Origin of the sequence: Chryseobacterium sp. CFS15 (assembly GCF_031118795.1) — a bacterium.
Taxonomy (GTDB): Bacteria; Bacteroidota; Bacteroidia; order Flavobacteriales; family Weeksellaceae; genus Chryseobacterium; species Chryseobacterium indoltheticum.
This window is the reverse complement of the sequence record NZ_JAVHYL010000005.1, coordinates 115,344-173,014: the sequence shown is the minus strand read 5'-3', so window position 1 is coordinate 173,014 and position 57,671 is coordinate 115,344. Positions and strand designations below refer to the sequence as shown.

The window sequence follows — 57,671 nt, the reverse complement described above, 5'->3', positions numbered from 1 at the left end:
ATTGAAAAAGCTCACCCGGATGTATTTAATATTCTTCTGCAAATCTTGGATGAAGGTCACGTTACCGACAGTTTAGGTAGAAAAATTGATTTTAGAAATACAATTATTATTCTTACTTCAAACATCGGAACAAGAGACATCAAAGATTTTGGAGACGGAGTAGGTTTCGGAACCAATGCAAAGAAAACAAATACAGATTCACGAGCAAGAAGTACCATAGAAAGTGCTCTTAAAAAAGCATTTGCACCAGAATTCCTTAACAGAATTGATGATATTGTAATCTTTAATTCTCTTGAGCAAAACGATATTAAGAGAATTATCGATATCGAGCTTAATAAACTTTACACAAGACTTGATAAATTAGGCTACAAAGTTGAATTAACCGAAGAAGCCAAAGATTTCATTTCTGAAAAAGGTTGGGATAAAGACTTTGGAGCAAGACCATTGAAGAGAGCTATTCAGAAATATATTGAAGATTTATTGGCAGAAATGCTTGTAAACAAACAATTAACTGAAGGCGAAACGGTAACTTTAGGTCTTAATGAAGCTAAAGACGGATTAGAAGGAAAAACTCACAAGACGAAAAAGTCTGCAGAGAAATCATCTCAATAATCAATTTTTAATATAAATAATGAAAGCATCGCGATATTCTCGATGCTTTTTTTGTCAATCACATAGACAACATACGTGTTCACAGACAATGCTGTTGAAAAATTAGGCTAATTACACTAAAATCGGCTAAATGAGTAAAATCTGTGAGAAAGACTTCTTCGAAATCAAAGTATTATCACAAATTCATGCTCAAGCATCTGTGATAATCTGCGGGAAACTTTTAAAGTCCTACCACAAAACCAACACTAGGAATCAATCCGCCAGAAAAAACACTGCTGTTTTCTTTATACAAAACATTATACATCAAACCGATCTGCATAAAAGAATTATTCCCGATTTGCTGCATATATCCGCCTCCTAAATAAAGAGCCGTTTCCTGCTGATCGTCTTTGTAGTCATAAAATTTATTTTCATAATTGATGAAAAAATGCTGCAGATTCCCACTTACAAAGAAAGATCTGGCAAAATAATAATTCACAAACGGACCAAAACCAAACATTGTCGATTTATAATAATCTGAAGTCTGCCAGGAAACGCTTCCAATCAAACCCGCTTCCAAATCGTTTGTCAGTCGGTAACCAACTCTGGGTGCAACCTGCAGATTAAAATAAGAATTGCTTCCGAAACCAACGCCTAAACCACCACCGAAAGTCCATTTATTGGTTTCAGCAGTTGGTGTACCTATTGCAACTTGAGAAAATGACAATCCGGAAATCAGGATGAATGAAGAAATAAATAGTTTTTTCATATTAAATATTTTACTTGGTGAAAGTTAAGCAACGATTTGTGATACTATCGTTTTTATCAATGCATAAAATTATCATTTTTTTTGTGAATAGGATTATCGTAATTTTGCCGCTCAACTAAGAACTCCCGTTAAGAGTTTCGTAAAATTGAATTAAATGAAAGTAGTAGTAGGCCTCTCCGGAGGCGTAGATTCGAGTGTTACAGCGTATTTGCTGCAACAGCAAGGTCACGAAGTTGTGGCTTTATTTATGAGAAACTGGAACGATGCTTCGGTAACTTTAGAAGACGAATGTCCTTGGATTGAGGACAGCAATGACGCTTTAATGGTTGCCCAGAAACTGGGAATTCCGTTTCAGGTGATTGATATGAGCGAACTTTATAAGGAACGCATCGTCGATTATATGTTTGACGAATATCAGAAAGGAAGAACTCCGAATCCTGATGTTTTGTGCAACAGAGAAGTGAAATTTGATGTTTTTATGAAGACCGCAATGTCTTTAGGTGCTGATAAAGTGGCAACAGGACATTACGCAAGAGTAGATTCTACTTTTGATGAAAACGGAAAAGAAATTTTTCACTTATTGGCAGGAAAAGACAATAATAAAGACCAGTCTTATTTTCTTTGTCAGCTGAATCAGGATCAATTGTCAAAAGCTTTATTTCCAATCGGTGAATTGACGAAGCCTGAAGTAAGAGAAATTGCCAAAGAAATTGGTTTGGTAACGGCTGATAAAAAAGACTCTCAAGGACTTTGCTTTATCGGAAAAGTAAGCCTTCCACAATTTTTACAACAGCAATTGGTTCCTAAAGAAGGTGAAATCGTAGAAATTTTCAAAGATTCTCCGCTTTTTTCACAGGAAGCTCCAGGCTTTTCATCTAAAGAGGAAGAACTAGAATTTTTAAGTCAAAAAATTAATTATAAAAAAGCTGACGGAAAAGTAATCGGAAAGCACCAAGGTGCTCAATTTTTCACTATTGGACAAAGTAAAGGACTAGGAATAGGCGGACATAAAGAAAGTTGCTTTATCGTATCAAGAGACATGGAAAACAATATTATTTTCGTTGGAGAAGGTCACAGTTTCCCAGGATTGCATAAAAAAGCGCTTAAAATAGATAATGCTGAGCTGCATTGGGTGCGTGAAGATTTAAGATTAAAAAATGGAGAATCAATGGAAGTAATGGCGAGATTCCGTTACAGACAAGAACTTCAGAAAGCTACCATTTATCAGTTTGAAAACAGTTTTTTTGTAGAATTTGACAAGCCTCAATCTGCAATCGCTGAAGGGCAATTTGCAGCTTGGTATATTGATGATGAATTGATTGGAAGCGGAGTAATTTCATAATTTAATATTGAAGAGATTATTTTTAACGCAAAGATTTTAATTTTTAAACTTATATTTTAAGGAGCAAAGAATGGCGACAAGTCGCTGCTGAAGCTTGAATAAGAGGTTGCTTAAAATAGCTTTGTGAAGATTAAGCTTGTGTTAAGCATATAATAGTGTATTATCTTGGTTGTATTGACATATATTTTCGTTGAAAAATAGGGTTATAAAGTCAAAAAAAGAAAATGAGTAAATACTCCATTTAAATATAAGAATCCCGAAGCTATTTGTTTCGGGTTTATTTTTTTGAATTAATCTACTTTACTTAATCTTATAACTCAATGTAGACAAGTGAATAAAAAGTATCACAATTAATTCCACAACTAAAATCATTATTGAAAAACCTACTGGTTTCCCTAGAAATATACCTTTTACAAGTTTTATAATTCCCAAAATGAAAATAGAAATCATGAAGTAAAATGTGGCTTCGGATATTTTTTGTTTTATTAATTTTAAAATAAAAATTGAAACGTAAAATCCGATAATAAGCAAAAGATAGAAAAATAGAAATGATGGGCCTTTTAAAGAAATAGGATTAAAAGTATGATGGGTAAAAACGAGCCAGATAAGACTTATGCCAACCGGAATACTGTGTATTATTATTTTTTTCATAGCTTTTATTTTTCTATTAACTTCCGCAACCACCGCATCCTCCTCCACAACCGCTTCCGCATGAGCTTCCTCCACTACAACTGCTACTGCCGCTACAGCTTGAGCCTAACCCACTTCCATCATCGTTTTTATCATTTTTTCGGGAAGGGTCATTTGACATTGAAGTGATGAATCTAATGAGTAGAAAAATCCCTATCGAAAGAGCCGTGAAAAATAACGTGGCGAATGTGCCCATTGTACTATCAGAGCAGGAAATGAGAATTAATGGTATAATTAGAATGAGTAAAAACCTTAATTTTTCTATCCAGTTTTTATTGATTTTATTCTCAGACGTTTTCCAAATTTCCTCAGGAGGATCTTGTTGAAAGATTTCAGTGTAATTTTTTAAGGTATCTTCAAACCATTTTTTGTGTTTCGTTTTCTCATACAAACCGCCTGTCGATGGATGGTGATGAAGCTTTTGCTGTAAAATATCAGGACAAAATTCTTCCCAATAATTTTGAGTATAAATGAGATGCTTATGCCAGACCTTATCTACAATATCACTCGGCGAAGCTCCATTCGGTAAAACACAGCAGAGATAAACAAATTTTTTATACTCCTCTATTGCTTTTTTTGTGAAAATTTCAGTCCAGTTTTCGTCTCGGGCGAGTTTTTTGGAAAAAGGAAAGTCAACATTCGAAGCGTCTATCGAAAAACTTTGAATTCTGCTCCAAAGCAATTCATCTTTTAATAGCATTTTGGTTTCCATTGTTTTAAACTTTTTTATTTCTATTCAAATATGAATCTGATTTAAAATATAAAAGTCTTGCAATAGTCTTTTTTAGTTTTAAAATAATCTTAAATTAGTCTTATAAAATTACATCATGAAAAGAGATGACATTCTGCATTTGGAAAAATTAATGAACTTCCTAAGCCTGCATTTTTTAAAGAAAAACCATTGGGAAGATGTGTCAAAAACCGAATGGTCATATATAGTGGCCGAACTAAACGATTTGATTATTACTGACAATTCAGACAAAAGCATAAAGAAAAAGCCAGATTTATTGGGTATAAATTACCTATATGAACATTTGATCATCAATAAACTAAAGAAATATTCTCAAAACGAAAATGCTATTTTAAGTAAACCCAATTTAGCAAAACTGAGCATGATTGTAAAGGTTTTAGGCTATTCTAATTACATTGATTTTATAAATTCAAATACAGAAGCATTTAATTTTAATAATCTGAAAATTGACATGAATAATGTGAAGCAGAATACAGCATTACTCGACAGGTTGGTCGGTTGCTGGTATTCTTACAATAGAAATCTTCCCGAGAACCCTTTACAGGCAAAAGATGACCGAATCTGGCGCTCTGCAATGGAAATTTATAAGTCTGAGACTTCGGGCGAATACTTCATCGAAAGAAGCGGTGGAGATCATCACAAATATTTCGGAAAATTAACCTCCTATTCCGATTATGTTTTCATTATCATGAATAGCAATACATTCATTCGCCAACGCCATTTTATTTCGAGGATAAAGGATGTAAAGGAAAAGCTGAAAAACCCGGAATATAAGCTCCAGGAGTTGCATTTCATTAGTACATGTATTAGTTTTAATCAAGAGCCGATTGCTCTCTTTGAGATCTTTCAGAAAGCAGATAGAAAAACCTTTATTTCAGATTCTTTAAGCTTTCCGATACATAGTGAAGAAATTCCAAAATCTATTGTACAGCAACTTGAAAGCACAGAGTCAAACAGAATAGATTATAGATAAATGATATATTTTGTCCTTGTAATTAAGTAAATTTCTTTTTTGATCTTTATGCTGAATTAACTTACCAACCAGTCTTTAAAATCTTTTACCCTTTCACGGCTCACTGTAATTTCTTCCTTTGGTTGAAAATTGAGCTCCACTTTATAATTGGGTGAAGTATGAATATTTTTGATATAATCTGAACTGATAATAAACTGCCTGTTGACACGAAAAAACTGCTTGTCATCAAGCACATCAGTTAATTCATCTAAAGTAAATTCTGAAGGATACACCCGATCCTGAGTTTGCAGATAAACAATTTTATTTTCACTGAAAAAACAGCTGATTTCAGACGTCTGTACAATTTTTAAATTATAACCGATCTTCACCAGAATTCTTGACAGTGTAGATTTTTCTTTTTTAATTAATTGCTTTATTTCTTGTGAATTAACCGATTCACCGGAAGGAATAAATGATTTGAATTTTTCGATTGCTCCGGCAAGATCTTCTTCCATGATTGGTTTCAAAAGATAATCAATGCTATTGAGTTTAAAAGCCTTCAACGTGTACTGATCAAAAGCCGTCGTGTAAATAATAAAAGCTTTTGTAGAAATTTTCTCAAAAATATCAAACGAAAGACCGTCTCCCAAAACGATGTCTGAAAAAATAAGTTGCGGATGCTCATTTTCAGAAAACCAAGTCACCGCTTCTTCTACAGATTCCAGGTTAGCAAGCAACTGCAAATCAGGAAAAAGACTCAGCATTCTTTCTAGTTTTCTTGCTGCAGGTTTTTCGTCTTCGATGATGACTGTTTTAATCATTAATTGGCTTTTAGTTTAATTTTAAATAAAAATAATTAAATCTCTTTTAGTTTTAAAAATTAATCGGCTTTTTGCTTTTATTAAGTTCTTCATCTAAAATTTGATTTTCCCATTCGGCATCAAATATAAAAAGATTTACAGCTTTTACTCCTAAAATTATTGCCCATACTGTAAGAATAAACCATCCTTGAAAATTGTGGTCTGTTCCATTATCTTTAATAAAATTTCTAATTAGAATAAATCCGGCCACGATCGTAAACCACATGCAGTTTTTATAGAATGACTTTAGGTCTTTTACTCTTTTTTTGTGCGTTATTATAGTCCATTTTATTAATATTTTACTGATAATTAATTAAAGTGATTTTAAATTTCTTTTCTCCTCCTCCATCAATTCTCTTATTTTTTTCTCTTCCCAGTTTTTACCGATTCCAAAAGTACTTACGGCGTGTAAAGTAAGACCCAATCCCCATCCTAACATTGGCCAATAAAACCATAAATGACCAGGTGATGTCAAAAGATTTAGAATCAACAAAAAAGGAATAACCAAACAGTAAGAAGTAAGATTTCCATAAAACCCTTTCAGATCTTTTACTCTTTTTGCTGCCTTTTCGTATGCTAAATTTTCTTTGTTGAATGATAAATTTTCCATGATGTTTTTGTTTTAAAATTAGTATTTTTTGTTTTTCTTGAATCAAATTTATGTTAATAAACATACTCAATTCAACTTTATGTAACCGAACGGTAGATTTTTGAGACTGAACAGCAGAAATCCCGACTCAAATGAAATCGGGATTTTATTTTTATATTTTCTGCTGCAAAAGCATTAAAAGAATGATTGAAAAAAGTATCATTTATAATTAATCCTTTATTTTCTGTACTCTTTTAACCCTTGTATTCGTACAATTTTTTCCCTTTTGACTGCATCGAAATAACATTCATCGACTAAAGGAGATAATCATCGATTTACGGTGAATTATTTTTATCCCTGATCAGTACTTGTTTTTATCCATCAGTTCTTTAATTTTCTTTTCTTCCCAGTCACTACCAAGAATCATTGTTGGCAAGAAAATACTCAATCCATGTGCAGCCAAACCAACACCCCACAACAGAGGAAGCTTCAATAAATCCCATTCCCAATACTTTTCTCCCGGATCCAAATCGAGTGCCTTTGCGCCAATGATAAAAATATTGACGAAAAAATACACCATTGCATGTGTATAAAATCCTTTGATTTTTCTCATTCTTCTTTCCGCCTCACGATAACGGATGTGGGTTTTGCTAGAATTTTCCATGTCTGTTTTGTTTTTCTAAAATTTCTCTAATTTTTCTTTCTTCCCAGTTTCTTCCGATTGCAAAAGCGCCCATCCCGTGAGCTGCCAAACCAATTCCCCAACCTAACATTGGCCAGAAAAACCAAAGATTTTTTGGCGAGGTTATCAAATTCATAATCGCTAAAAACGGAATAATGATGCAATAAGCAATCAGGTTTCCGTAGAAGCTTTTTATTTCTTTCATTCTCTTTTTTGCCCTGTCGTAAACTTGCATATCATTATCAACTAAATGATTAACAATTGTCGGTTTATAATTAAGAATCGGAAGCTTTACTTTAAAATAATCCTCGGATTTTTCAATAAAAACATTTTCTTTTGTAAGCAAAGCATAACGCTGAACAATATTTGCCAAACCTATTCCTGCGCTTTCTTTGATCAATTCTCTCGCCTGAAGATTGTTTTCTATACACAATGTCTTGTTTTCAGAAAAAACTTTAATTAATAACGGTTTTGAAGAAGTTGCAAAATTATGTTTGATACAATTCTCCAACAACAATTGCAATGAAAGCGGAACAACAAACTTTCGCAAATCTTCTTTTTCAACATTAAATTCAAAATCTACGCTGTCTTCAAATCTTGTTTTTAATAATTCGCAATAGGTTTTTGCAAATTCTATTTCTTCTTCTACCGTCACCAATTCTTTATCTTTCTGCTCCAAAACATATCTGTAAATCTTTGACATTGAAGCAGTAAACTTCTGCGCCTGGTTTGGGTTTTCGTCTATTAATGAGCTTAAAACATTTAAAGAATTAAAAAGAAAATGCGGATCGAGCTGGTTTTTTAAGCTTTCAAACTGTGCATTGGCAGATTTTGCGATAAGTTTCTGTTCTACAACTTCTTTTTTAGTGTTCTTTTTAAGTTCTTCCATAAAGCCTTTCGCATGCAGAAAAGCAGAGATCAGCAATGCAACATTGATCATAAACCAATTGGTAAAATTGTATTTCCCTGAGAAAAACATTTCTGCTGTAGCCTCTTTTTGGATGATCACAAAATTGATGTAGTTGCAGAAATACACCAGAATAAAATTGGCAATAAGAATGGAAACGATGCTTAAAACAGCTCTTTTGGTCGTCGCTTCAGACCACGGCATTTTCTTGTTGAGAAAATCGTTAATCAAGCCATTTCCGATTCCTATCACAAAAGAATACATCGCCGAAATAAGCAAAGTAAGCGAGAAATTCTCAAGATTTTTTTCTTCTGTTGAAAGGAAGAAGAAAATAAGAGTGGTTGCCAAAGACACCCAAAATAAAATGATAAAATCTTTACGTTTCATTGTTCAAATTATACTTCAAAAGTAGCTTTTATTAAATTCTGCGAAAATTTCTCCTTACTGAATGGTTATTTTTACGTTCCGAACTGTAGTAAACCTTTTACAGTTTCATACAAGCTTATAAACAGTCTGTTTGTCGTTCTGAAAGAATCTAAACAAACTTTGTAGAGATGTTTACAGCATGACAAACACACTTTAAAAAATAGATAAATAAGAACTATTCGCGCCGTCCAAAACTTTTTTATAATCTTAAAACCTTTTCAGCGTTTTGAAATACTGAAAGTGTTTAATTCTAAATTTTTTAACGAGTTATTTTTTAAACAAAACTATTTTGCTTTTTCCAATCCGATAAAATATGCCGCTTCTTCTTTTCCCCAATTCGGTTCTAAACTTGTCTTTGGTTTAAACGAATTAAATTTTTCCAAAGCAGCTTTAAAAAGTTCCATTCCTTTTGTTTTGCTTCCTCCATATTGTTCCGGTGTAAAGTAAATATCTTCCGCTTTTATAAGCGTCACTCTTGGATTATTTGGATTAAATTTTTCAGCTTTATTAAGTTCATCCTGAGCTTTCATTCCAAAAGTCATATATCTTTCCTGAGGATTCACCATCATTTTTAATGAATAAACCATTTTTTGAAGCAAATGAATTTCAGAATTTTCTTTTTCAACACTTTCTGCAGCGTCAATAAATTTCTGAGACTGATCTGCGACAGCATCCAATTCCTGCATTTTTCCTTCTCTCATCAACACTCTTCCTTTTTGGATGTAAGCAAAAGCAGCATAATAATTCGGTAGCCATTTTGTGGTTTCTTTCTCAGCAATTCTCTGAAAATCGTTGGCTAAAGCCTGGAAATCTTCAGGTGTTTTACAGGTTTCGATTTTAGCAATTTTTTCGGTCATTACTTTTTCATAATTAGCCTGAGCAAAAGATAATAAACTCATACAAGCTAAAGCAAAACTTAAAATGTATTTTTTCATAATTTCTAAATTGTTTAATGTTATTTTTTATTTAAAGATATTTTTTTTACCGCAAAAGAGACAAAAGATTTTATTATTGTTTTAGTTTTTCAAAAGCTAACAAAACAACATTAAAGGTTTCACTTTTTGTAACCTTTTGAATCCTCTTTTCAATCACTTCTTTTGTATTTTGCGGTTTAAAAGAATTAAAGGTTATTATTAATTGCATCCTGCGTTTTATCGACTCCAAAACTGATAAACATCCCCACAAAAACAAACGTATTGACGGGCGGAACGACTGCGGAACTTCTGCTTCCGTTTTGCGAAAAATTGTATCCATAAACATTTTTATTTCCTAAAACATTTGAAATACTTAAAACGAAAATAGTAAATGCTTTTGAGTCTTTTTTACCAATATTCGGAAGATAATTAAAGCTTAAGTTCAAAGCGTTGTAATCTTTCAGCCTTCCTTCGTTTCGGATAATATTTTTATCATCTTGTGTCACGATGTCGTAATAAGGTCGCCCTTTTGCGTAAGTGTAAGAAAGATTAACTCCGGTTTTCCATTCGGGGATAAATCTTTTGGCGACAACAGAAAGCGTGTGTTCAGCGGCAAAATTGGGCTTTAAGCTTACAGGATAATTCAGGAAATCTCTTTTAGAATCCAGAAACGAATAACTGATCCAATAATCGATATTTTCAAATGTTTTTTTGTCTCTCCAAAACACTTCAAGACCTTTTGCGAAACCGTTTCCATTGTTGTTAAAAGCTGTTTGCACTTGCTGATTCTGGTTGCTGTTCGGGACAATATTCTGAGTTTTAATTAATTCATCATATTTTTTATAAAAAGCTTCAAATCTTAAACTTCGTCCTTCTGTCGACCTCTGAACCTGAAAAATATAATGTTGTGATTTTTGAAAATCTAAATCTGCAGAAGAGTTAATGTATTTACTTTCAGGATTTTGGAAGAACAATCCGTAAGCGAAAGAGGTTGTCCAATCTTTTGCCAAACGATAAGCCAAAGCAAAACGTGGCGCAATATTATTTTTATTTAAATAAGAAGAGTTTTCGGCTCTTACTCCAATTTTCGCAGATAAATTATTGCTGAAACCCAAATCTGTTTCCACAAAACCGGAAGAAATCAAATCACGATAGTTTTTATTGACTTTACCGAAATTCTGTTTTTCATTGGCATAATTCAATTCAAATCCGCCTCGCAAAGCGCTTATTTTATTGATTTTTCTGTCGATAACTGCTTTAAAATTGATATAATTTCCGTCATTTAATAATTCTGTTTTTTCTGATTCAACTTGGTTGGTTTCTGTCGAAAAATTTAAATCTGACTGATTGTAAGAATACGAAGCACTTGTATTGAAAAGATACTTCCCTAATTTTTGCTTGAAAGACAAATTATGGTAGGTATTTTCACCTTTTAATCTTACTAATGCAAAATCATATCCCGGTTCTAAACTTTCGGTTTTTACGCCCATTTTATTCATGTCAAACATTCCGTAATATTTGAAAAATCCTCCTGATTTTGTTTTGATTCTAAAATTGGCATCACCATTAAAACCTCGTGGAGCATCAATAAAATCAGTATTGAAATTAAAAACGTCCTGCATCAAACCTAAGTTTGAATATCCTAAAGTTGCTCCGTAAGAATGATTTTTATCTTCACCTAATTTCTGGAAACCACCACTTAAAAATATCGGTGAAACCCCGAAATCATAAGAACTCTGGTCGGGAAGATCTACACTTTCAAGCATCAACGCACCGGAAAGAGCCTGGCCGTACAAAGCAGAATATCCACCGCTGGAAAATATATTTCCTTTAAAAAGAGACGTATTGAAACGATCTCTTCCTGCAATTCCTGGAACCGAACTTGAAAAATAATTGTTGATTAAGCTTCCATCCATAAAAATTTTGGTTTCGGTTCCTGTTCCTCCACGAACGAATAATCCTTCGGTTTCGCCCACTTTCTGTACTCCGGGAAGATAAGTCAGAGCAGAAGAAATTTGTCCGTCGGCTCCGGCGGTTGTGTAAATATCAATCGGTGTCAGTAAAGCGGTCGCTCTTTTTCTGTCGCTTGCCTCGATAGAACCTGCAGAAATCACGACTGCATCTATTTCATTGATTTGTTCCTTTAATTCAGTGTTTACGGAAACGTCTTTATCCTCAATTACAATAGGTTTTTGAACTTCATTATATTTTGGATGCGTGAAGGTCAATATTTGGTTTCCTTTTTCGGAAGTTTCGAAAGAAAAATTCCCGTCGGAATCTGTGGTTGCACCGTCGTAAGTATCTTTTAAAGTAACATTAATCTCGCCTATTCCCTTATTTTTAAAAGTCACTTTTCCGGTGATTTTTGTCTGAGAAAAACTCAGAGCAAAAGAGAAAAAAGAGATGAGAAATAATAGTTTTGTTTTCATAGCTGTTTTAATTCGAATCAAAAATAGGCTGAATTTTTATGCCTTTAAACTTTTTGTTGCTGAGCTGTAGAATTTTGAAACTGAATCGTTTTTTCTGACTTTTACTCTCAAACGATTGCGAAAATGAAGTGATAAAATGTAAAAAATTCGAAGTACGGTTCTTCATAACTGAGTTCAATATCAATTGTATATGTATTTTATAATTTCCAAATTATATTCTGTTCTGAAATTCTTTATTTATCTTTATGATCATAACATTTAAATATTAATTTATGAAACTACAAACTTTAACATTATTAGCAAGTTGCGCTTTATTTGCAGCATCATGCAGTTCTAGCAAAACCTACAACGTTATGGCAAAAAGCGGAACTGAAACCGGAGGAACGGCAAAATTTACTCAAAACGGAAATGAAGTGGTTATGGATTTGGAAGTAACGAATCTTACACCGGGAATTCATGCAGTGCATATCCATGAAAAAGGTGATTGCTCTGCTCCGGATGCAACTTCTGCAGGCGGACATTGGAATCCGGGTAAAAATGACCACGGAAAATGGGGATCTGACCATTTCCATATGGGAGATATCGGAAATCTTGAAGCTGGTGCAGACGGGAAAGCAAAACTGACTTTTAAAACCGATAAATGGTGTCTTGATTGTGTAGACGAATCTAAAAATATCATTGGAAAAGGAATCATCATTCATGCTGATAAAGACGACTTTATGACGCAGCCAACCGGGAATGCAGGCGGAAGAGTGGGATGTATAGAAATTAAATAATCTCTTTCATTCTTAAACAAAAAAAGCGGCGCTAATCTTCGATTAGCGCCGCTTTTTTATAGTATTTATCTTACACTTTAGCTTTCATGTCTGCAACGATATTCATTGCTTCCTCAAGATAAGAGTCTTTTCTGAGATTTTTGATCCACATTTCAGATTTCTTTTTGAAAACCTCATCCTTCTTCTCTCTTTCGATTTCTGCAGGATACATTTCAAATTTTAATCCGTTGTCAAATTTCGTAAGTTTTTTAAACTTTTCAATTTGAGATTTTCTGTGCTTCATTAAGTCATTAAACTTGTTGATATTCAAAGTAATGGTTTCTTCTTTGTCTAATTGCTCTCTCCATTGCGCAGATTCAAGCAACAATTGATAGTTTGCATTTTTTGCCATTCTGTCGTTGCTCGCTTTTTCTAAAGCTTTCACATCAAAATAACTCAGCTTCTGGAAATTCGCACTCGGAATCTTGTCCCAAGCCAAAGCAAAATCATCATATCTTTCCCCAATTTCTGCGTACGTGAAGAAGTCTTTCATCTGAATATCAGAAACAATCCCTTTTCTCTGGTTTGATTCTCCGGTAATTCTGTAGAATTTCTGAATTGTCAGTTTTAAAGATCCAAAATCATCTTCCGTATTTAAAAATCTGTTTAGATCTACGAAAGTTTGTACCGTTCCTTTACCATAAGATTGAGGCGAACCAACGATAACCGCTCTTCCGTAATCCTGCATCACACCTGCCAGAATTTCTGACGCCGAAGCCGAAATTTCGTTTTGCATAATCACTAAAGGACCAGTCCACACAGGTGATTCCTGCTTGTTTTTTAACGTCTGAATTTTTCCGTTTCCGTCTTTTACCTGAACATAAGGACCTGCATTCATAAATAATCCCATGATATCGCCAACTTCCGTTAAAGAACCACCACCGTTATTTCTAAGGTCTAAAACAATTCCTTCAATATTCTGAGCTTTCAGCTTGATAATCTCGTTTTTGATGTCATCAGAAGCGTTTCTTCCCTTTTCATCCTCAAAATCTGCATTAAAGCTAGGAAGATTGATAAATCCGTATTTTTTCCCGTTTGGAGAATTTACAATAATACTTTTCGCAAAAGTGTCTTCAATAGCCACTTCTTCACGAATCATCGTAACCTCAACAATCGTTTTATCTTTTTTCTGAACCGTCAATGTAACCGGAGTTCCTTTTTCACCTCTGATCAATCTTACTGCCTCATCAGAAAGCATTCCTACGACATTTACGTGGTCTTCCTTAGGATTAGATTTTACTTTTAAGATTTTATCGCCGTCAGACAATTTTTTAGATTTCCAAGCCGGCGCACCGATCGTTAAAGCACCTAAATAAAGGTTTCCTTTTTTCTCCTGAATAATAGCACCAATTCCGATAACTTTCCCTTTAAACTGAGTATCAAAATCTTCTTTATCTTTTGGAGAATAATAATTGGTGTGCGGATCAAAAACTTCTGTATACGCATTCATATACACAGAAAACCAATCCATTTTTTTTCTTTTTTTGAATCTTGTAAATGTTTCTTTTACGAGATCTTTCACCTCATCCGTTGCTTTTGTAAGCTTTTGTTGAGGGCTAAGAATTTCAAGCTTGATGGTATCTTTCAGCTTAAATTTCTGTACAGAATCTTTCTTTTCTTTCTGAGCTTCTTCTTTGCTGTTCATCGATTCAATTTCCTGAAGGATATTGTATTTGATGAATTTTTTCCACTCATTATACTGCTCATTCTTATCGGCAGGAACGTTTTTAAGTTTTGCTTCCAGCGTCAGCGTCTCATCTTCTTCCAGATTGATCGGCTTGCTGAAAATTTCCTGAGTAAGCTTATCTATTTCATCTACTCTTTGATATAATCTGTCAATGGTCAGCTTATAAAACTGCAGATCTCCCTGATTGATATAATCGTCAAGCTTTGTTTCGTGCTTGGCAAATTCGTTCATATCAGACTGCAGGAAATATCTTTTACCCGGATCAATCATTTCAAAATAATGTTTGTAAACATCTTTTGAATAAGCATCATTAATAGGTTTGGGGCTGTAGTGTAAGTAAGAAAGTGTATTTTTAACACTCACCATTATCGTCTGCATCTTCTCATCGTCATCTTTTGGCGAGTTGAAACAAAACATAAGACTTGTTAATGGAATAAAGAGTAGAAATTTATTTAGTTTAAAATTTTTCCACATAAATCTGTAATATATTTTTATTAATTCTATGAAATCATGTAATAAGTAGCATTTATTAAATGACTGTTACAAACTATCAAATTTAATACCTTATTTACAATTATCAATTAGTTTTAAGTAATTTTGTTAAAAGAATACAATGTAATAGTTGTTCATTTTTAATAATTAATCTAACTATATCAAACATAAATTACTATTATAATATTTCAGATTATCTTCAATGTGTTTTTTTTAAACATAACCCATTCTTTTACAAATGTTTATTGGATGTACTAATTTAACGTAAGCATAAAACCTTAATTTTAACGTATGAAACGAGAGCGAAAATCTATGATCCTGCTTTTAAGACCAAAGCCGTTTAACTAAGCAATGAGCGAACTAATATCTCGGAGCTTGCACGAGAACTCGGAATCGCAGTCACACTGCTTTACAAATGGCGCAAAGAATATGAAGAATTTGGGGAAGGTAGCTTCCCGGGGAATGGTAATTTAAAACTCACACCCGAACAGGAAAAAATCCACGAACTGGAGAAAAGACTCAAAGATGCAGAGCTAGAACGTGACATATTAAAAAAAGCAATTGGCATTTTTTCCAAGAACGGTCGATGAAATATGAATTCATTAAAAATCATGAATATTTATTTCCGATTGAAAAAATGTGTAATGTTTTAAAAATAACTTCCAGTGGTTATTATAAATGGAAAAACAGGCCCTTTAGTAAGATATTGCTTTCGAAAGAAAAAATAAAACAGCAAATAACTTCAATTTATTTCTCATCAAAACAACGCTACGGAAGTCCTAGAATTGCATTTGAGTTGAATTCATTAGGATACAAAGTATCGCGAATTACGGTGGCGAAATATATGAAGGAGCTTGGCTTGAGAAGTAAATTAAGCAAGAAATTTAAAGTTACTACGAACTCTAAACACAATTATTTGGTAGTAGAAAATGTGTTGAACAGGAACTTTATAGCAGATAAGTCCTCAAAAGTTTGGGTTTCTGACATCACTTATATTCACACCAAAGAAGGTTTTTTGTATTTGACAACAATTATTGATTTATACGACCGGAAAATAATCGGATGGAGTTTGAGCAAGGGAATGAGTACCGAAGAAACAAGCCTTGCGGCTTGGAAAATGGCTGTCAAAAACAGGAAAATAGTTGATGGATTAATTTTCCATTCTGACCGGGGTGTACAATATGCAAGTAAGAAATTTGCGAATACTGTTGAATTTTATGGCGTTACAAGAAGCATGAGCCGTAAAGGAAATTGTTGGGATAATGCAGTGGCGGAGAGCTTTTTTATATCATTGAAAACGGAACTCATTTATGGCAACAAGCTCATTACAAAAGAAAAAATGGAGCTGGAAATTTTTGAATATATCGAAGTCTGGTACAACAAAAAAAGACGTCACAGCACACTTAATTATCAAACAATAGAAGAATTTAATAATCAAAACAAAATTTATAAAAATGTAGCTTAACTTATACTGGAACTTTTATTTGCATATTCATTTCTTCCCTGATAACCTACCGATTATCCTCCTGTTTTACTTCGGGTATGGCTTCCCATCCAATTGGACACTGGAAAGATCTAATTTCCTTTTATTACTCTGGAGAAGAGAAATCCAAATTCGTATGAAAGAACAATCTTTGCTCCATTTACTGAAATAATAATAGACGAGTTGCCAGCTTATTGACACCTGTTTTCAAACGTTTTATAATGAGTTTAAAGATTTTTCCTAAATCAAATCTCGTAGAAATCCTCGCTTGCCTTTGCTTATGAGTTCCAGATTTTAGTTCTTTTTTTTGCAACTCTAAATTACTAATTTTCTGGAAACTCTTTTTCTAAAAAGTTTAAACAGGTTTACTAAATAATGTTTTGCAAACAAAAGTTTTCTACCAATAATAATCATAAAAAACTCATAGTGATTATTTTCTCAAAATGAAAAATTTTATTTTCATTTTTTTTCTCATAAGTAGCATTTATGGATATTCGCATTTACTTCACAGATACGAATTTACGTTGCAAATTAACAAACACAAGCTTAATTATTAGTATCTATATCTACTGATATCTGATACTAATTTTTTTTCTGGAAACAATTGCTTACTTTTATTCGTTATGACTTACATTTTTTTAAGAAGCTTAATTTTACCTTTTAGAGTACCGTTATAAATTTTATATCTCTGATTTACTAGACTGTCTACATACTTCCTGCAACCGTAATAATATGGAGATTTCTTAGTATGTTCAGTTTCAAAATTGACCATATAATCTAAAGAATCATCAATTTTATACCAACCTCTTAGAATAGAAAGATGCAGTATTGCATTTATACTTTTTCCAGCAGGAATCAATACAATATTTTTTTTACATTCCTCATCAGTCCAAATTTCAGATTCAGAAAAAGGCATAATCAAATAAGGGCTTATTCTCTCCCCATTTCGATATACTTCTCCCGACTTCTCCATAAACCCACGAGTATTGATGATATAATCTTCATTTGTGTTATTTACTATTAAGAAAGAATTTATGTTATAATTACTTGGTGAGTTGTTAATCATAAATTCTTCCTTCATATATATTTTAAAACAAGATTCACTATTCAGCAAAATTTGAGATTTTACTTTTATAGTAAAAAGTAATATAATTAGTAGCAATCTTGAAATTAATTTTTTCATCTTCCTAAATTAAAATTAAATAATGACACCTGTATATCTAGTGAATTTATGATATGATTTTGCCCAGCCTCATCTATAAAGCCACCATCCCATGACGCAGTTTCTATGTATGCTCTGGACTCAATATAACTACGACCTACTGCTCCAAAACTATCCCAAAAATTTAAAACTCCTGTCATAAAATCAATAGAATGAATCATTTCATGTATAAATGTTCTAGCAAGACCATAATTACTTTTATTTGGAGATAATAAAACTTTTCCATTATAAGGATTAGTAATTCCAGCATTCTTACCTCCTGTACTTTTTGTAATTATTCCGTCAGTCAAACTTAAAAGTCCTCTATACTCTTCTCCTTCCCATTCTGCAATGGTTTCTTGTGTTGCCAATTCTGCCCACTGTGCACTACGATCCCAATAGTCTTTAAAAATAATCTTTAATTTATTTAACGTTTCTTGAGAAGCAAGTGTACTTCTATCTATATCGTTATCCTCTAAAAATTTTTCTAGTTTATTTGTGTAGTCTATAGCTGATACAACCATATGTACTGTATGATTTAGCCCTGAAGTAATAATGCCCTGTCTAAAGCCATCCCAGAATTTGCCTCCGGCAACAGTAGAGGAAACTCCTCCTGATAATCCCCCTGAAGTGATCATCATTGCTTTAAGTAACTCTGGGTTTCGTTGTCCAAAAGCTATGCCGTCACCACCCTTTATACCTCCCAGGCCTTGTATTCCGCTTGCCACAAGTGAAGATATTGCCGCACTTAGAAAGGCAGCCCCCCAAATTCTCCGTCTATGGCAGACATTGTTCCACTTGTGATCGCATGAGCTCCTGCCTCAAAGAGTGCTTTACCCACACTTACACCAGTACCAAATGTAGAAGTGGCGGCAGAACCAATGCCAAAACTTACCACAGAAGAAATAGCTCCCATGACCGCTGCTTTTCCCATCCCAAACCAAATCGGGATTCCGCTGATCATATTCATAATAGCTTTTGTTGTAAGTGCTACGGCAACCCCAATAACTACGGCAACCCCAAACTGAATTGCATTACCGTCTAAATCTACATTAAGCAGAGGATTGTTGTATACATACCCAAACCTATCATAATTTTGCGTGTTGAAAGGATCCTGTACAAGATTATCGGGGCTTAAAAATTTTCTTAATATTGGATCATACAAACGGGCATTCATATTGATGAGACCAGCCTTCCAAAGATGCTCATGCCCCGTATAGCCTCTGTCTAAGAATAACGAGTAGCTGCTTATAGCTGCAGGATCTGTGATCATTTGTCCGGAAGAATTTACCAATCCTTTCAGATTTCCCCATGCATCAAAAAATCTTTTTTCTACTATTGCACCATCTGTTTTGGAGATTGCCACAATACTTCCTAAATTGTCCCTGTGCAGGAAATAATTGGCATTTTCTGTAAGAGTTCCGCCATTCAGCACTTCCTTTTTGATGTAATTGGCAGAATACGGATTCCCGGTAATATAAGTAATCAACTGTGTCCTGCCATTGTTTTCTTTGGTAATTTCTACTGCAAAGTCAGAAGAATACCATTTGTTCTGTCCCGTTACGGAGGACTTCATCGAATATCTTGATTTGAGGATATTGTACTCAAAACTTAAATCTTCTTTACCTGCTAAAGTAATCTTCAGAGGGCTCTTGAATGCATTATAGGTAATTGCAGCAAAACCTCTCTGTGAATTTACATTCTGACCGTTTGTGTTGAAGTCTATTCCCTGCAGTCTGTAATCTGTTTCATTATAATTATATTTACCCAGTTCAGTATTAGAAGTTATTCTACCTCTTTTATCATAAGTATACTTATTCACTATTTGTCCGTTTACAGCTTCGGATAATAAACGATTAAGGGTGTCGTAGGTGAAATCTTCTTTTTTACCGAAAACGTTGTTCCTTCTAAAATTAAGAATTCCCTGATTCATGTTATAATTATAGTCCAGATCTAGAGCAACATTACCGTTATTGGTATTGTGATGCATCATTTTGTAGAGCGAGAAGTCAGTCGGATCATATTGGTTGGTCAATGTATATCCGTTACCATATTCCATCTGTGTTGTCTGTCCTCTCGAGTTGATATCGGAAAGATGCCAGATCATTGCTCCCGTAGCATTGTTGTTCTGCTGAATCAAAATACCATTACTGTCATATACATTTTTTACAGTAGAAGTTGAGACGTAATTCGGGTTGGTAAGTGCAGTAGAAACATTGGTTATATCTGCTCGTCCAAATGCATCGAAAGTGGAGGAAGAAGTATAAGTAAAATCCGGTGTTTCTTCTTTCTTTCCACTTATTCTGTAAAACTGATCGTAATAGGTAGTATACGTAAAGGCTTTTCCGTTGCCTGTTCCTGTTATTGTTTCAGGAAGCTTTGTTTGCCCGTTATAGGTATACGCTTTTTCAACAGCCGTATTTTCTGCCGGAGTATTTCCATATGTTTTTTCCGTAACAGGACGTCCTAAATTATCATAAGTATACAGAGTATATCCTTTAGGAGTAGTTTCTTTTGTAATTCTGCTCAGATTATCATATTCATAAGTAAATATACCGGCAGAAGGATCTGTAATTTTCGTTTTATTACCCCATCCGTCAATCTCAAATGTTGTTTTTATTCCTTCATAATTAGTTTCTTTTAGAGCACCATTTGGATAATAGGTGTAAATAATTACTCCTCCTCTATCCTGATGTCTTACTGTATGCCCCATTGCATCTAAAGTAGTGGATGTTTTTTTGCTCAACTGGTCATCTACAGTAACTTTTAGTCCTTCATAGCAAGTGATAATAGAATGTCCTTTAAAATCTGTATTTTTTACAGGACGGTTGAGTTCATCATATTCTATAAAGTTCCATTTTGCGGGTTCACCTTCAAAGAATGATTCAGAAAATTTAATTTTTTTTCCTAAAACATCGTATTGGGTTTTTACAACTGCCCACTTATTATTAACAGTTTGTGCTTTAGACTGAGTTTCCCTGTCAAATTGATCAAATGTTACAATAGTTTCAACTCCTCCTTCTCGTTTTTTATGGAGATTATATACTCCGCCAGTCGCAGGATCTGCAACTGATTTTGATATGGTTATTTTTTTGCCTAAAAAGTCAATAATTTCTATAATATTACCCCATGAATCGTAGGCATACGAAGTGGTTAATCCAAGTGGAGAAACTTCAGATGTTAAACGTCCTAAAGAAGTAACATTATAAGTGGAAAACAACCCGTCTGGCGTTGTAGTCTTGATAATAAATCTATTGGTAGAATCATAATCGTACAGAGTTGTCTGAGAAGCAATTCCCGAGGTTGATAAAGTTTCGCTCTTAATGTTTCCTACATTGTCATATGTATAAGAGGTCGTAATCGAAGCTAAATTAGGATTATTTCCGTATTTTCTGGACTGTGAAATATTTCCGTTGGAATAATAATCAGACTCATCCTTAGTAGTAAAAGATAATCCTCCTTTATACGTGGTGTTTTCTACTGAAGATATTTTTCCATAATAGTAATGGCTTCCATCATAAAAATCGGGTTTATAAGTAAAGCGGGATGTGGATAATCCTGCTCCATTAAAATCAGTTTGTGCATTTTTCAGTTTCAAATCATCGCTTTCATCATAAATATATTTTTTACTGATTGTTATTTTTTTGAGATAGTCTTTAGCAACTTCATCTGTTGTTAAAATAAGATATTGATGATTGCCTTTATCAAACTTTTTGTTTGTAGATATATTCTCGATGAAAAATTTATTTAAACCTCCATAAGTTGACTTAACAACACTATTATCCATCTCTGGATCATGAGTTTCTATTTTCCAGAAAAGACCCTTTCCAGGCTTTTTATTAATATACTTACCGTTCTTTATTTCTGATTCATAAGAATCACTAGAATAGGTTTTTTGAAATCCGATAAAGCCTTTCCCTTCTAAATGCTGTATTCCGTTTTCGTATCTATATTCTTTTGTTAAAATTTTCCCATCAAAAACTGTATGAATTTTGTTAACTAAACGAATTGCAGGATTAAATTTATGAACATAAAAAGGATATTTAAGTTGGTCCTGAGATTTATAAATATAGGTCTGTTCTTGAGTATTATTAACCTGGTAGGGAAAAGGTCCCATTTCCGGGTACATATTTCTGTAATCTACCCTCTGAAGAACACTAGTTCCGTTGTTTACCTCCTGAATTTGCTTTTCTGAAAAATTACGGTTATCAATAGTTATGTTTTTTATATCTGCTGTAAGCGGATCATAAATATAAACTCCTGAATGAGATCCGTTTAAGTAATCCAGATTATCGGTAGAAAGAATTAAAGACAGAGGGGACATTCTTTTTCCATCTATAGGATAAGTAGCAAGCTGCTGAAAAGTACCACCTTGTAAATTCTTATTTTCATGAAAATTAACTCTGTTAGTAATGTTTGACAAAAAGTTGGTAAAAGTTAAGGGACCTGTTTTTCTTGTCAATAAATTTGATAAATTATCAATATCGATTCCGTATAATTTTCCATCAGGTCTATACTTGGCTTTTCCTATTTTATCAAGAGTGATAATGTCGGACCTGCCATCTCCATTGAAATCTGTAACAATAATGTTATGGGTAGAATATCTTGTAAATTCATATTCATCTGGCTGACCATTCCAAAATTTCTGCCAAAAAGTGGATTTTTTTATATAATTACTCTGCGACGGCTTTAAATAAGCAATTTTCTGCTGACTATAATCTTCCTGGTTCTTTGTAAATAAATTGCCATTACTTGTATATTTCCACCATAATAGTGTTTCCGTTTGCATTCTATAGTAAGTATTCCCCATTTTCAAACCTGAATTGTCATCTCCGGGAATTTCATATATGGTTTGGGGAGTAATAAAATCAGTAAGCCCATCGCCATTGAAATCGCCAAAAAAAATGGGCGTATTAATTCCAAAATTAGAAAGCTGTCCGTTGGACAAAACAGTATCGATTGAATTATTCGTAAAATTTATTTTATAAATTGAATATTGTGAACTGTATTTATTTACAGCCAATAGTTCTGGCAATCCGTCCCCATCAAATTCAATAGGGTAAACATCCATCCCATGTAAAGGAAGCGTTTCACTAAGAATAATAGGATTTATCTGAATATTAGATCCTGAACTTTGCTTACCTACTTCTACTAAATAAATCCTGTGAGATCTGTTCAAATTGGCAGGCTCTATAATTAAGAAATCGACAAGACCATCATTATTAAAATCTCCCTGAACATACTCTCTTCTTGTATTATCTCTGGTATATGATGTTTGATAAGTGCCATCCCTATAATTATCATATGGATCTGGCTGTACATAGTTTTGAACTTCAATCACTCCTCCTTTTACAGGAACAGTTATTTTCTTTTTTTCTCCCGTAACTAAATTTTTTATATCAAAATTTATTTCATCTTTTAGTTGTTGATTCGTCGAACTATTAGGGCTATCGTAATCTTCTGTCCCTATACTTTTTTCATTGACAACAATTAGCTGATCTTTTTCTGTAATTCTATTATTTGAATCTAATACCTTCCCCGAAAATAGAAGAGTTCCGGAATTATTTTCTATTCCATCGGTATTACTTATTTCATTTATTCCATATCCTCCTGTACTATTTCTTTGTTGAAATATTGGACGTACTTTTTCCCTATCCCAATCGTAAAAACTACCCAATGTTACGCTTCCTAATCCATTTGTTGAATAATTTAAAGTACTTGACGGAGATGTATTTATATTTACAATTCCCTGCGTAAAAGTATTATAATTGAAATTGAGAGGCTTTAAGTTTTCCCCACTCTCATTACTTACAACAATAGTTCTAAGTCGTTCAACACTATTGTCTTCTATAAAATCATGAGAAAAAGTATATTTACGGTATAGAGGTACAGAAGAAGAGCCACTATTTATTTCGGAAAGCACTTTCGAAGTTATATATGGAATTCCTTTTCTAAATATCTGAATATCCTTATTTCTAGGCTTATAGATGAAATTTATAAAATAGGGATCGTTATTTACAGATGTGCCTCCATAAGAAACTTTAGTTATAACAGGAACTCTGTTCTCTGTTTGATAAGAATAGTGAATTTCATTGTTAAAAGCATCAATAAAAGTAGAAATATAATATTGGTTTTCTACCAGTTCTTTATATTTTGCAATTTTTCCATCCGGGTATTGAATTACAAATTGAAATTCTCCTGAAGTATACTTGGTGATTTTAACTTTTGAAAATTTTTCTGTTGCAAAAGTAGTATCATTAATTTTAATTAATCTCTGCCCATCCAAATAAAAAGGATCATTATTATTAAGCTGCGGACCGATTGTAATACCATCAACCTCTTTACTTTTTCCTCCTCTTACAATTGTAGACAAGCCAATGATATTCCATCCCCATCCTGCTTGTCCGTTTCCCGATTGGCTATTATATACCAAAGCTATGTTAGGTTGGAATTCATTTAATCCTTTTACAGCCTCAATTGGAAGCGTATAGGTAAGAGCTCCTGATTCACTCACACTCATTTCTGCATTTACAGAAGGGGTTAGCGGATTTGGAGGTATTTTTTTGCCCGCCATACTATTAGATTCGGCATATCCAGTTGTACTATAAGCCAAAGGAATTTGTTCTGTTTCCTGAGCTAGAGCCAACGTACAAAACAATAAAGACATTATGAAAGAATATATTTTTAACATCATTTGTGAAATTACCATTTTAAGATATTTTTAGAGACTATTTGTCCTGTGTTCAATACAAAATTAGCAATAAAAGATCCCGGCAGCTGATTTTGAAGATTAAACGAGGTGGTATTTGCTCCTGGAATATAACTATATACTAAACTTCCCGACGAATTAAATACCTGAACACTCTGAATCTTACCTAATGCCGCACCAGACCATGAAATGGTCACATTATAATTATCAGTCGCTTTTGTGGGATTAGGATGGATAACGATACTGTTTTTTATAACTTCTAATTCATCTGCTGAAATCTCAGAATTCACCGGAGGAGAAGTGCTGCTTCCATTACAGTTTGAACTCAGTATCATATTTCCGGCGCTGTCATAAGAAAAACAGTTGCCACCATTTCCTGTATATGAACCAGCAGGATTCTGATAAACTTTTTCAATATTAATTGAACAGATATTATTTACTAAAAAATTTACATTGTCACTCCAGTCTAAAAAATAATAATATTGTTGAAAATCATTTTTTACTAATTCGTCATAGCTCTTGTGTTGGTGGTACATAAACGGCTTCCAAAGGATTAGGTGTAGCTGTATAATTGTAACTGTCATCCTGAGAATACGTTACATTTGGATCCATTGTTGAACCAGGATCCGGATGATACTGTATAGATTTTATGGTCATGAATCCCGCAGGATTAGAGTGTAAATTTGGAATAAAATTCTTTGCAGGATCATTTTCCCATTTCCATTGAAAACCTGATTTATCAAGAGCTACACCCCCTAAAGTATAACCTACATAAACTTCATCAATCTTATTTCTTAACAATATTTCATCTTGATATATGATTTTATCTTCTTTACCAGAAGTAGACGGAAAATGTTCGCTGAATATAGTTGTGCTCATAGGCATAGAACTATAAGCAATAACCATAAATTCCCCTTTTTTAAGAATTTTGTCTGGTAAATTGAAAGAGCCTTGACGATCTTTCATATACCAATTTTTGAGATTTATATCTTTATCACTATAATTATAGATTTCTACAAATTCTCCTCTATGATGTTTTACAGCATCTACAAATCCACTACTTACATTTCCGAAACGTAATCTTTCATTAAAAGGGGTATCCGCATATACTTCCGTTACTACAATTTGAGACTGTAAGATATTAAAACCTGCTAGTAACAGAATAGAAAGAGTAAATTTGATTCTCATAACTTGTTGATTAGTTTTTGAAGATTTTGAATGTGAGAAACCTTAGTATAATCCCTTTTCTGGTTAATAAGGGCTATAGACCGAATTAGTAAATCGGGATGATCAATATAGGAAGACGGATTAACTACAATATTCAAAATTTTGCTTTTCCCTGTTGAATCTCCACTTTTTGCATAATATTTAGCAATCAGCACATTCATTCTGTCTATAGTGTGAGTGTTTGAAATCCTGTACATGGATTTGCTTTGAGTTAATATTTTTTCTTTAGCATTTTCTAATTGGTTACTTAAAATGTTTATTTTAATTTTTCTTGTATTGAGTTCAAACTTTTTGTTAGGAGCATCAGTCTGGCTTTCTAAAAAAGGTATTAATGTATTTCCAACTGCAGGAATTGAAGAGTTCTCTAATTCTGCCTTCCTTATATAGACATCTAAAAGAGCCAAAGCAGACCAAAAATTATTTTTAATTGTATGGTTTTGGGTTTCGATGGTAATCAGAACATCATAATTTTTCTGGAGCTTTGCCATATCCCGAATATACTTTAAGAAAAGAGGATCGTTCTTTTCTACTGTATTAAAATAGGTTACAGCTTTATGAAGAGCATCAGTATTATTTTTCTGCTTTCTCAGCTTCTGAAATGTAAGTTTATAGAGTTCTCGAATATGTGGTTTTCTATCTTTCGAATGAGGTTTGGCGATTAGATTATTTAATCTTGTTTCCAGCTGGTTTGTTGTTTCCAGAGAAAATCTATTCTTAAAGTTTTTATATTCCAGCTTTCTATGGTTCTTTAAAGTGATATTTTGATTAGGATTCTGAGTGTCTGCATTTGCATCGAAAAGTCTGATAATTTTTGCATACTGTTTTTGAACATTCATATTGTTAGGATGATTACTAACAAATGTTTCATATTTCTGTTTTACTTCAGAAAGTAAACGACCATTAAAGTTTATAAGATTTTTTACCTTCTTATTGCCCAAACACGCTCTAAAATATTCATTGTATAACCTTTGTTTAAGTTCTATATTATTTGGATTAAGCAGAAGCGCACCTTTTAAGAGAAGAATAACCTGCCACTCTTTATTCTTTTGAGATAAAAGAACTTTTCTCATTCCATCATAGGCTCTGATTTCGTTCGGGAACTGAGTAATAATTTGCTGATAAATTTGTTTAGCTTGGTTATATTTTTTTTGCTTTCTAAGATCTGCAGCTTGTTTTAAAAGCACATTTACATTAGCTGTATTGGATTCAGATCTGTTTCTTGAAAATAAAATTCCGGGAAATAGTAGTGAGAACATCCCTAAAGAAGTTAAGGATAGAAAATTTTTCCTATTCATCTTGTGTGTGTTTTAAAGTTTCTCTTAAAAAAAGAAAGGAGAAGACAGGATTGCTGTGCCTGTATCGTGGTACCTCAGAGGTTATACATTCAAATTGTTTGACTTCTCCTTGGCTACAAATATAATATTTTTTTGAAACTACAAATAAAAAATATCACTTTATAGAATTATAATTAAAACACCACACATTATTAGTATAATTTAATTTAATATTAATAATAAAATATTCTTCAATGTCAAAAAGAGAAAAAACATCTCAATGTGACTTTCTATTATACGATCAATGGCATCTTTGATCGTAAAAGCGGACTTCTGCTTGCCTACAGCATCGAAATTAATGCCCCAAAACCCTTATGGAAATCTCAATTTAAGAACTGTCATAAATCAGGAACCGTCACGTTGTTCAGTTGGAAGTGTGAGCAATAGCGATAACCATGGCACTTATGAAGATTATACTGTTGTATGTATAATAAAGTTAAAAATGACACTTTAAAATCAATTTATTCTAATCCTAACCATTGTGCAGATTTTGATAGATTGTTAGTTTTATAAAAGTGGCATATCTTTATGTTAATAGATTAGAAAAAACATTCATATATATTTTATTATTGAAAATTCAAATTTGAACTTTTTTTCTCAGTAAACCAGTCATAGTATCTTAATGATTCTTAATATTTAATTTTCTCCACTCATAAGGAGAAATGGCATTCACATGTTGCCAAAGTTCCAGTTTATTTTTTTGAGTAGTTTCCTGCATTTTACCCAATTCTTTATCTGTAGAATATTGATAATACCACCACCCAAACCCAATTTTAATAAATTCTTCAGATAAGTATTTTCCTTCATCATAATATACTTTTAGCAATGGATCTTCCATAACGGTCTAGATTTGTTTCATAAAACACTATTTCTTTTCGGAAAACTTGGTCTGAAGTAAATTGTTTGGTATTCTGGCCACTTTTTGGGCACTCAACTTCTATAAGACACAATATTTTCTTCATTGTTACTTAATAACTACGATAGTGTCTCCAACTTTTATTTCGACGACTTTTGCTTTTATTTGGCAAATAAATAATGAAAAAAATAAATATTTTTATCATCTATAACTCTAGACTTCTTTTCCATATGATTAGGTTTCTTTCTCGTCCTTTTATTAATTAGTTTTAATCTAATTTTTTCTATTCTTTCAATATCCTGAAGACTTAATCCCAGTGTTTTATTTAATATTTGAAAGTTATATTTCATGAAGAATATCCTCTATAGAGTTTTTATTTTCAAAATTGTGTACAAAAGTTAAAAACTGCTGACAATCAATGGCCACATAAGGTAGAGGTAAATTTTTAAATTCACTAGGAATTAACTCCAATACACCACCTCCATAATATCTGCCTTCTAATTCCGCAAATAGAAGAGTTAAAGAGTTGTAAAAAGAGAAAATAAAGCTATTAATATCATAGTCTTTCTTTATTTCAATTTTATATGCTGAATCTGTTACATAAGCTGATGCATCATTCCTTAATAATTTTGGATCCAAGTGTGCTCTTTTATTTTTATAAATGAACAACAAAAATGAACAAAATTTAATTAATTCTATTTCTAAAATGAATGAATTAAGGTGTAGAAAGGTATTTAAGAAAGATAATATTTAATATGAACAATTCACACCGTATATTTGTTAAAATTAAATTTTTATGGAAAAACCACTTATTCTGGTAACTAATGACGATGGTATTACAGCTCCGGGCATCAGAAATCTTGTAGAATTTATGAATGAAATCGGCGATGTAGTGGTGGTTGCTCCCAACTCCCCACAAAGCGGAAAAGGCCATGCAATCACGATAAACTCTACATTGAGCTATGAAGAAGTACAGCTTGACGGTCCACAAACCGATTTTTCGTGCAGCGGAACTCCTGTAGATTGTGTAAAAATGGCTTTAGATAAAATACTTCCAAGAAGACCAGATCTTGTGGTATCGGGAATTAATCACGGCGCCAATTCTTCGATCAACGTAATTTATTCTGGCACCATGTCAGCAGCTGTAGAAGGTGGTGTAGAAGGTCTTCCTTCGATAGGTTTTTCACTTTTAGACTTCAGTTGGGAAGCAGATTTTACACAGGCTAAAGAATATATTCAGAATATTGTAAAGAAAACTTTAGATAACCCAATGCCTAAAGGTGTTGTACTTAACGTAAATATTCCTAAGCTTTTAAAAGAAGAAATAAAAGGTGTAAAAATCTGCAAGCAGGCTCATGCAAAATGGGAAGAAAGTTTTGACGAAAGAATCAATCCGCACGGTAAAAAATATTACTGGCTAACTGGTTATTTTAACAATATGGATGAATCTGAAGATGCAGACGAAACAGCTTTGGCTAACGGATATATCTCAATTGTTCCCGTGAAGTTTGACATGACTGCTTATGAATATATGAATACGCTTCGTGAAGTAATGGATTTTGATTAAATATCTCTCTCTCTTATTATTTTGCCCCGAATGCACGAATTAATTACACAGATTTAGTTATAGAATTCGTGCTTTCGGGGCAATTTACTTTATAACCTATTTTATTCTCAATCATCTGTGGAAAATCGAAAATCTGTGTGAAAATTCATTTAAAACAAAACCTTATCATCTTTTCTCAATTCTTCCAGATATTTACTTTTATCATCTCTGTAAAAGAGGTTCATCGTCTCAAAAGGAATCATTTTTAGATCTTTATTGACAATGTGAACACAAGATTTTTTTACGGCACGAACATCAAAATCATGGGCATCCATAAAATTCATGATAATAATTCTGAACAGATTATCATAATCTAAATTCGGAGCCGAAACTTCAGGAAGACAGCATAGTAATTGGTTTACTTTAGGCTGTACTTTATCAACAGAAATTCCTGTACTGAAAATATCTAAAAGCTGCATCTGCAAACCCTCATCCTGTTCGTAGACAATGGTATTTTTAGTTTCATTATTCAACAAATCGGCAGGATTAATGTATCGTGTCAGAGGAATCGTTTCGCCCTCTAATTTTAAAATATAGCCCATTGCCAATGCATCCGGATTACATGGAACAGGAATAATATCATCTCCATTCAAAAGAGGAAACTGATTTAAAATTTCCTGTCGTACTTCGGTCAACGTAATTTTTTCGTGTGCAGAATCTTCTCTGTTTCTTCCGGCAACTTCTACAGGCTGAAAAGTGATTCCGCGAACGCATTTTTGTTTTAAAGCGAAGTCAATTAATTTTCCGATCTCATCAATATTTTTTCCTTTTTGAAGAACAATCACGAGCGTTGTAGAAAGATTTAGCGCATTTAGTTTTTCTAAAGCCTTCATTCGTACATCCGATAAATCTTTTCCTCTGAAATCCTGTAAAACTTCAGCTTTAAAAGAATCATACTGGAGATAAATTTCAAATTCCGGAGCATAAGTTGCCAGCTTTTCTGCAAAACCAGGATCATTTGCAATTCTGATTCCGTTGGTATTAAGCATTAAATGTTTAATCGGTTTTGACTTTGCAATATCCATAATTTTAAAAAACTCAGGATGAATGGTCGGTTCGCCGCCACTTATTTGTACAACATCGGGTTGTCCCTCATTTTTAACAATGACATCAAACATTGCCTCAATTTCTTCTAAGCTTCTGTGACTTCCGTAATGTGGCGAAGACATCGCATAACAAGTCGGGCAAGTCAGATTACAGCGATCGGTAACTTCCACAATCGAAAGACAGCTATGTTGCTCATGATCAACACATAAACCACAATCGTAGGGACAGCCATATTCTACATCGGTTCCGAAATGAACAGGCATTTCTGAAGCTTTATTGTAGTTTCTTATGTTTTTATAATACTGAACATCCGACGCAATCATCGTTTTAAAAAAACCATGATCCGGACATCTTTTGGTCATAAAAACAGATTCATCCTCAATGATGATTTTTGCGCCTACCCTTTTCAGGCATTCCGGGCAAAGACTGATTGTATAATCGTAATACGTATAATTTCTTATCGGCATAATTTCAATTTTTACATTCCTCCACAAACGACACCACTGATCAATCCACAAATCAACATTGAAATAAGCACTGTTGTCCAAAACTGGCTTTTAGAAAATTTTCGTCCGTCTTTACTCTCGTAAATAAGTTTTACAAAAACAGTAAAGACTAATGATACAACGAAAGCTACAGCAATAATCATCAGAATGATCATGGCGACTAAACCTTCTAATCCACCAACTTCCAAGAGGGTCAGCATTTTCATAATTTAATTATTTTAGGTTGAATTAAATTTCTTCCGTTTTTTAATACATAAATATAATAAATAATCATTGAAAGGCATACGAGTTGGATAGTTCCCAAATTTCCGACGATCTCAATTTTAGGTTTAATAAAATCTAAGAAGAATCTGAATGAAAAATAACTCAGCATAAAAAGCTTAAACAGAAATCCCGAAACGTATTTGTTTTTCCGGCCAATCATTTTTAATTCGAACCACATGAAAAGTAAAAATGCAATTTCGTACAGAGCGACAGGATGTCTGAGATATTCATCCCCGAGATGCATTCCGAAGATTGAAGTCGTCGGCAAGCCATATGTTTCTTCATGAATTCCTGTGAGAAAACAGCCTATTCGCCCGATAATCATTGCTAATATTAAAGGATAAACAATCAAATCTCCAGTGCTTTCTTTATGACCAACTATTTTCTTTGCCAATTCTACTCCGATGAGGCCAAAAGCCAGGCCTCCAACGATGGTATTATTGGTCCAGAATCGTTTAAAATTAAAATCATTGAAAAAAACATACGGATTCTCAAGATTCCCAATGAGTTTTGAGCCGATTAAAGCTCCCGCTGTTGCGCCGATAAGCACTGCAGCCGAAGTATTGAAAGGCAACTTTTCGGATTTTCGCTTCAAATAAAAATAAAACCGCATCCCAATGAAAATCCCAACCGTTTCAAACACAGGATGTGCAAGAATCGTTTTACCAAATAATTGAAATGTAACCGGGAAATCCATTGGCTCAAAAATAAGATATTTGATTGATGATCATGAAAATATTTTCTGTACAACAATTGTTCTCTTAATTATTACGCTGATTTACGGATTATTGCGCATAAAAATATATGATGATTTATGGGATCTTCGGAAAAATGAAATCTCACAAATAAACCATAAAATCATTTCTTTTAATCTTTTCTATTAATCTTTTTCCTAATTTTATTTAAAATAATTTCCAAATTATGCGAATAGAAAATGATATAAAGCTTGGTTTTAAAGACGTGATGTTCAGACCAAAACGTTCTACTTTAAAATCTCGCTCAGAAGTAGATTTAAACCGCGAGTTTACCTTTCTTCATACTCAAAAAAAGTGGAAAGGTACGCCCATCATCGCAGCTAATATGGATACGGTGGGAACTTTTGAAATGGCGGTTGAGCTGTCCAAAGAAAAGATAATTACTGCGATTCATAAACATTATACCGTTGAAGAATGGAGCAATTTCTTACATAATCAGTCCGAAAGTATTTATCAATACATTGCTTTGAGCACAGGAACCGGAAAAGCAGACGAGGAAAAAATAAAAACTATTCTCGAAAACCATCCAAAAATAGAGTTTCTCTGCATTGATGTTGCCAACGGGTATTCTGAGCATTTTGTGCAATTTGTGAAGAGAGCAAGAGCCAATTTTCCCGATAAAATAATTATTGCAGGCAATGTGGTAACCGGAGAAATGGTGGAAGAACTTCTTTTGGTTGGCGCAGACATTATAAAAGTAGGTATCGGTCCCGGTTCGGTATGTACAACAAGGGTAAAAACCGGGGTAGGATATCCGCAGTTATCGGCAATAATTGAATGTTCTGATGCCGCACATGGCTTGAAGGGTCATATTATCGCAGACGGAGGTTGTAAAGTTCCGGGTGATGTAGCAAAAGCTTTTGGTGGCGGAGCAGATTTTGTGATGCTCGGCGGAATGTTTGCCGGTCATGATGAAAGTGGTGGCGAAATGGTTGAAGAAAACGGTAAAAAATTCAAACTATTTTACGGAATGAGTTCAAAGACAGCAATGGATAAACACTCCGGTGGTGTTGCAGAATACAGAGCTTCGGAAGGTAAAACGGTGAAAGTTCCCTATAAAGGTACAGTGATAGAAACGGTGAAAGATATTTTGGGTGGTGTACGCTCTACCTGCACGTATGTAGGCGCTTCAACTTTGAAAGAACTGTCTAAAAGAACGACTTTTATTAGGGTTCAGGAGCAGGAAAACCAGGTTTATAATGATTAATTATATGCTCTCCTTTTGTAAAGTAGGATTGTATTAATAATTTTTAAAATCCTATAAAACCCTTTGAATAAAGGTTTTATTGAAATAGAGGGCAAAATGAGGGCTAGATATTTTGTCTATTTTTTTACTTTTCCGTCTATTTGTACCGTTCAAAAACTGAAATCCGAATGATGGAGAAACTAATCTCTGGAGATTTTTAAACAACTGGGTTTAGAAATTCCGGAGATTTTTTATTTTTTCTAAAAGTATATTTTTTCCAAGTCATTTTTAGATAAATCTCGTAACATCAACACCATGAACTATTGTTTCTTATTTCTTTACTATAAATGTGGCAGATTTGTCTAGATGTAGATTTATTTAAAATAAGTCACCATCTCGACAGAGCATTTCAAGAATCCGGTTTCAGTGGCACAAAAATTGTGTAAAAATACAGGATCAAAAAACACAGTAATACCCATGAATAATAGGTTTTTTGGCAATGATTTTGATTTTTATGATTTTATAATACCAAATTATCTCAATGGGTTATCTCCATTCGTACAAATATTTATTTGCCTTAATTTTTTTGAGTAATTTTTTTCATGCTCAAAATCAGTCTGACATTGATTTTTTAGTCAAGCAAATCAGTATTATTCAACGATCAGGAAAATCTGATCAGATGCTGGAGGCTTCTCAAAAGCTTCTTAAGCTTTCGACTCCTTCAAAAAACGAGAAAGGATTATCTTATGGCAATTTTTATCTTGCTTCCTATTACTACGATCAGGCAAAATTTAAAGAGAGCATTGATTATGCAAAAAAAGCGCAAAAATATTCTTCTTATCTAGAAACTGATAAAACACATTCTGCAAATATTTCCTCTTTATTGGCAGGAAATTACTTACTTCTTGAGCTTTATACCTTATCATTTAAAAACTATAGAGAAGCTCTAGAAATCTTAAAAACAAAAAACAACAAAACAACAACAGATCTTCTCACAGAAAGTACTGTTTATTCTCATTTGAGCTACATTTATGAGAATATTGATAAACCGGATTCTATGCATTACTTTCTAAAAAAAGAAGATGCCATTATCAAAAAAATCAATGTACAGGATGCTTATATTCAAAAAGGCTGCTCGTGCCTCGGCTTTGGAAATTATTATCTGAATCAAGAGAAAGCAGACTCTGCCCAGTATTATTATAAGAAATCATTAAGCCATTTTAATGATAAAATACATCCCTGCAAAATTGAAGCATTAATCGGCTTGGGAAATCTATTTACTGCTCAAAAAGATTATTCTAAAGCTCAAGGTTTTTATGATCTGGCTTTAGAGAATTTTGATCAACACAATTTTCCTGACATTTTGAGTGAACTGTACAAAAGAATTGCAGAATTAAAAATTTCCCAGGGAATTGTAACAGACGCCAAATATTATCAGGATCTCTATCTTAAAACCAATAAAATATTGGATGACAGAATGAAAAAAGAGAGAGATTTTGTACTAAATGAAGCAATGAAAGAAGAAAAAATAAAACATACGCTCGAAGCAGAAAAAATGCAGAGAACAACCTTAATCATTATTGCTGTACTGATTTTTATCACTGCATTTATTATTTATCTTCTAAAAAAATCGAAATCTAAGAATCTTAAATCAATTGAAATTGCTCAAAAACTGCTTAAAGAAAAAGAAATCACCGAACAGGAAACGCATAAACTGAAACAGCAGATAAACGAGGCTTTCGAAGAAATTATAAAGCTGGCAAAGGATAATAATCCGTCATTTTATACTAGATTTCAAGAGGTTTACCCAAAATTTCAGTCCAAAATGCTTAAACTCAATGAAAGTCTGAAGCCCAGCGAACTCACTTTTGCAGCTTATATATATCTGGGTTTTACAACAAAAGAAATTGCAGATTATACTTTTAAGGCTATTAAAACAATAGAAAACAACCGTTATCATTTTAGAAAAAAGATCAATTTATCTCCTGAAAAAGATCTTCAAATATGGCTTAGAAACTACATCGATTCGGAATAATAAAAATCCCTTCCATAAAGGATATGAAAGGGATTATATTTTAGAATAAAACTTTATTAAGTCAACATTCCGCCGTCAACGTTTAAAACCTGACCAGAAATATAAGAAGACATCTCGCTACCAAAGAAAACGCAAGCATTGGCTACATCTTCGGGCTGTCCTCCTCTTTTCAAAGGAATACCTTCTCTCCATCCCTGAACGGTTTTTTCATCTAGCGCAGCGGTCATTTCAGTTTCAATAAATCCTGGTGCAATTGCATTACAACGAATGTTTCTGGAACCTAATTCTAAAGCAACAGATTTTGTAAATCCTATAACTCCAGCTTTTGAAGCAGCATAGTTTGCCTGCCCAGCATTTCCTTTTACGCCCACTACAGAAGTCATATTGATAATAGAGCCCGATTTAGCTTTCATCATCGGCTTAATTACCGCTTTGGTAAGGTTGAATACCGAATCTAAATTAACCTTAATAATCGTATCCCAATCATCTTTTGACATTCTCATCAGAAGATTATCTTTGGTAATTCCTGCGTTGTTTACCAAGATATCTATTTTACCAAATTCAGCCATTACATCTTCTACCAATTTCTGTGCAGCATCGTAATCTGATGCATCAGACTGATAACCTTTAATCTGAGTTACAGAACTTAAAGCAGTTTCCAATTCTTTCGCTTTTTCTACAGAACCGGCGTATGTAAATGCTACTTTCGCTCCGTGCTGAGCAAAAATTTCGGCAATACCCTTCCCGATTCCTCTTGTAGCTCCGGTAATTAGCGCTACTTTTCCTTCTAATAGTTTCATATAATGATTATTTATTTTAAACATCCAAATAACCTGAGTGGTTTAAAGTTATTCAGTTTGCAAATATATATATTTTGTTTTTGCGATTAATTCACGAGTTACTCAAAATTGTATTCTAAAACAATTTATCATCTGAAGAAGTAAAATCTATCACTTCCGATTCTTTATCTTTCGTAAGGATAAGCTTTTTGTTGTCTACAGAATATTTATCGTAAATAACCTCTTTCAAAGGTTCATTTTTAAGATTGGTTACGCCGAATTTATCGCCTTTTTGTACAACAACTTCTTCTCCCGAAAGAAAACTTACGATATCATCATAAATAAAAGGAACTATTTCGTTTCCTTCTTCATCGAGCATTCCGTAAAGGTTTTCTTTATTTTTGCAGATCATTGCAGGATAAAACTGAAACGGCTTTATAGAAACAATATTTTTAATGGGCGTGTAAGATTTATCTTTTGGTGAAAACTTATAATAAACCTCGTCTTTTTTTACAATTACATTATTTAAAAAGATTTTCTCGATTTGAAAGCCTTCGTCTAAAACACTTTCAAAATTTTTATCCAAAAGCCTTTCTTCGTTGTCCTTGCTTACGAAAACGTAATCTTCACCCTTTATTTTAAAACCTTCTACAACGTCATATTCTTTAGGTAAAATAACTTCCCCGCTAATTTTGATAACAGCAATTTTAGGATTCTTCGAGTCTTTAAGTGTCTTAAAAATACCGTTGAATAAATGATTTACATAATGATATTCGGTAGGATAAACTTTTTTTTCCGTTTTAGAAAAAACACTTACTTTATTGTCTTTGATAAGATAAATATAGTTTCTTCCTACAAAAGCCTGATCGTAGATATTTTCGGCTAAAACCTGCTCATTTTCATCTACAATTCCGTACTTATTTTTTGTAACATTTTTCGTAATTAAAAAAGGAAAACCATTGATATCCTCGATATAATGATCCGAAAACCGGCTCACTGTTTTACCATCAATATCAATTACCTCTCCCGTTTTAATTCCTGTATTTAAGTAAACTTTTCCTTTGTAAAATCTCAAGTTTTCCTTGAATTCTCTATCAGAAACCTGTTGACCGTCAAAATTATAAATAAACCAAAGTTTATCTTTTTTAATGAAAAATCTGCTGTCGTTTGCAAATTCTATTTTATCCTGATACGGAATAATCTGTTTCCCGTTGTAGTCGTAGACACCGTCTTTTCCGTCTTTTGAAACAATCAAACGCGCTCTATTTTCCCACGTTTTATATTTAAACTTGTCTAATGGAATCAGCTGATTTCCATTTCCGTCAATTAAAGCCGTTTTTCCGTTCGCTTCACCCTCTTTTACTTTTAAAATAAACCTGTCTTTGGACAGCCGGATAATTTCACTTTTGTAAGGATAATTAAAAGAAATAGTTCCTAAAGAATCTATAATAGAAGAATTTCCGGTGTCAGAATCTGTAATGATTCCGTAACCTTTGGTATAAGAATGTACTTCTTTCCCAACTTTTTTAGACAATAATATCTCTTTATACTGATTGGTCTGTGCTGAAAAAATACCTGAAAACAGAATGAAAACTATTTTTTTCAATGAAATTACTTTAAAGAATTATTAACGATTAAAACAATTTCACCTTTTAAAGTTTTGCTTTTGGAAAACTCAATTAATTCATTGATTGTTCCTCTTTTTGTCTCTTCAAATTTTTTCGAAATTTCACGGCTTAAACTTGCTCTTGTCTCTTCGCCGAAAAATTCTTTTATCTGTTCTAAAGTTGTGTTGATTTTATGTGGACTTTCATACAAAACAATTGTTTTTTTCTCTTCTGCAAGCTGTTTCAGTTTTGTTTGTCTTCCTTTTTTCGGAGGAAGAAAACCTGCAAAAAGAAACTCATTATTCGGCAAGCCGGAAACTACTAAAGCCGGAATCAAAGCGGTTGCGCCCGGAAGGCAAATCATCTCAATATTGTGATCTGATCCTGCTTTCGCCAATAAATAACCGGGATCTGAAATTCCCGGAGTTCCTGCATCGGTAATAATGGCAACATTCTGACCGTTTTTAAGGTCTGCAATTACTTTTTCAGTCGCCTGATGTTCATTATGAAGGTGATAAGATCTCAAAGGTTTCGAAATTTCAAAATGCTTCAATAAAACTCCCGATGTCCGGGTATCTTCACACAAAATATACTCTACTTCCTTCAGCGTTTTGATCGCTCTGAAAGTCATATCTTCAAGATTTCCGACCGGTGTCGGAACAAAATATAAAATACCGCTCATTAATTTAAATATTTGAATCCAAATAACCCTTTATCATAAACAACATTTATTGTATCTCCATGCTTTATTTGATCCAAAGGCCGTACGTGGTTTATTTTTCTTTTTTCTTTGAGTTGATTAAAAAATTTTCTGTCTGTAAGCTCAGAAATATACTCTTTGGTATTTTTTGTTCGGATTGAAATTTGGTTTTCATAATTAAATACTACATATTCAAACCTTTCCTTTCCCATAGATTTTACTTGATTGATATACAATGCATTAATTGTAATAAAATTATTAAGAAAAACATAAAATAAAAAGAAATAAAATAGAGGAAATAGTATTAATCTTCCAATTGCTTCTTTAGTTTTTTTAATTTTAATAAATATAAAAATGATAAGAATAGCAAAAACTGTAAGATAAATTTTCCAGAAATAATGATCTTCGAAATATTGTATATCACTTTGCAGATATTTCATTTTAACAAAAGGCTTTTCAAGAAAACTGTAAATAGATAAAACCGCAATACAAATAATGTAAAATGTAAGTTGATCTGATTTTATTTTTTTCCCAAAAACATTAATGTTTCTGCTCATTGAAATTCTATAAAAATTTATTTTCTACCAATACCCAAAGTCTTTGGGCATATTCATCTACTTTTTCCCAATTTTTATCATAATATAGTTCACTTAGAAATTCTTTTGCTTCTTCGATGTTTTTACACCTGTTGAGCTCAGAAATTGACGCATTCAGATCAGTCTGGCTTCCATTAAAAAGTACTTTGGTAAAAGCAATTCTGTCATTCAGATCAAGTCTGAACTCAGGTCTTGGCTTTTCGGCCTCCATAAATTGAGTCGGAATATTTGTTTTTATCAAACTTCCCGTGTCTTCTTTTACAACCGGAATTTCAACTTTTTCATGCGGCGTTTCTCTTTCCAAAGGATCATCATCAAATAAGGTTTGAATGTTTTTTAAACCTCGAATGTTGGCAAGCTTTATTTTCTTTTCCTGACGATACGCCTCCAGATTTTCAAAACTTTCGTCTGATTTTGGAGTTTCAGATATTGTTTCAGACTGTGGTTTATCAATATCGACGATTTTTCCCCGGTTAGAATCCTCTGTTTTCGGTTCAACTTCTTCTTCGGAGGTTTCAGAATCTTTTTTAATTTCATTTAAAATAGATTCTACATTTGAACTCTCACTGATGATCTCATCATTCTCATGATTAAACGTTGAAACATATTCATTTTCAGTCTCTTCAACCAAAATTTCATCTTCAATGTATTCAGTTTCAAAAATATCCTGAATAATATGAGTTTCAGCAGGTACTGTTTCAGAATTTAGATTTTCTTCTTCAATGATTTCATTTAACTGATCACTAAAAGTAACTTCTTCCGCAGTGGTTTTCTCGTTATAAGTCTCTTCATTGAAATCATCATCACTTTCCGGCTGAGAATTTTCCAAAATCCTTTCTTCGTCAATAAAACTCAAAACACGGTCAGTATTTTCTGACGGCTCATCTTCTTCAATTTCATTTAACTGATTATTGAAAACAGCTTCTTCTTCAAGATGATCAGAAATTTCGTCCGAAACAAAATTCCCTTCAGCCTCAGGCTGATTTTCTTCCACAAAACTTACTATATTTTCATGGTAATCACTTTCAATAATTTCATTTAACTGATTATTAAAAATCGCTTCCTCTTCTTCCACTTTATTTTCGGGTTCAGAGAAAGATTCATTTCCAATTTCGTTCAATTCATTATTAAAAATTGCTTCTTCTTCGGTTACCAAATAATTCGAAATAGAAGATTTCTCTTTTTGATAATCAGCAAAATTAGAATTATTGCGGCTATAATACTCCAGATTTTTATCTAACAATTTTAAAAAAGCAATTTTTTCCACAAGATCATTCAAGAGATCATGTTTCGAAATCAGTTCGTCAACATTGTTTATTCCACCCAAAATATCAATGATACTGCTGGATTCAAAAAAAATTTTGTCCTTTAAATCTTGAATGTTCTGCATCGTAGATTCTTATTAAAATTGCTTACTTTTGATGTTAAAATATTACGGCTAATTTAACAAATGTTTTTAGAAAATACAATTAATCATTCCAAACAGAGCGGTTGGATGGAAGTTATTTGTGGCTCAATGTTTTCCGGAAAAACCGAAGAGTTGATCCGAAGGCTGAGAAGAGCAGAAATGGCGGGGCAGAATGTGGAAATTTTTAAACCTAAAACCGATACGAGATATTCTGATGAAGATGTCGTTTCGCATAACAAAAACAAAATTCGCAGTACTGCTGTAGAAAATCCTGATGAGATTATTTTGTTGGGATCAAATTGCGATGTGGTGGGAATTGACGAGGCTCAGTTTTTTGATGAAAGTATCGTAGATGTTGCCAATCAGTTGGCAAACAGCGGAATTCGGGTAGTAATTGCAGGTTTGGATATGGATTTTCTGGGACGACCCTTCGGGCCGATGCCTCATTTGATGGCAACTGCAGAATATGTTACAAAAGTACATGCCATTTGTAGAAGAACAGGAAATTTAGCCAATTATTCGATGAGAACTTCTGACGGAAAAAACTTGGTAGAACTTGGAGAAACAGAATCTTACGATGCTGTAAGCCGAAGAGTTTTTGTGGATGAAGTTTTAAGCAAAAAAGAAGTTTAATATCAAATTAATTTTTAATTTTGTTTAAATTTTAATAGTAAAAACTATCAAAAAATGATATTAGAAATTAAAAATTACATAAAAATAAGTAATTCTATTGATGAGATTCTGAAAAATTCTCCTTTCAAAATAAAATATATTATTGAAAAGACAGGAATTTCTGAGCCTACATTTTTTAGAAAAATGAAGGAGAAAAAATTTTCACCTGAAGAATTGCTGAAAATTGCTGAGATTATTGAACCTGAAAAGAATTCAAAAGAACATATTTTAAAGGCTATTGAGGAAGGTTTGGAAGACGTAAAAAACGGAAGAATTACAGAGCATAGTCTTGTAATGAAAGAGGCAAGAGATAGAATTACAAAAAAGAAAAATGAATATCTTTTGGACAAATAGAGCCAAAGTAGATTTAGAAAGTTTGGAAGATTTTCTTATTGAAAATTGGGGTTTTAATGTTCTTGATGATTTTTATGAAATTTTAGAAAGAAAAATTTCAAGTTTGGAAAATGGAAGTTTAATTCATCAAAAGTATGAAAACACAGAATTTCATAAAATACTGATTACTAGACATAACTATATTATTTACGAAATTTCTGGAACTCAAATCAATCTTTTGAACATGATTAATAATTTTCGGGATCCGGAGTCTAACTATAAATTAATTACTGAAAAGTAGTTTATGAACTACACTATAAATCAAATTGCAGAGATCACCAATGCTAAAGTTATTGGAGAAGGAGAATTAGTGATCAAAAACATAGCTTTCGACAGCAGGATCATTTACTCAACTAAAAATACTGCGTTTATTGCTATTAATACTCAACAAAATTCAGGCGAAAAATATATTGAATCTGCGATCGACAGAGGGATTAATGTCATTATTTCTGAACATCATTATTCTCAGTTTGAAAACATAACCTGGATTATTATAGAAAATTCTGTGGAATTTCTTCAGAAACTAGCCAAATATCACTTCAAAAATTCTCATATAAACTCAATCGGGATTACCGGGAGTAATGGGAAAACAATTTTAAAAGAATGGTTGTATCAATGTCTTTGGAATGAATTTCCGACTGTGAAAAGCCCAAAAAGTTTCAATTCTCAGATTGGTCTTCCGCTTTCTTTGCTTCAAATTAACGAGAACCATAAACTTGGAATTTTTGAAGTCGGTATTTCTAAGCCAAATGAAATGGAAAAACTGGAAAATATCTTCCAGCCACAAATTGGTCTATTGACCCATATCGGAACCGCTCATCTTGCCAATTTCAAATCTGAAGAAGAACTGATTGACGAAAAAATAAAGCTTTTCAAAGATTCGGAAGTCATTATTTACAATGGAGACAATTTATTGGTTGACAAAAAATTAAACGATTTATATTCAAGTAAAAAATTAATTTCTTACGGACTTAAAGATTCAAATCAGATTTACTTTAAAAATAATATTTCAAAAGACGAGCAACTTGTTGCACACTATTTTGGCGAAGAAATTTCCTTCCCTGTTCAGCAAAGAGATGAAGCGACTTTAACGAATGTTTTAGCGCTGATAACTATTTTGAAGGAGTTTGGTATCGATAACCAAAATATTGTCGAAAAAATCAACGCTTTAAAGGCCGTTGAGATGAGACTTGAAGCGATTGAAGGCATTAAGAGCAATATCGTTATTAATGATTCTTTTAATCTTGATTTAGATTCTCTTAAAACCGCTCTTCAGTTCTTAAATGAATATAAAAAGCCGAAGAAATCATTAGTATTAACGGATATAGTCGGTGTTAATTCCAATTCAAAAGAACTGTATGAAGAAGTCTCAGAATTGGTCAATGATCAAAAATTTGATTCCGTTTTCTTAATCGGTGATGAAATATCAAATTTTAGTGATTTATTTAGAGCTAAAACTCATACTTTTATTAATACTCAGGAATTAATTGACAGCAAACATCTTACAGAAATTGAAAATCAAATTATCCTACTGAAAGGTGCAAGAAAATTTGAGATTGAGAAAGTAAAAGATTTGTTGGAGCTCAGAAAGCATGATACGGTTTTAGAAATCAATCTGAATGCTCTTTTGCACAATATAAATTATCATAAATCCTTACTGAAACCATCTACAAAAATGATGGCAATGGTAAAAGCAAATGCCTACGGACTAGGAAGTTATGAGATTTCAGAATTTTTACAGCATCATCATATTGATTATCTCGGAGTCGCTTTCGTTGATGAAGGAGTCGAGCTTCGAAAGAAAGGAATTACGGTTCCTATCGTTGTGATGAATCCTGAGCAACATAGCTATGAAACTGTCATTCAGTATAATTTAGAACCTGAGATTTACAGTTTCAGGGTATTAGAATTATTTTATGAAGCCATTCAGAAATCAGGAAATGACAAAAACTATCCTATTCATATCAAGTTGGAAACAGGAATGCATCGTCTTGGTTTCAAAGATTTTGAATTGGATCAGTTGAGCCAGATTTTAAATAAAACAAGCTTAAAAGTACAAAGTATTTTCAGTCATCTTTCATCTTCAGATATGCCGACTGAGAAAGATTTTACTTTACATCAGCTCAAAACTTTTGAGAAAAATTCAAGCTATTTAATTGAAAATTTAGGGTACACTCCGATTCGCCATATTTTGAATTCCTCCGGGATAACAAGTTATACCAGCCATCAATATGACATGGTGAGAATTGGAATTGGAATGTTAGGTGAATCACCAAATAGTGATATACAAAAACAATTGCATTCTGTGGTAAGCTTTAAAACCGTAATTTCACAAATTTCCTTGGTAGAAAACGGTGAATCAGTAGGATACAGCAGAAGATTTAGACCAAATCATGCTACAAAAATAGCCACAATACCTGTTGGATATGCAGATGGAATACCAAGGTTGATCGGAAACCAAATCGGAAATGTTGGTGTAAATAAAACTCTTGCTCCAATTGTTGGAAGCATTTGTATGGATATGATGATGATTAATGTTGATCACATCGCAAATGTAAAGGAAGGTGATACCGTGACTGTTTTTAATGCAAAACCGACCCTTAAAGAATTTGCAGAGTACTGCAAAACCATTACTTATGAAGTATTAACCTCCATTTCACCTCGTGTAAAACGGATTTACGTAAAAGATTAACTATGAGAAAACTCCTGACTTTGCTGTTCTTATTTCAGCTACTTTTGATACAGTCTCAGGTAAAGAAAGACTTGGTGATTCCTAAAAATCCCAAAATCGGACTTTCACTGGCTGGTGGCGGAGCTAAAGGTTTTTCGCATGTAGGAGTTCTTAAAGTATTAGATTCTTTGGGCGTGAAAGTAGATTACATCTCAGGAACGAGCATGGGCGCAATTGTAGGTGGATTATACGCATCCGGATATTCGGGGAAAGAAATCGAAAAAATTGTGATGGATACTGATTTTTATTCCTTAATCAGAGATCCAAAATCAAGGAAAGAAAGTTCATTTTTCAATAAATCGGTAGACAAATATCTTTTCACCATACCTTTAAAAAACGGCAAAATAACCCTCCCCTCTTCCATCAGCTCCGGGCAGAAGAATGTTTATCTTTTGAAAGAATTATTCAAAAATGTCTCCAACGTTAATGATTTTTCAAAACTGCCAATTCCTTTTATGTGTGTTGCCACCAATCTCGAAAGCGGAAACATGAAAATTTTTGAGAGTGGAGATCTGGTACAGGCTATCATGGCGAGTTCAGCTTTTCCGTCTTTGATGGATCCTGTAAAAATTGGCGACAGTATTTATATAGACGGTGCAATGACCGTCAATTACCCTTCAAAACCTTTAAAAGACAAAGGAATTGATATCGTAATTGGAGTAGATTTAAATCAGGACTTATCTAAAAGAGAAGATCTAAATAATATTATTTCAATTCTCAATCAAGTTATCGACTTCGGTATTCAGAAAGATACCAGAAGACAATATAAGCATACCGATATTAATATTAAACCTAACCTTATCGGGATGACGGCTACAAGCTATGACGATAAGAAGAAAATTCTTGATAGCGGATACGTAGAAGGCTTAAAATATGCTGCAATACTAGATCAATTGCCAAAGCGGGAATTTGACCGTCTTAGACAGGCTGTAAATCCTATATATTCTAATGTATACAAAATTGATAGTATTTCGATAGATGGCGGTAGAATTTACGGTAAAAACTATGTTCTCGGGAAAATGGGGCTTCGTCTTCCTTCACTGCAGACTTACGGAAGTATTAACAGAGGTTTAGACAAACTCGTTGCGACAAACAATTATAGTTTTATTAATTATGATATTGTTACAGAAAATAATTTTAATTATTTGAAATTATATGTGACCGAAGATGAAGCCAGACATTTTCTGAAAGTTGGACTTCATTACGATGAAATTTTTAAAACCGGGCTTTTATTAAATTACTCTGCGAAAAGGCTTTTATTTAAAAATTCAAATCTATCTTTAGATGTCATTGTAGGAGACAAACCCAGATATTATTTAAACTATTTTGTCGATAACGGATACATTCCGGGATTTGGTATTTATTCTTCAGGAATGAGTTTTGATCTAAGGAATAGCTCAAACATTAATGCCGATAACTGGGAATGGTTGCGTAATGAAGTTTACATCCAATCGGTATGGAAAGATAAATTCGCAATTGGAGCAGGAATGAGCCATGACTATTTTGAGGCCGAAATAAATGGTCTAAATAAGCGCTACAACCGTTTCCTAAATCCGTATGTATTTCTAAAAAGTGATACCCAAAACGACCGTGATTTTCCTACAAAAGGTTTTTATCTTAATGCTGAAGGAAAAGTTATCGATCTAATGAAATCTGAAGTTGAAAAAAGATTGATTCAGGTAAAAGCAGATGTGAGAGTTAATCTTCCAATTACAAAACAGCTTAGCTATCATCTTAATCTTTATGGCGGAATTACCATCGGTGAAAATCTTCCGGAATTTTATCAATACAGATTGGGAGGAATTTTCGAGCAAAATATTGTCAACTTCAAAAACTTTTCTGGATTTTATTTTGCACAGCTCAATTCAAATAATGTGGTTTTAGTATCAAATGATCTTCAGTTCAAATTTTATAAAAACTTGTTTTTGAGCGGGAATTTTTCTTTCGCCAATCTTTCTGATGACATCAGCTTTGAAGATGCTGTGAAAGTAAATTACAGTTCTTTAGGAGCAACTCTGGGATACAAATCTCCATTTGGGCAGATAAAACTGAATTTCAGTCATTCACTAAAAAATAATCAAAAAGGGATATTCAGTGTTATTTTAGGACACTGGTTTTAAAAAAATGATACAATTCTTTTACGAAAATTTACCACAATCGGTAAGTACAGACTACACAACATGGTTGAAAGACATCATAATTTCGGAAGGTAAAAAATTAGGAGAAATCAATTATATCTTCTGTGACGACGAATATTTATTGAAAGTAAACCAAGATTATCTTCAGCACGATTATTACACAGACATCATCACTTTCGACTATGTAAAAGGCAAAACAATAAGCGGAGAGATTTTCGTATCTTTGCAGCGCATTTCAGACAACGCTTCTACCCTATCCAAAAATTATGAAGAAGAACTCAGACGAGTATTGGCCCATGGCATTCTTCACCTTTGCGGATATAAAGATAAAACTGAGCAAGAAGAACAGTTAATGCGTAGTAAAGAAGATTTTTATATTGCAAAATATATCTAATTTTTTTTAGAGCTTATTCCCGCTTTCCGCTCTCGCTATTTTCTTTTTTAAGAAAAAAAATGAGCTCAAACAAATGCTGCGATCGGGGCTAAATAAGACGTACTACAGGCGATTATAGCTTGTGAATTTAAATAATGTTTCACGTGAAACATTTAGACAAAAGATTAAAATTTAAAGCTTAAAATAAGCAATAAAAAAATGATTTCAGAAATATATGATGTAATTGTAGTCGGTGCAGGTCACGCAGGTTGTGAAGCTGCTGCTGCTGCTGCCAATTTAGGTTCAAAAACTTTATTGGTTACAATGAATATGCAGACCATTGGACAAATGAGCTGCAACCCGGCAATGGGAGGAATTGCCAAAGGACAGATCGTAAGAGAAATCGACGCGATGGGAGGATATTCGGGAATTATTGCAGACAAATCTGCAATTCAATTTAAGATGCTCAATCTTTCAAAAGGTCCAGCAATGTGGTCTCCTAGAACACAGAATGATAGAATGCTTTTCGCAGAAGAATGGCGTTATGCTTTGGAAAACACTCCAAATCTTGATTTCTTTCAGGATATGGTAAAGAGCTTAATCATAGAAAATAATAAAGCAGTTGGTGTTGTAACTTCATTAGGAATTGAAATTAGATCAAAATCTGTTGTCTTAACTAACGGTACTTTCCTTAATGGTTTAATCCATGTTGGTGACAAGCAATTGGGAGGCGGCAGAATGGGCGAACCAAGAGCTTTTGGAATCACAGAACAGTTAGTTTCTTTAGGCTTTGAAGCAGGAAGAATGAAAACCGGTACTCCACCAAGAGTAGATGGAAGAAGCCTCGATTACTCAAAAATGGAAGAACAAAAAGGAGATCAAAATCCTCAAAAATTCAGCTATTTAGATACTCCGAAGTTAACCAAACAATTAAGCTGTCACATCGTATATACAAACGAAGCCGTTCACGATATTTTACGTGAAGGATTCGATAGAAGCCCGATGTTTAACGGTACAATTCAAAGTTTAGGCCCAAGATACTGCCCCAGTATTGAAGATAAAATTAATCGTTTTGCAGAAAGAAACAGACATCAACTATTTGTAGAACCTGAAGGCTGGAAAACTGTTGAAATCTACGTAAATGGCTTTAGTTCGTCTCTTCCAGAGGATGTTCAGATTAAAGCGATGAAACACATTCCAGGATTTGAAAATGTAAAAGTATTCAGACCAGGATATGCTATTGAATATGATTACTTCCCTCCTACTCAATTAAAGCATACTTTAGAAACAAAATTGGTAGATAATTTATACTTTGCTGGACAAATAAATGGTACAACAGGTTATGAAGAAGCAGCTGGACAAGGCTTAATGGCAGGAATAAATGCTCACAATAAAGTTCATGAAAAGGAGGAGTTTATTCTAAACAGAGATGAAGCTTATATTGGTGTTTTAATCGACGATCTGATCACCAAAGGTACTGAAGAACCTTATAGAATGTTTACTTCACGAGCTGAATATAGATTGCTTTTAAGACAGGATAATGCGGATATCAGACTTACTGAAAAGGCATATCGATTAGGTCTGGCAAAAGAAGAAAGATTGACCAGAGTTGAAGAGAAAATTGCTAAAAGCCAGGAACTTGAAGCCTTTTTACGAGAAACATCTTTAAAGCCGGGAATCATCAATCCTATTCTTGAAAGTATTGAAAGTAACCCAGTAGATCAGGCTTACAGAGCGGCACAATTCCTTACAAGACCGAATATCACACTTGAAAAACTTGAAGAAATTGATGCAATTAAAGAAGTTTCTTCGAAATATAGTGATGAAGTAAGAGAGCAGGCAGAAGTAAATATAAAATATAAAGGCTATATAGAAAAAGAAAAAGAGAACGTTGCGAAGCTGAATCGATTAGAAAATGTAAAGATTCCTGAAGATTTTGATTACCTAAAAATATCAAGTTTATCTACAGAAGCAAAGCAAAAAATGAATAATGTAAAACCAAAAACTGTAGCTCAAGCTGGAAGAATAAGCGGTGTTTCACCTGCCGATATAAACGTTTTATTGATCTATTTAGGACGTTAAACAGGAAATGTTTCACGTGAAACATAGACGAAATAAAGTCAAAAATTAAGGTATTTGTGAGCTTATTTAAGTTGGTGAATATCTTAATTTTTAATTTAAAATAAAAATTCAATGAAAATAAAAGATCATTTTCTTTCTCAGGAAATATTTGAAATTAAAGAAACAGAAACAAAAGGAGTTTTTAGAACCTCTCCTATTCCATCCAATATTTCTAAATATTACGAAAGTGAAGATTATATTTCTCATCATCAGGATTCGGGAAGTTTAAAAGAAAAGCTTTATAAATTTTTGCAGTCTTTCAATTTACAATACAAAAAAACAATTCTTTTAGATAGAATCGAGAAGAATTCACGAGTATTAGATTATGGATGTGGCGCCGGAGAATTTGTAAAATATATAGAAAACGATTATATAACTTTCGGATTTGAACCTAATTCCGATGCTCGAAAAGCTGTCAATAATAAAATTTCAAAAGCTAAAATTGTAGATAATATTAATACAATTGAAGATTACAGTTTAGACGCAATTACACTTTGGCATGTATTCGAACACGTGGAAAATCAAGATGAAATGCTTGAAATTTTCAATAAAAAATTAAAAGAAAAAGGTTTACTTATAATTGCCGTTCCCAATCCTACTTCGTACGATGCAAAACATTATAAGGAATTTTGGGCAGCTTATGATGTACCAAGACACATCTATCATTTCTCTAAAAATGGAATGGAAAATCTTATTGCAAAGAAACCAAATTGGAGAATGAGAAAAATTAAACCTTTGGTTTTGGATTCTTACTACATCTCAATGTTGAGCGAAAAATATAAAAAATCACCCTTATTTTGGCTAAAAGCAGTGCTTTACGGAACGATTTCTAACGTAAAAGCCATTTTTTCCAACGAATTTTCAAGTATGATCTACATTATCGAAAAAAAGTAGAAAATCGATTTTTGCCCTATTTCTAAAGGTCAATTTTCACCATTTTTTTAAAAAAATTAAAAACTCGAAACAAAATTTCGAGTTTTTTTAATTTTATCTAATACCCTACTCTGACTTTTAATTATATTTTCTATTCTAAATCTGACTTTTAAAAAAGATTACAATAACAAAAAATATTAGTAAAATGTTAGTAGTGCTATTTTTCAGTACAAAAAGAAAATATGTTTAGAACTAAACTAACCGCATGAGAATCCCTTATATTTTTTTTGATTAAGAATTATGCAGTAAAAGGAATAGAAAATAAAAGTAAAAAAATTGTACAAATATTATTATTTTCATTTTTGGGAGAGATTAAAAAAATTCAAGAAAGTAAGTATATCTGTAATTTAAAATAAAGGCTCTGAGAATCGCCTGTATTATTTTTAATTGATAAGAATACAATATAATAGATAGTGAAAGAATTAAAACTTTGAAGGAAATTATCTCTTATACAAATAAACAGCTAAAAATATTTGTATAACAGAGAAATCAAGAGTATTTAACTGAATAAGAAAAAAGTCTGCTAAGTATTAGCAGACTTTCAATATATTTTATTGTTTAGTTATTGATAGCAGCAACTCCAGGAAGTTCAAGACCTTCTAAACTTTCCAGCATTGCCCCACCGCCGGTAGAAACGTAACTAACTTTTTCACCATAACCGAATTGTTTAACAAAAGCCACGCTATCTCCACCTCCAACTAAAGAGAAAGCACCTAATTTTGTTGCTTCTGCAATACTATCACCTAAAGCTATAGTCCCAGCTGAAAAATTTGACATTTCAAAAACACCGATCGGGCCGTTCCAAAGAATTGTTCTGGAATTTAATAAAACATCATTGAATTGATCTCTCGATTTCGGACCAGCATCCAATCCCATCCATCCTTCAGGAATTTCGTAGATATCAACTTCTTTTTTATCAGCATCATTACTGAAACTTTCAGCAATAATGGTATCTGAAGGAAGATATACTTTTACATTATGTTCTTTTGCTTTTCCTAAAATTTCTAGAGCCAAAGGTAATTTATCTTCTTCTACTAATGAAGTACCAATTTTACCGCCAAGAGCTTTAATGAAAGTAAAAGCCATACCTCCACCAATAATTAAATTATCAACTGCAGGTAGAATATTTTCTATAATGGTAATTTTAGTTGAAACTTTAGACCCTCCAAGTATAGCTGTAATAGGCTTTTCACCACTTTTTAAAACTCGATCGATTGCCTGAAGCTCTTTAGCCATAAGTAAACCGAAAAATTTAGTTGACGTAAAAAATTTAGCGATAACAGCCGTTGAAGCATGTGCTCTGTGAGCAGTACCAAATGCATCATTCACATAAGCATCACCTAACTTAGAAAGCTTTTCAGCAAAAGCTTCATCACCCTTTTCTTCCTCATTATGAAAACGCAAATTCTCTAATAAAAGAATTTCTCCGGCTTTCAGCTCAGAAGCAGCTTGCTCAGCTTTCTCTCCTACACATTCATCTACAAATTTTACTTCCTTACCCAATACATTAGATACTTCATCTACAATATGTTTTAAAGAAAACTCATCTTTTACTTCTCCTTTCGGTCTTCCCAAGTGAGCCATTAAAATCACGGAACCGCCATCTTTAAGAATTTTATCAACTGTAGGTTTTACAGCAACAATTCTGGTATTATCAGTTACTTTCAACTGATCGTCCTGCGGAACATTAAAATCTACTCTTACCAGAGCTTTCTTGTCTTTAAAATTGAAATCATTAATTGTTTTCATACCTAAATCTATATTTTTTGTCCGATGAAATCGTTTTACTCAATTAAAATATTGAATTTTCAAAGCTCAGACCGATTTCATCATTTCTTTTGAAATTTTGTTTCACAAATGTAAGATTTTAAAGTCTCGCAAAAAATCGAATCTTTCAAAAGTTTTCAAAAAATTCTGAACAAAGCTCTCACCCACCAATCAACATTATTCACTTTTTTTTTAAAAGAAAGAATGAGTATTGTTGTTGAGTATTGTTAGTAACGGGGATAACTTTAAACCTAAAAGTTGATAACATGTATTTTTTTGATAATTCATATTTAATTCACAAATTAAAATGCTGTAAATCTGATTTTTCGGGTACTTACTAACAAATATTGATAACTTTTCCACGATCTCGATTCTTAATAACTGAATTATGGAAAAACTAAAGAATAGTCTGAAGAAAGTTTTTAAAAATTTTTGCTCAATAATTAGGAGGTTAGTTTCATTACAACATTTTTCGCAAGAAAAAAACATTATGTTCGGCAAAGTTTTCCACAGTTATTCACAGTGCTTTTAACATTTTGTTAAAATTTAATTAACAATTATTAAAAATTTTGGAAAATGACAAAGTTAGAATAAGGATGATATTGAAAATCAATATATTGAATTTTACATTTGTTGTTAGTAACTGCTTTAGAAGAATAATACTATACTACAACCCTATCTAAAATTATATACATAGAAATCTATTTTTAGTCGTTGACTTGTTAAAAGTCTTTTCTGAGGAGAGCTAACGCAAAAGAAATATTTGTCATTATGAAAGATCTGGAGGACGTAACTGTATTAATATTTGCTTTTAAAAGTAAGTTAGCAGAATACGATTGCAATATGCAAAAAAAGACAAATATTTTGCTTTCACGGATGAAATAGTGATTGTATAGAAATGTTGATTAATATAAGTAGTTCAATTCCTATCAAGTAAAATTTGAACTAAATATTTAGGTGAATAAAAAACAAGTTATGTTAAATCTATCGCAAATCCGTTGTGCATCTTATAAAACGTCAAGTTAATGAAAGACCTAATCCTATTTGAGTAAAAGACAAAAATGGAAGCTATTTATCGGTATAACTAGATTAATAATTCTGTTTCCTAAATTGAAATTTTCATATAAACCTACTAAACAAATATGATTAAATTCTGATTTAATGTAACTTTGCCAAAGATTCAATGCTGCAGATATAAATAAAGTAAAATAAATAAAGTAAAAATGAAAAGAAAAATTGCTATAGCCGGAGATCACGCGGGTTTTGAGTATAAAGAATATTTGAAACAGCAGTTAAAAGATGATTATGAAATTCAGGATTTTGGAACTCATTCTCTTGAAAGTGTAGATTATCCTGACTTTGTACATCCTGCAGCTTCTTCTGTTGAAAATGGAGAAAATGAGCTAGGAATTTTAGTATGCGGAAGTGGACAAGGCGTACAGCTTTCTGCTAATAAACACCAGGGAATTCGTTGTGCACTTTGTTGGATGCCAGAAATTGCGGCTTTATCTAAACAACATAATAATGCGAATATGGTTGCATTGCCGGCAAGATTTGTAGCTAAAGAATATGCTTTGGAAATTGTAAAGACTTTTTTGAATACAGAATTCGAAGGAGGAAGACACCAAAACAGAGTAGACAAAATTGCATTCTGCTAAATTGATAAAGGCTTGTAAATCAAATTACAAGCCTTATTTATTTTTTATTTTATATATTTGCATCGTCCGACAGCAATTACTCAACTGTTGATTCCTATGAAGTTTCAGATAGTTTTAATGAGATTATCAGAAAATTTTTCACAATTCTTCTCCATATTTGTTTTAAATTTATACAAACTTAGTTCTGTGTTGTAATTAATTTTATATATAAAGAAATACGCACACTTAAAGCGATGTATTCATTTATGCAAAAAAAATATTCCATCTTATTTGTTTCTAAAATTAAGAACAAAGTCAGAGATTTCACAAAAAGTAAAAGCGAAAAATTTTAGAATATTCAGTAAAAACCAAAAAATTTGGAGTAAGAATTGTACTTCAAAATAATATCAATAATTATTACCAAACACAAAAACAATTATCAAAAAAATGATAATTATATTTAAAAATAAAATTTAAAAATGCCAAAAAAGAAAAAATATATAAGTCAGAAAAATGATCACAAATTAATGGAAATCGGAAGATTGATCATGAAATTTATGAATCAAAATCAAACTAAAATCTACAATTACAAACAAATCTCAGACGGAATTGATCATAAAAATCCAAGACAGCGTGAGATGGTTATACAGGCTTTGCACAAACTTTTGTCAAGCCAAAGAATAAAAGAAACCGAAAAAGGAAAATACAGCATCAATCTTAATATTGAAGGTACTTTAACGGGAACGATCGACTTCAACCAAAGCGGAAATGCTTATGTTACCGTAGAAAATCTTAAAGATGATGTATTTATTCATTCAAAAAATGTGAAAGACGCTTTGCAGGGCGATAAAGTTTTAATTGTTACCTATAATTTTAAGGGTAAAAAATTAGAAGGCTCTGTTTTAGAAGTTCTTGAGAGAAAAAGATCAGAATTTGTAGGTACTTTTCAATTGGTTCCACATAAAGAATTCGGATTTGTTGTTTGCGATAAAAAAACTATTAACACCGATATTTTTATTCCGAAAGGAAAAATAAACGGTGCCGAAAACGGTAATAAAGTCGTTGTAAAAATGACCGAATGGAAACCGGGAGACAAAAATCCTGAAGGTGAAATTCTACAGGTTCTAGGAAATCCTGGAGATCATGAAACCGAGATTCACTCTATTCTTGCAGAATACGGTTTGCCTTACGAATTCCCAGAAGAAGTGGAAAGAGATGCCGATAAAATAGACCGAAGAATAACTGACGAAGAAGCTGCAAAACGTTGGGATATGCGTGATGTTTTAACGTTTACCATTGACCCGAAAGATGCAAAAGATTTTGATGATGCCTTATCCATGCGTAAGCTTGAAAACGGAAATTGGGAAGTCGGTGTTCACATTGCTGATGTTTCACATTATGTAGTTCCGGGAACTATTTTGGATGATGAAGCGTACGAAAGAGCGACTTCTGTTTACCTGGTCGATCGTGTTGTACCAATGCTTCCGGAAGTTTTGAGTAATGATGTTTGTTCGCTGCGTCCGAATGAAGATAAATATACTTTTTCTGCTGTTTTTGAATTGAATGACAAAGCAGAAATTCAAAAAGAATGGTTTGGAAGAACGGTCATTCACTCTGACAGAAGATTCACTTATGAAGAAGCTCAGGAAAGAATTGAGACCAAAGAAGGCGATTTGCAGGAAGAGATCAATGTTTTAGATGGTCTGGCTAAGATCATGCGTGCAGCTCGTATCAAAAACGGTGCAATTACATTTGACAGAAGTGAGGTTCGATTTAATTTAGATGAAAATAATCAGCCGATTGGAGTTTACTTTAAAATCAGTAAAGATTCTAATCACCTGATCGAAGAGTTTATGTTGCTGGCCAATAAAAAAGTTTCAGAATTTGTTTCGTTGAAAAAAGGTCAGCCAAATAATAATACATTTATCTACAGAATTCACGATGATCCGGATCCTGCAAAACTGGAAGCTTTAAGAGATTTCGTTTCTACTTTTGGATATAAAATGGATCTTGCCAATACCAAAAAAGTAGCAGAATCTTTAAATACCTTACTGAAAGATGTGAAAGGAAAAGGCGAAGAAAATATGATCGAAACCTTGGCGATGCGAAGTATGAGTAAAGCCGTTTATTCTACAGATCCTATCGGTCACTACGGTTTGGGATTTGATTATTATTCGCACTTCACCTCTCCTATTCGTCGTTATCCCGATTTGCTGGCGCACAGATTGTTGCAGCATTATTTGGACGGAGGAAAATCTCCCGACAGAAATGAGCTGGAAGAAAAAGCAAAACACTGCAGTGCAATGGAGCGTTTGGCAGCCGATGCAGAAAGAGATTCTATCAAATTTATGCAGGTAAAATTCATGGAGAAACATTTGGGAGAAACTTTCACAGGGGTTATTTCCGGAGTCGCAGAATTTGGTTTCTGGGTAGAAATTCCAGAAAACGGTGCAGAAGGTTTAATTAAGCTTCGCGATTTGATGGATGATTCTTACACCTACGACAAAGCGACACACGCAGTGTACGGATCTCGTACCGGAAACAGATATCAATTGGGAGATCAGGTTCAGATTAAGGTAGTAAAAGCTAATTTGATTCAGAAACAACTCGATTTTAAAATTGTTGAATAGAATTTTTTAATCTTATTAAGATAGAAAGACCGCATTTTGCGGTCTTTTTTGTTTTCTAAATACGTCAAGTTTTGTCGTACCCCGGTATATCTTTGACGAAGAAACGTTTCAGATTATTTTAATTAAAAACCAAAAAAATGGAAAAATTTAATGACGACTTAGGAGATTTATCTCAATTATTGAAGCAAAAAACGGACATATTGTAGAATTTAGATTACATTTAAAAGAAATGGATGAAGTTGCTGATGGAATTGGGCATAAATTATACGAAGAAGTTAGAGGTATTAAAGCTAAAGCGATTATTGAAAACAGAAAATTAACTATTGACGAATTTAATAATATTAAAAACCTCGAAGAAAAGTCATTAAAATTGTATGATGAGGCTTGGATTAAGATTATTAATAAATAAAGATTATGTATACACCAAGATTTTGTAAAGTAGGAGATAGACCTGTAAAAGCTCTATTGGAAGATGACGGATTTGGAGTTTATGTTTTTGATTGGAAAACAGGAAATTTCATTTTAGATTTAACATATTTAGAAATAATATATTTTGGCAGAATGAATGATGTTGAGATTTTATCGGAACAAGAATTTAACATTTATGTAGAAAAGCTGAAAAAAGAGCGAGGTCTTAGCTAAACCAAAAACTATTTTGGAAAATAATTATAGAATGGTTTCTATTTTTTAGGAAAGATTACAGATTGGATGAAGTTACTGATGGTTATATGAATAACAAGGGAGTTTAGAAGCTATTATGAAAACAAGATCATTGACTAAAAAGAGAAAGATTTGTACAAAAGTTTAGTTTCAAAAGAGAATGAACTATATAATGACGCTTGGAATAAAATAATTAAAGATGGAAAAGAAATATTTTAAAGTTGGTTTAAGACCCGTATACTATGAAGAAAAAGACAATGAGTCTTTCGTATTTGTTTTTGACTGGACTAATGGACTTTTTAAAGATGATTTTAGTTATTATAAAAATATTTTTTCAGGTCCACATATGGATGATACCGAAAAAATGACGGAACAAGAATTCAATGACTATCTAGAAAAGTTGAAAAAAGTGCACGGTATTAGTTAAACCGAAAATAAAAGCCATTCTTGAATATAAGTATAGAATGGCTTTTATTTTTGTAAAATTTAGACTGTGATTAAAAGAAATGAATGGTGTTGTCGATGAAAGTACTACCGAAACAGTGTTTTTGAAAATGGAAGTAAAAAATGCACCAATAATTTCAGATTTTGCAGATGGTATAAAGATTAGAGGTTATGCAAAAGATGAGTTGTTATTATTGCAAGGAAGAAAGTTTGAAATTGAATATGTAAGACCTAAAGGAACAGGTTACGAAATAAAATTAATAGAAAAATAAATATAACAATGAGCTTAGAAGAATTAAATAAAAAAATAGAAAAAGAATACCAAGAATATCTTTCTAGTTTGACATCTTTAGAAAAAGAAAAGCATTTAAAAGAAACTCAGGAGTTTAATAATTCTATGAATAAATTTTGGAATGAAAAATATCCAAAAATGAGTTTAGAAGAAAAGAAAAGATATTGGTTGGCAAGTACTCATAGAGGAATGAGAACACAAGGTGAAGCTTTTGGCGATGAATACTCAGAATTTTCTAAAGAATGGTATGATTTTGCCAAAGCTCATGAACCAGATTTTGATGAGATATTTGATTATGTTACCAGAAATTTAGGCTTTGAGTTTGATTGGGAAAAATATAACAAACGTATTAAAAAGTAAATTTGCTAGGCTATCTAAAAAGAGATAGTCTGGTTTTAATAAAAAACAAATTCTATTTTTAAACCTCAATAAAAATATAATCTTTAAATTTGGGATAGAAACAAATTTAAATGTTTGAACTTGTATTTTCGGCCATTGGTCTGGGCTTCATGCTGAGCTTAGTTTTCATAGGTCCTATTTTTTTTCTCTTGATAGAAACCAGCTTTACAAGAGGCCCGAAACACGCATTGGCACTAGATTTGGGCGTAATTACGGCAGATCTATTATGTATCATTGCAGCTTACTATGCAAGTGCCGATATTGTACAGCTTATCGATAAGCATCC

At 32.8% G+C, this 57,671-nt stretch carries 51 protein-coding genes and 1 pseudogene (2 of these 52 cut by a window edge); 24 read left to right on the top strand and 28 right to left on the bottom strand.

What is annotated here, in order from left to right; all coding sequences use genetic code 11:
• On the top strand, nucleotides 1-612 hold the final stretch of the coding sequence (locus OH814_RS09945) for an ATP-dependent Clp protease ATP-binding subunit (protein ID WP_076561351.1). 1,920 nt of this gene lie to the left of the window's left edge; the window shows 612 of its 2,532 coding nt (coding positions 1,921-2,532); the start codon falls outside the window, past its left edge; its stop codon occupies nucleotides 610-612.
• Between the two features lie 220 nt (nucleotides 613-832).
• Here the strand turns inward: OH814_RS09945 and OH814_RS09940 are convergent, their stop codons facing one another.
• Entirely contained in the window at nucleotides 833-1,360 is a 528-nt protein-coding gene (locus OH814_RS09940; protein ID WP_076561352.1) for a hypothetical protein, read from the bottom strand.
• Nucleotides 1,361-1,514: 154 nt separating this feature from the next.
• Between OH814_RS09940 and mnmA the strand changes: the two genes are divergently transcribed.
• Nucleotides 1,515-2,702 carry a tRNA 2-thiouridine(34) synthase MnmA gene (gene mnmA / locus OH814_RS09935; RefSeq protein ID WP_308828054.1) on the top strand — a complete coding sequence of 396 codons (1,188 nt, stop codon included), beginning with the start codon at nucleotides 1,515-1,517 and terminating at the stop codon, nucleotides 2,700-2,702.
• 300 nt (nucleotides 2,703-3,002) lie between these two features.
• Here the strand turns inward: mnmA and OH814_RS09930 are convergent, their stop codons facing one another.
• Both OH814_RS09930 and OH814_RS09925 read right to left on the bottom strand, forming a co-directional pair.
• Entirely contained in the window at nucleotides 3,003-3,353 is a 351-nt protein-coding gene (locus tag OH814_RS09930) for a hypothetical protein (protein WP_308828053.1), read from the bottom strand.
• Between the two features lie 16 nt (nucleotides 3,354-3,369).
• Nucleotides 3,370-4,104, bottom strand: coding sequence for a hypothetical protein (locus OH814_RS09925; protein WP_308828052.1), 735 nt, complete (start codon nucleotides 4,102-4,104; stop codon nucleotides 3,370-3,372).
• A gap of 115 nt (nucleotides 4,105-4,219) precedes the next feature.
• On the opposite strand from OH814_RS09925, the gene OH814_RS09920 reads away from it, so the two are divergent.
• Nucleotides 4,220-5,116 carry a hypothetical protein gene (locus OH814_RS09920; protein WP_308828051.1) on the top strand — a complete coding sequence of 299 codons (897 nt, stop codon included), beginning with the start codon at nucleotides 4,220-4,222 and terminating at the stop codon, nucleotides 5,114-5,116.
• Nucleotides 5,117-5,172: 56 nt separating this feature from the next.
• Here OH814_RS09920 and OH814_RS09915 read toward each other — a convergent pair whose 3' ends face one another.
• The 7 genes from OH814_RS09915 to OH814_RS09885 form a co-directional block, all read right to left on the bottom strand.
• Nucleotides 5,173-5,916, bottom strand: coding sequence for a LytTR family DNA-binding domain-containing protein (locus tag OH814_RS09915; protein ID WP_308828050.1), 744 nt, complete (start codon nucleotides 5,914-5,916; stop codon nucleotides 5,173-5,175).
• Nucleotides 5,917-5,968: 52 nt separating this feature from the next.
• A complete protein-coding gene (locus OH814_RS09910) occupies nucleotides 5,969-6,232 on the bottom strand; it encodes a 2TM domain-containing protein (RefSeq protein WP_308828165.1) in 264 nt (87 codons plus the stop codon).
• A 36-nt stretch (nucleotides 6,233-6,268) separates the two neighbouring features.
• Nucleotides 6,269-6,565, bottom strand: coding sequence for a 2TM domain-containing protein (locus OH814_RS09905; RefSeq protein ID WP_308828049.1), 297 nt, complete (start codon nucleotides 6,563-6,565; stop codon nucleotides 6,269-6,271).
• A 340-nt stretch (nucleotides 6,566-6,905) separates the two neighbouring features.
• Entirely contained in the window at nucleotides 6,906-7,208 is a 303-nt protein-coding gene (locus OH814_RS09900; RefSeq protein WP_308828048.1) for a 2TM domain-containing protein, read from the bottom strand.
• Entirely contained in the window at nucleotides 7,195-8,520 is a 1,326-nt protein-coding gene (locus tag OH814_RS09895) for a 2TM domain-containing protein (RefSeq protein WP_308828047.1), read from the bottom strand. The genes OH814_RS09900 and OH814_RS09895 overlap by 14 nt, the downstream gene beginning before the upstream one ends.
• Nucleotides 8,521-8,843: 323 nt before the next feature.
• Complete coding sequence (locus OH814_RS09890) at nucleotides 8,844-9,494, bottom strand: hypothetical protein (protein ID WP_308828046.1); 651 nt, start codon at nucleotides 9,492-9,494, stop codon at nucleotides 8,844-8,846.
• A gap of 185 nt (nucleotides 9,495-9,679) precedes the next feature.
• Entirely contained in the window at nucleotides 9,680-11,902 is a 2,223-nt protein-coding gene (locus OH814_RS09885) for a TonB-dependent receptor (protein WP_308828045.1), read from the bottom strand.
• Nucleotides 11,903-12,174: 272 nt separating this feature from the next.
• On the opposite strand from OH814_RS09885, the gene OH814_RS09880 reads away from it, so the two are divergent.
• The gene (locus OH814_RS09880; RefSeq protein WP_076561361.1) at nucleotides 12,175-12,678 is read left to right on the top strand and encodes a superoxide dismutase family protein; all 504 of its coding nucleotides are present in this window, start codon (nucleotides 12,175-12,177) and stop codon (nucleotides 12,676-12,678) included.
• A gap of 70 nt (nucleotides 12,679-12,748) precedes the next feature.
• On the opposite strand, the gene OH814_RS09875 is transcribed toward OH814_RS09880, so the two are convergent.
• A complete protein-coding gene (locus tag OH814_RS09875; RefSeq protein ID WP_076561362.1) occupies nucleotides 12,749-14,878 on the bottom strand; it encodes a carboxy terminal-processing peptidase in 2,130 nt (709 codons plus the stop codon).
• 299 nt (nucleotides 14,879-15,177) lie between these two features.
• Here OH814_RS09875 and OH814_RS09870 point away from each other — a divergent pair.
• Nucleotides 15,178-16,361, top strand: a pseudogene (locus OH814_RS09870) (IS3 family transposase).
• A 646-nt stretch (nucleotides 16,362-17,007) separates the two neighbouring features.
• Here OH814_RS09870 and OH814_RS09865 read toward each other — a convergent pair.
• From OH814_RS09865 to OH814_RS09830, 8 genes are all read right to left on the bottom strand, one after another.
• Nucleotides 17,008-17,460 carry a hypothetical protein gene (locus OH814_RS09865; RefSeq protein ID WP_308828044.1) on the bottom strand — a complete coding sequence of 151 codons (453 nt, stop codon included), beginning with the start codon at nucleotides 17,458-17,460 and terminating at the stop codon, nucleotides 17,008-17,010.
• Between the two features lie 98 nt (nucleotides 17,461-17,558).
• On the bottom strand, nucleotides 17,559-18,308 hold the full coding sequence (locus tag OH814_RS09860) for a hypothetical protein (RefSeq protein ID WP_308828043.1): 750 nt from the start codon (nucleotides 18,306-18,308) through the stop codon (nucleotides 17,559-17,561).
• 20 nt (nucleotides 18,309-18,328) lie between these two features.
• Nucleotides 18,329-24,247: an RHS repeat-associated core domain-containing protein gene (locus tag OH814_RS09855; RefSeq protein ID WP_308828042.1), complete on the bottom strand. Its 5,919-nt coding sequence runs from the start codon at nucleotides 24,245-24,247 to the stop codon at nucleotides 18,329-18,331.
• A 35-nt stretch (nucleotides 24,248-24,282) separates the two neighbouring features.
• Entirely contained in the window at nucleotides 24,283-24,825 is a 543-nt protein-coding gene (locus OH814_RS09850) for a T9SS type A sorting domain-containing protein (RefSeq protein WP_308828041.1), read from the bottom strand.
• Complete coding sequence (locus tag OH814_RS09845) at nucleotides 24,800-25,477, bottom strand: lamin tail domain-containing protein (RefSeq protein ID WP_308828040.1); 678 nt, start codon at nucleotides 25,475-25,477, stop codon at nucleotides 24,800-24,802. Before OH814_RS09845 ends, OH814_RS09850 begins: the two co-directional genes overlap by 26 nt.
• Nucleotides 25,474-26,811, bottom strand: coding sequence for a tetratricopeptide repeat protein (locus OH814_RS09840; protein WP_308828039.1), 1,338 nt, complete (start codon nucleotides 26,809-26,811; stop codon nucleotides 25,474-25,476). The genes OH814_RS09845 and OH814_RS09840 overlap by 4 nt, the downstream gene beginning before the upstream one ends.
• Nucleotides 26,812-27,469: 658 nt before the next feature.
• Entirely contained in the window at nucleotides 27,470-27,688 is a 219-nt protein-coding gene (locus OH814_RS09835; RefSeq protein ID WP_308828038.1) for a thermonuclease family protein, read from the bottom strand.
• Nucleotides 27,689-28,045: 357 nt separating this feature from the next.
• Complete coding sequence (locus OH814_RS09830; RefSeq protein ID WP_308828037.1) at nucleotides 28,046-28,345, bottom strand: hypothetical protein; 300 nt, start codon at nucleotides 28,343-28,345, stop codon at nucleotides 28,046-28,048.
• Nucleotides 28,346-28,502: 157 nt separating this feature from the next.
• On the opposite strand from OH814_RS09830, the gene surE reads away from it, so the two are divergent.
• A complete protein-coding gene (surE, locus tag OH814_RS09825) occupies nucleotides 28,503-29,273 on the top strand; it encodes a 5'/3'-nucleotidase SurE (protein ID WP_308828036.1) in 771 nt (256 codons plus the stop codon).
• 149 nt (nucleotides 29,274-29,422) lie between these two features.
• Here the strand turns inward: surE and OH814_RS09820 are convergent, their stop codons facing one another.
• From OH814_RS09820 to OH814_RS09810, 3 genes are read right to left on the bottom strand one after another with little or no spacing between them, the layout of a single operon-like run.
• The gene (locus OH814_RS09820; RefSeq protein ID WP_308828035.1) at nucleotides 29,423-30,826 is read right to left on the bottom strand and encodes a radical SAM protein; all 1,404 of its coding nucleotides are present in this window, start codon (nucleotides 30,824-30,826) and stop codon (nucleotides 29,423-29,425) included.
• A gap of 11 nt (nucleotides 30,827-30,837) precedes the next feature.
• Nucleotides 30,838-31,071 carry a hypothetical protein gene (locus OH814_RS09815; protein WP_228444979.1) on the bottom strand — a complete coding sequence of 78 codons (234 nt, stop codon included), beginning with the start codon at nucleotides 31,069-31,071 and terminating at the stop codon, nucleotides 30,838-30,840.
• A complete protein-coding gene (locus tag OH814_RS09810; protein WP_308828034.1) occupies nucleotides 31,068-31,826 on the bottom strand; it encodes a prolipoprotein diacylglyceryl transferase family protein in 759 nt (252 codons plus the stop codon). The genes OH814_RS09815 and OH814_RS09810 overlap by 4 nt, the downstream gene beginning before the upstream one ends.
• A 224-nt stretch (nucleotides 31,827-32,050) precedes the next feature.
• Here OH814_RS09810 and OH814_RS09805 point away from each other — a divergent pair, with 224 nt between their 5' ends.
• Entirely contained in the window at nucleotides 32,051-33,091 is a 1,041-nt protein-coding gene (locus OH814_RS09805) for a GMP reductase (protein WP_308828033.1), read from the top strand.
• Between the two features lie 565 nt (nucleotides 33,092-33,656).
• Nucleotides 33,657-35,105: a hypothetical protein gene (locus OH814_RS09800; protein WP_308828032.1), complete on the top strand. Its 1,449-nt coding sequence runs from the start codon at nucleotides 33,657-33,659 to the stop codon at nucleotides 35,103-35,105.
• Between the two features lie 56 nt (nucleotides 35,106-35,161).
• Here the strand turns inward: OH814_RS09800 and fabG are convergent, their stop codons facing one another.
• From fabG to OH814_RS09775, 5 genes are all read right to left on the bottom strand, one after another.
• The gene (gene fabG / locus OH814_RS09795) at nucleotides 35,162-35,905 is read right to left on the bottom strand and encodes a 3-oxoacyl-[acyl-carrier-protein] reductase (RefSeq protein ID WP_076561518.1); all 744 of its coding nucleotides are present in this window, start codon (nucleotides 35,903-35,905) and stop codon (nucleotides 35,162-35,164) included.
• A gap of 115 nt (nucleotides 35,906-36,020) precedes the next feature.
• Nucleotides 36,021-37,490: a WG repeat-containing protein gene (locus OH814_RS09790; protein ID WP_308828031.1), complete on the bottom strand. Its 1,470-nt coding sequence runs from the start codon at nucleotides 37,488-37,490 to the stop codon at nucleotides 36,021-36,023.
• Nucleotides 37,491-37,495: 5 nt separating this feature from the next.
• Nucleotides 37,496-38,173 (bottom strand): 16S rRNA (cytidine(1402)-2'-O)-methyltransferase, encoded by a 678-nt coding sequence (gene rsmI, locus OH814_RS09785; RefSeq protein WP_076561370.1) that lies wholly within the window; start codon nucleotides 38,171-38,173, stop codon nucleotides 37,496-37,498.
• Entirely contained in the window at nucleotides 38,173-38,748 is a 576-nt protein-coding gene (locus OH814_RS09780; protein ID WP_308828030.1) for a hypothetical protein, read from the bottom strand. The genes rsmI and OH814_RS09780 overlap by 1 nt, the downstream gene beginning before the upstream one ends.
• Before the next feature lie 7 nt (nucleotides 38,749-38,755).
• Nucleotides 38,756-40,177, bottom strand: coding sequence for a hypothetical protein (locus tag OH814_RS09775; RefSeq protein ID WP_308828029.1), 1,422 nt, complete (start codon nucleotides 40,175-40,177; stop codon nucleotides 38,756-38,758).
• 60 nt (nucleotides 40,178-40,237) lie between these two features.
• On the opposite strand from OH814_RS09775, the gene OH814_RS09770 reads away from it, so the two are divergent.
• The 8 genes from OH814_RS09770 (at nucleotide 40,238) to OH814_RS09735 (ending at nucleotide 49,517) form a co-directional block, all read left to right on the top strand.
• The gene (locus OH814_RS09770) at nucleotides 40,238-40,828 is read left to right on the top strand and encodes a thymidine kinase (RefSeq protein WP_076561373.1); all 591 of its coding nucleotides are present in this window, start codon (nucleotides 40,238-40,240) and stop codon (nucleotides 40,826-40,828) included.
• A gap of 54 nt (nucleotides 40,829-40,882) precedes the next feature.
• Nucleotides 40,883-41,221: a hypothetical protein gene (locus OH814_RS09765; RefSeq protein ID WP_308828028.1), complete on the top strand. Its 339-nt coding sequence runs from the start codon at nucleotides 40,883-40,885 to the stop codon at nucleotides 41,219-41,221.
• Nucleotides 41,199-41,501, top strand: coding sequence for a type II toxin-antitoxin system RelE/ParE family toxin (locus OH814_RS09760; protein WP_076561375.1), 303 nt, complete (start codon nucleotides 41,199-41,201; stop codon nucleotides 41,499-41,501). The genes OH814_RS09765 and OH814_RS09760 overlap by 23 nt, the downstream gene beginning before the upstream one ends.
• Before the next feature lie 3 nt (nucleotides 41,502-41,504).
• A complete protein-coding gene (locus OH814_RS09755; RefSeq protein ID WP_308828027.1) occupies nucleotides 41,505-43,952 on the top strand; it encodes a bifunctional UDP-N-acetylmuramoyl-tripeptide:D-alanyl-D-alanine ligase/alanine racemase in 2,448 nt (815 codons plus the stop codon).
• 2 nt (nucleotides 43,953-43,954) lie between these two features.
• Nucleotides 43,955-46,111, top strand: a complete 2,157-nt coding sequence (locus tag OH814_RS09750; RefSeq protein ID WP_308828026.1) for a patatin-like phospholipase family protein — start codon at nucleotides 43,955-43,957, stop codon at nucleotides 46,109-46,111.
• Between the two features lie 4 nt (nucleotides 46,112-46,115).
• Nucleotides 46,116-46,523, top strand: a complete 408-nt coding sequence (gene ybeY, locus OH814_RS09745; RefSeq protein WP_308828025.1) for an rRNA maturation RNase YbeY — start codon at nucleotides 46,116-46,118, stop codon at nucleotides 46,521-46,523.
• 198 nt (nucleotides 46,524-46,721) lie between these two features.
• The gene (gene mnmG, locus OH814_RS09740; RefSeq protein ID WP_308828024.1) at nucleotides 46,722-48,584 is read left to right on the top strand and encodes a tRNA uridine-5-carboxymethylaminomethyl(34) synthesis enzyme MnmG; all 1,863 of its coding nucleotides are present in this window, start codon (nucleotides 46,722-46,724) and stop codon (nucleotides 48,582-48,584) included.
• A gap of 111 nt (nucleotides 48,585-48,695) precedes the next feature.
• Nucleotides 48,696-49,517: a class I SAM-dependent methyltransferase gene (locus tag OH814_RS09735; RefSeq protein WP_308828023.1), complete on the top strand. Its 822-nt coding sequence runs from the start codon at nucleotides 48,696-48,698 to the stop codon at nucleotides 49,515-49,517.
• Nucleotides 49,518-50,114: 597 nt separating this feature from the next.
• Here OH814_RS09735 and OH814_RS09730 read toward each other — a convergent pair.
• On the bottom strand, nucleotides 50,115-51,305 hold the full coding sequence (locus OH814_RS09730; RefSeq protein WP_123886486.1) for a phosphoglycerate kinase: 1,191 nt from the start codon (nucleotides 51,303-51,305) through the stop codon (nucleotides 50,115-50,117).
• Between the two features lie 1,241 nt (nucleotides 51,306-52,546).
• Between OH814_RS09730 and rpiB the strand changes: the two genes are divergently transcribed.
• The 8 genes from rpiB to OH814_RS09690 form a co-directional block, all read left to right on the top strand.
• On the top strand, nucleotides 52,547-52,981 hold the full coding sequence (gene rpiB / locus OH814_RS09725; protein ID WP_076561382.1) for a ribose 5-phosphate isomerase B: 435 nt from the start codon (nucleotides 52,547-52,549) through the stop codon (nucleotides 52,979-52,981).
• 458 nt (nucleotides 52,982-53,439) lie between these two features.
• Nucleotides 53,440-55,590, top strand: a complete 2,151-nt coding sequence (gene rnr, locus OH814_RS09720; protein WP_201132830.1) for a ribonuclease R — start codon at nucleotides 53,440-53,442, stop codon at nucleotides 55,588-55,590.
• A 229-nt stretch (nucleotides 55,591-55,819) separates the two neighbouring features.
• Nucleotides 55,820-55,999: a hypothetical protein gene (locus tag OH814_RS09715; RefSeq protein WP_308828022.1), complete on the top strand. Its 180-nt coding sequence runs from the start codon at nucleotides 55,820-55,822 to the stop codon at nucleotides 55,997-55,999.
• 5 nt (nucleotides 56,000-56,004) lie between these two features.
• Nucleotides 56,005-56,232 (top strand): hypothetical protein, encoded by a 228-nt coding sequence (locus OH814_RS09710; protein ID WP_308828021.1) that lies wholly within the window; start codon nucleotides 56,005-56,007, stop codon nucleotides 56,230-56,232.
• A 217-nt stretch (nucleotides 56,233-56,449) separates the two neighbouring features.
• Entirely contained in the window at nucleotides 56,450-56,677 is a 228-nt protein-coding gene (locus OH814_RS09705) for a hypothetical protein (protein WP_308828020.1), read from the top strand.
• A 79-nt stretch (nucleotides 56,678-56,756) separates the two neighbouring features.
• Entirely contained in the window at nucleotides 56,757-56,966 is a 210-nt protein-coding gene (locus OH814_RS09700) for a hypothetical protein (RefSeq protein WP_308828019.1), read from the top strand.
• A gap of 8 nt (nucleotides 56,967-56,974) precedes the next feature.
• Entirely contained in the window at nucleotides 56,975-57,346 is a 372-nt protein-coding gene (locus OH814_RS09695) for a hypothetical protein (RefSeq protein ID WP_308828018.1), read from the top strand.
• A 110-nt stretch (nucleotides 57,347-57,456) separates the two neighbouring features.
• Nucleotides 57,457-57,671: the beginning of a LysE family translocator gene (locus tag OH814_RS09690; protein WP_076561384.1), read on the top strand. The gene runs 472 nt beyond the window's last position; only the first 215 of its 687 coding nucleotides appear in the window; the start codon lies at nucleotides 57,457-57,459; the stop codon falls past the right edge of the window.

What these genes read in the sequence shown, in the direction of transcription:
- OH814_RS09940 (WP_076561352.1), bottom strand. Translation starts at nt 1,360, where the DNA reads ATGAAAAAACTATTTATTTCTTCATTCATCCTGATTTCCGGATTGTCA.
- mnmA (WP_308828054.1), top strand. Translation starts at nt 1,515, where the DNA reads ATGAAAGTAGTAGTAGGCCTCTCCGGAGGCGTAGATTCGAGTGTTACA.
- OH814_RS09930 (WP_308828053.1), bottom strand. Translation starts at nt 3,353, where the DNA reads ATGAAAAAAATAATAATACACAGTATTCCGGTTGGCATAAGTCTTATC.
- OH814_RS09925 (WP_308828052.1), bottom strand. Translation starts at nt 4,104, where the DNA reads ATGGAAACCAAAATGCTATTAAAAGATGAATTGCTTTGGAGCAGAATT.
- OH814_RS09920 (WP_308828051.1), top strand. Translation starts at nt 4,220, where the DNA reads ATGAAAAGAGATGACATTCTGCATTTGGAAAAATTAATGAACTTCCTA.
- OH814_RS09915 (WP_308828050.1), bottom strand. Translation starts at nt 5,916, where the DNA reads ATGATTAAAACAGTCATCATCGAAGACGAAAAACCTGCAGCAAGAAAA.
- OH814_RS09905 (WP_308828049.1), bottom strand. Translation starts at nt 6,565, where the DNA reads ATGGAAAATTTATCATTCAACAAAGAAAATTTAGCATACGAAAAGGCA.
- OH814_RS09900 (WP_308828048.1), bottom strand. Translation starts at nt 7,208, where the DNA reads ATGGAAAATTCTAGCAAAACCCACATCCGTTATCGTGAGGCGGAAAGA.
- OH814_RS09895 (WP_308828047.1), bottom strand. Translation starts at nt 8,520, where the DNA reads ATGAAACGTAAAGATTTTATCATTTTATTTTGGGTGTCTTTGGCAACC.
- OH814_RS09890 (WP_308828046.1), bottom strand. Translation starts at nt 9,494, where the DNA reads ATGAAAAAATACATTTTAAGTTTTGCTTTAGCTTGTATGAGTTTATTA.
- OH814_RS09885 (WP_308828045.1), bottom strand. Translation starts at nt 11,902, where the DNA reads ATGAAAACAAAACTATTATTTCTCATCTCTTTTTTCTCTTTTGCTCTG.
- OH814_RS09880 (WP_076561361.1), top strand. Translation starts at nt 12,175, where the DNA reads ATGAAACTACAAACTTTAACATTATTAGCAAGTTGCGCTTTATTTGCA.
- OH814_RS09875 (WP_076561362.1), bottom strand. Translation starts at nt 14,878, where the DNA reads ATGTGGAAAAATTTTAAACTAAATAAATTTCTACTCTTTATTCCATTA.
- OH814_RS09865 (WP_308828044.1), bottom strand. Translation starts at nt 17,460, where the DNA reads ATGAAGGAAGAATTTATGATTAACAACTCACCAAGTAATTATAACATA.
- OH814_RS09855 (WP_308828042.1), bottom strand. Translation starts at nt 24,247, where the DNA reads ATGTCTTTATTGTTTTGTACGTTGGCTCTAGCTCAGGAAACAGAACAA.
- OH814_RS09850 (WP_308828041.1), bottom strand. Translation starts at nt 24,825, where the DNA reads ATGTACCACCAACACAAGAGCTATGACGAATTAGTAAAAAATGATTTT.
- OH814_RS09845 (WP_308828040.1), bottom strand. Translation starts at nt 25,477, where the DNA reads ATGAGAATCAAATTTACTCTTTCTATTCTGTTACTAGCAGGTTTTAAT.
- OH814_RS09840 (WP_308828039.1), bottom strand. Translation starts at nt 26,811, where the DNA reads ATGAATAGGAAAAATTTTCTATCCTTAACTTCTTTAGGGATGTTCTCA.
- OH814_RS09835 (WP_308828038.1), bottom strand. Translation starts at nt 27,688, where the DNA reads ATGGAAGATCCATTGCTAAAAGTATATTATGATGAAGGAAAATACTTA.
- surE (WP_308828036.1), top strand. Translation starts at nt 28,503, where the DNA reads ATGGAAAAACCACTTATTCTGGTAACTAATGACGATGGTATTACAGCT.
- OH814_RS09820 (WP_308828035.1), bottom strand. Translation starts at nt 30,826, where the DNA reads ATGCCGATAAGAAATTATACGTATTACGATTATACAATCAGTCTTTGC.
- OH814_RS09815 (WP_228444979.1), bottom strand. Translation starts at nt 31,071, where the DNA reads ATGAAAATGCTGACCCTCTTGGAAGTTGGTGGATTAGAAGGTTTAGTC.
- OH814_RS09810 (WP_308828034.1), bottom strand. Translation starts at nt 31,826, where the DNA reads ATGGATTTCCCGGTTACATTTCAATTATTTGGTAAAACGATTCTTGCA.
- OH814_RS09805 (WP_308828033.1), top strand. Translation starts at nt 32,051, where the DNA reads ATGCGAATAGAAAATGATATAAAGCTTGGTTTTAAAGACGTGATGTTC.
- fabG (WP_076561518.1), bottom strand. Translation starts at nt 35,905, where the DNA reads ATGAAACTATTAGAAGGAAAAGTAGCGCTAATTACCGGAGCTACAAGA.
- rsmI (WP_076561370.1), bottom strand. Translation starts at nt 38,173, where the DNA reads ATGAGCGGTATTTTATATTTTGTTCCGACACCGGTCGGAAATCTTGAA.
- OH814_RS09780 (WP_308828030.1), bottom strand. Translation starts at nt 38,748, where the DNA reads ATGAGCAGAAACATTAATGTTTTTGGGAAAAAAATAAAATCAGATCAA.
- OH814_RS09775 (WP_308828029.1), bottom strand. Translation starts at nt 40,177, where the DNA reads ATGCAGAACATTCAAGATTTAAAGGACAAAATTTTTTTTGAATCCAGC.
- OH814_RS09770 (WP_076561373.1), top strand. Translation starts at nt 40,238, where the DNA reads ATGTTTTTAGAAAATACAATTAATCATTCCAAACAGAGCGGTTGGATG.
- OH814_RS09765 (WP_308828028.1), top strand. Translation starts at nt 40,883, where the DNA reads ATGATATTAGAAATTAAAAATTACATAAAAATAAGTAATTCTATTGAT.
- OH814_RS09760 (WP_076561375.1), top strand. Translation starts at nt 41,199, where the DNA reads ATGAATATCTTTTGGACAAATAGAGCCAAAGTAGATTTAGAAAGTTTG.
- OH814_RS09755 (WP_308828027.1), top strand. Translation starts at nt 41,505, where the DNA reads ATGAACTACACTATAAATCAAATTGCAGAGATCACCAATGCTAAAGTT.
- OH814_RS09750 (WP_308828026.1), top strand. Translation starts at nt 43,955, where the DNA reads ATGAGAAAACTCCTGACTTTGCTGTTCTTATTTCAGCTACTTTTGATA.
- ybeY (WP_308828025.1), top strand. Translation starts at nt 46,116, where the DNA reads ATGATACAATTCTTTTACGAAAATTTACCACAATCGGTAAGTACAGAC.
- mnmG (WP_308828024.1), top strand. Translation starts at nt 46,722, where the DNA reads ATGATTTCAGAAATATATGATGTAATTGTAGTCGGTGCAGGTCACGCA.
- OH814_RS09735 (WP_308828023.1), top strand. Translation starts at nt 48,696, where the DNA reads ATGAAAATAAAAGATCATTTTCTTTCTCAGGAAATATTTGAAATTAAA.
- OH814_RS09730 (WP_123886486.1), bottom strand. Translation starts at nt 51,305, where the DNA reads ATGAAAACAATTAATGATTTCAATTTTAAAGACAAGAAAGCTCTGGTA.
- rpiB (WP_076561382.1), top strand. Translation starts at nt 52,547, where the DNA reads ATGAAAAGAAAAATTGCTATAGCCGGAGATCACGCGGGTTTTGAGTAT.
- rnr (WP_201132830.1), top strand. Translation starts at nt 53,440, where the DNA reads ATGCCAAAAAAGAAAAAATATATAAGTCAGAAAAATGATCACAAATTA.
- OH814_RS09715 (WP_308828022.1), top strand. Translation starts at nt 55,820, where the DNA reads ATGGATGAAGTTGCTGATGGAATTGGGCATAAATTATACGAAGAAGTT.
- OH814_RS09710 (WP_308828021.1), top strand. Translation starts at nt 56,005, where the DNA reads ATGTATACACCAAGATTTTGTAAAGTAGGAGATAGACCTGTAAAAGCT.
- OH814_RS09705 (WP_308828020.1), top strand. Translation starts at nt 56,450, where the DNA reads ATGGAAAAGAAATATTTTAAAGTTGGTTTAAGACCCGTATACTATGAA.
- OH814_RS09700 (WP_308828019.1), top strand. Translation starts at nt 56,757, where the DNA reads ATGAATGGTGTTGTCGATGAAAGTACTACCGAAACAGTGTTTTTGAAA.
- OH814_RS09695 (WP_308828018.1), top strand. Translation starts at nt 56,975, where the DNA reads ATGAGCTTAGAAGAATTAAATAAAAAAATAGAAAAAGAATACCAAGAA.